The organism is Streptomyces polyasparticus, assembly GCF_014493765.1.
GTDB classification, from domain to species: Bacteria; Actinomycetota; Actinomycetes; order Streptomycetales; family Streptomycetaceae; genus Streptomyces; species Streptomyces polyasparticus.
Map to the genome: position 1 here is coordinate 223,337 of NZ_JACTVJ010000004.1, position 56,516 is coordinate 279,852.

Sequence of the window (56,516 nt, forward strand, 5' to 3'; positions counted from 1 at the left end):
CTGGCGCGTGATGGGCCGGCTGCACTCGGGGCAGTGCGGCTTGCCGATGCGCGCGAAGAGCAGGCGGAGATAGTCGTAGACCTCGGTGATGGTGCCGACCGTCGAGCGCGGATTGCGCGAGGTCGACTTCTGGTCGATGGAGACCGCCGGGGACAGGCCCTCGATGAAGTCCACATCGGGCTTGTCCATCTGGCCGAGGAACTGGCGGGCATAGGACGACAGCGACTCGACATAGCGCCGCTGCCCCTCGGCGAAGATCGTGTCGAAGGCGAGCGAGGACTTGCCCGAGCCGGACAGGCCGGTGAACACGATGAGGGAGTCACGCGGGAGGTCGAGCGAGACGTTCTTCAGGTTGTGCTCGCGCGCGCCACGGACGATGAGACGGTCGGCCACGCCGGTCCGCACCTTTCTTGATGGGAGAGCGGGGGCGGGGCCCCGTTTCTCAGACTACGAGGGCCGCCTCAGCGATGGACTGCTTATGGCTGAGACAGCTGGACTGCACTATGGGGCCCGGCTGTCAAGGATGCCTCGACCGACCCTATAGCACGCACATTCGATTTGCGGTCGTGGTCCACCACCTTCACCCGAAGGAGTGGCGGGACTATCGTCGACGTCATGAATGATCATGAGCACGACCTGCTTCTGGTACGGGAGGCGACCGACCGGCTGCTGACCGCGGCGGCCAAACTGGACAACGCCTCCGTCGCCGGTCCGTCACGCCTGCCCGGGTGGACCCGTGGTCATGTGCTGGCGCATGTCGCCCGCAATGCCGACGCCCTGGTGAACGTCCTCGCCGGCCGCCCGATGTATCTCAGCGCCGAGGCGCGCGACGCCGATATCGAGCGGGACGCCCCGCGGCCGCTCGACGTCCAGCTCGACGACGTGCGCGACAGCGCGGCGCGGTTCATCGCGCAGGCCGCGCAGCCCGCGGACTGGTCGCGCACGGTGGAGCTGCGCAACGGGGTCACGGACAAGGCCTCGCGGCTGCCCTTCCGCCGGCTCGTCGAGGTCGAGCTGCACCATGTCGACCTCGGGATCGGCTACGAACTCGAGGATCTGCCCGCGGAGTTCACCGAGCGCGAGATCGCCTTCCTCGCGGAGCGCTTCTCGGGCAACGCCGCGGTCCCGCGTATCGCCGTCACCGCGCACGACGGGCGGCAGTGGAGCACCGGCCGGGCGGACGGGGACTCCGTCTCCGTGATCGGTCCGGCGCCCGCGCTGCTCGGCTGGCTCTCCGGACGGCGCCAGGGAGCCGACCTGGACTGCGACTCCGGTCTGCTGCCCGTACTGCCCGCGCTGTAGTTCCCGCACGTACCCGCCCGGCCGGTCCGGCGGCCCCTGTGGACCGCCGGGCCCGCTCGGTACGCTGAGCTCATGACGTACAGCGGAGCGGTGACAGTCGGCGGGCCTGCGGACGTGCATGAGCTGGCGGACCTGATGATCTCCAAGGTCGCGGTCGGCCCCATGACCAACAACGCCTATCTGCTGCGCTGCCGGGCCACCGGCGAGCAGCTCCTGATCGACGCGGCCAACGAGGCCGACACCCTGCTCAAGCTGATCGGCGGCGACGGCATCGCCTCCCTCGTCACGACCCACCGGCACGGCGACCACTGGCAGGCGCTGCGCGAGGTCGTGGACGCCACCGGCGCGCGCACCTACGCGGGCGCGTACGACGCCGAGGGCATCCCGGTGCCCACCGATGTGCTCGTCGAGGACGGCGACACGATCCGCGTCGGCCGGGTGGAGCTCACCGCCCGTCACCTGGTCGGCCACACGCCCGGCTCGATCGCCCTGATCTACGACGACCCGCACGGCCACCCCCATGTGTTCACCGGCGACTGCCTCTTCCCCGGCGGCGTGGGCAACACCTGGAAGGACCCGGAGGCCTTCGCCAGCCTGATCCACGACGTCGAGACCAAGATCTTCGACGCGCTGCCGGACGAGACCTGGGTCTACCCCGGACACGGCGACGACACCACGCTGGGCGCCGAGCGCCCGCAGCTGCCGGCGTGGCGCCGCCGCGGCTGGTGAGACCGGCCCCGTACGGGGCTCTCGGCCTTCGTGGCAGATGTCCATGCGTCCGATCGTGGCACCCGCCACTGACAATCGGCCGTTTGTGCAGGTCAGGCCGGTTTGGCAGGCCGGCAAGAGGCTGTCGGTTCCGCTGACGTACCGCTCGCCGCCCGAGTCAGGGGCCGGCCGTCATTGGGCGGACAAATGGCAGTTGCCGACGCCCGTTGACGCGCGTCGACCAGGGCGTCAGGCTCGGCGGTGCGCGCACCCGTACCGGACTCCCCATCCCCCTCTGGAGGGCCCGATGTCCAGACGTGCCTTACGTCTTCTCCTCTCGATTGTCATGGTCATTGCAGCTTCGGTGGTCGGCGTGGTCGCCACGGCCGGCGCCGCACAGGCCGACGGCTGCTACACGTGGTCCCGCACCTTGTCGCAGGGCGCTTCGGGCGCCGATGTCACCCAGCTGCAGATCCGGGTCGCCGGCTACCCGGGATCGGGCGGTGTGCTGGCGATCGACGGCGCCTACGGACCGGCGACCACAGCCGCCGTCAAGCGCTTCCAGTCGGCCTACGGGCTCGCCGCCGACGGCGTCGCCGGACCTGCCACCTTCAGCAAGATCTACGCCCTTCAGGACGACGACTGCACGCCGGTCCACTTCTCCTACGCCGAGTTGAACAACTGCAACTCCACCTGGGCGGGCGGCGCCGTGAGCGCGACCACCGCGAAGTCCAACGCCCTGCGGACCATGTGGAAGCTGGAGGCACTGCGCCACGCGCTCGGCGACGAGCCGATCCGGGTCACCAGCGGCTTCCGCTCCTACGCCTGCAACGACGCCGTCGGCGGGGCCGAGGGCAGCCGCCACCTCTACGGCGACGCGGCCGACCTCGGGGCGGGCCCGCACTCGCTGTGCCGGCTGGCACAACAGGCCCGCAACCACGGGTTCAACGGCATCCTGGGCCCCGGCTATCCGGGCCACAGCGACCACACGCATGTCGATCACCGCGCGAGCCGCTTCTGGTCCGCGTCAAGCTGCGGCATCTGACCCGCCCCGGACTCACGGCTCCCGTACCGGAGCCGTGAGTCCGGCGCGCACGTAACCGGGGCGGACCGCGAGCAGTTGACGCGTCATGCGCGACCCATCCCTGACCGGCACCGATGCCCCTCCGGCCCACCCTCCCGTCTCCATGACCCGGCTCGCCGCCGCCTCCCTGGCCGGCACGGCGATCGAGTTCTACGACTTCTTCATCTACGGCACCGCGGCCGCCCTGGTGCTCGGGCCGCTGTTCTTCCCGACCTTCTCGCCGCTCGCCGGCACGCTCGCCGCCTTCGGCACGTTCGGCATCGGCTTCCTCGCCCGGCCGCTGGGTTCGGTGCTCTTCGGGCACATCGGGGACCGGCGCGGACGGCGCCCCGTCCTGATCGGCTCCCTGCTCCTGACGGGCGGCGCGACGGTGGCGGTGGGCTGTGTCCCCACGTATGACGCGATCGGAGTGTTCGCGCCCCTGCTGCTGCTCCTGCTGCGCTTTCTGCAGGGGCTCGGGCTCGGCGGCGAATGGGGCGGCGCGGTACTCCTCACCGCCGAGCACGCGCCCGCCGCCCGGCGCGGACTGTGGGCGAGCTTTCCGCAGATCGGCCCTTCGGTGGGCTTTCTGCTCGCCAACGGTGTGATGCTCGCGCTGACCGCCTCCCTCAGCGACGCGCAGTTCGCGGCCTGGGGCTGGCGGGTGCCGTTCTGGGCGGCGGGTGCGCTCGCACTGGCCGGGCTGTGGCTGCGCCATGCCGTGACGGAGACGCCGCAGTTCCTCGGCGTACAGGAGCATGCGCGGGTGCCGCTCTTCGAAGTGGCGCGTGACCATTGGCGGTTGGTACTGCTCACGGCGGGCTCCATGGCCATCGGGTACGCCATCTTCTACACCGTCTCGACCTGGGCACTCTCGTACGGGATCGAGCAGTTGGGCGTGACCCGTACGGTGATGCTGACCTGCATCATGGCCGCGGTCGCGATCAAGGGCGCCACGACTCCGTTCGCCGCGATGCTCGGGGACCGGTTCGGGCGGCGGCCGCTGTGTCTGTACGGGGCCGGGGCGGCGGCGCTGTGGATGTTCCCGCTGATCGGGCTGCTCAGCACCGGTGAGCCGGTCCTGATGTTCTGCGGATTCCTGGTCGCTCTGCTGGCGTTCATCGCGATGTTCTCGGTGCTCGCCGCGTATCTGCCGGAGCTGTACGAGCCGCGGGTGCGGTGCACCGGCGCCGCTGTCGGCTACAACCTGGGCGGGGTGCTCGGCGGGGCGCTCACCCCGATCGTGGCGACGGCCGTGGCGGGGCGCGGGGACGGGCCGCCGTGGGGAGTCGCCGCGTATCTGACGGTGATCGCGCTGGTGAGCCTCGGGTGCTTCGCGCTGCTGCCGGAGACGCGCGAGGTCGCGGTGGAAGAGGCTGCTGCGGCGTGAGCCGAGCGCCCGGGCGCGTGGGCCGACCCGCACCTCGGCCGGCCGCGCGACGGGCTGACCCGCACCTCGGCCGGCCGCGCGACCGCGCACGCGACAATGGCCGGGTGATCTATCGCTACCGGCTCCTCGGCACCACCCGGGTCCTGCGCCAGGACGGGACCGAGGTACCGCTCGGCGGGCCCCGGATCCGTGCGCTCGTCGCCGCGCTGGCCCTGGCGCCCGGGCGCAGTGTGCCGGCCGGACAGCTGGCCGCGCAGATCAGGCCCGCGCACGAGGAGCCGCCTGCCGACGAGGTGAAGGCGCTGCAGGCGCTGGTCGGGCGGCTGCGCAAGGCGATCGGGCCGGCCGCGGTGGAGACCGGGCCCGGCGGCTACCGGCTGGCGGCGACGGCGGAGGACGTCGACCTGTTCCGGTTCCAGCGGCTGGTCTCGGAGGGTACGGCCGCGCTGGACGCCGGGGATGCCGCGCGGGCCGCCGCCTTGTCGGAGGACGCGCTCGGGCTGTGGTCGGGTGAGGTGCTCCTCGACCTGCCGGGGCGGGAGAGCGACCCCGCTGCCGTACGGGCCGAGCTGCAGTACGCACAGGCACGGCGGACGCGGCTCGCCGCCGAGGTGGCCCTGGGCCGGGCGGCCGGCGCGCTGGACGAGCTCACCGTGCTCACCGTCCGGCGTCCGCTCGACGAACCGCTGCAGGCGCTGCGGCTGCGCGCCTTGCTGGCGGCGGGGCGGCGGGCCGAGGCGCTGGCCGCGTATGAGGAGGTCCGCAGGACGCTGGTCGAGGAGCTGGGCAGCGATCCCGGCGAGGAACTGCAGGCGGTGTATGGGGAGTTGCTGGGGGCGGCGGCTCGGGGTGTGGGGGCCGGTGGACGAGGGGATGGCTGGGCCGGTGGACGACGGGGTGGCGGGGCCGGTGAGTGGCGGGACGCCGGGGCCAGTGGCGGGCGCGAGGCCGGTGAGCGGCGGGACGCCGGGGCCAGTGGCGGGCGCGAGGCCGGTGAGCGGCGGGACGCCGGGGCCAATGGCGGGCGCGAGGCCGGTGAGCGGCGGGACGCCGGGGCCAATGGCGGGCGCGAGGCCGGTGAGCGGCGGGTGTCCGGCAATCTCCGTGCGCGGCTGAGTTCCTTCGTCGGTCGCGATCGGGAACTTTCCGAGCTCGCCGACGAGTTGGGGAAGCAACGACTTGTCACGCTGCTCGGCCCCGGCGGCGTCGGCAAGACACGACTCTCCCTGGAAGCGGCCGAAGCCCAGAAGGAGGTGTGGCCGGACGGCGTCTGGATGGCCGAACTCGCTCCCGTACGGGAGGGGTCGGCGGTGGTGGAAGCGGTGCTCACGGCGCTCGGCGCGCGGGAGACCACGCTGCGCGGCCCCGGCGCGGCGCAGGACCTGCAGCCCGCTTCCCAGGATCCGTCGGCCCGCCTGGTGGAGCACTGCGGCCGGCGGCGGATGCTCCTGATCCTTGACAACTGTGAACATGTCATCGACGCCGCGGCCCAGTTGGCCGAGGACGTTCTCTCCCGCTGCCCCGGGGTGACCGTCCTCACCACGAGCCGTGCGCCGCTCGGCGTGCCGGGTGAAGCCGTCCGTCCTGTGGAGCCCCTCCCCCAGGACGTGGCGCTGCGCCTGTTCGGCGAGCGGGGTGCGGCGGTACGGCCGGGGTTCCGCAGCGAGGACGACGCCGAGGCCTGCGCGGAGATCTGCGCCCGGCTCGACGGCCTGCCGCTGGCGCTCGAACTGGCCGCCGCCCGGCTGCGGTTGCTCACTCCGCGCCAGATCGCGGACCGGCTCGACGACCGTTTCCGGCTGCTCACCGGCGGTGCGCGCACCCTGCTGCCGCGTCAGCAGACCCTGCGGGCCGTCGTGGACTGGTCCTGGGAGCTGCTCGACGAGGACGAGCGGGCCGTGCTGCGCCGGCTTGCCGTGTTCGCGGGCGGGTGCGCCCTGGAACAGGCACAGGAGGTGTGCGGCGAGGACGGGCCGCACACCCTCGATGTGCTCGGGGCTCTGGTCGACAAGTCGCTGGTCGTGGCGGACCCGGGCGGCCGCTTCGGCATGCGCTACCGGCTGTTGGAGACCGTCGGCGAGTATGCGGCCGCACGGCTGGACGCATCGGGCGAGCGCTCGGCGTACGAGCTGCGGCATCTCATGGCCTATCGCGAGCTGACGCGCTCAGGGGAGCCCGAGCTGCGGGGGCCACGGCAGGTCGAGTGGCTCGAACGGTTCGAGCTGGAGCACGACAACGTACGGGCCGCGCTGCGCACGGCCGTTGAGGCCGGCGCGGAGCAGGACGGGCTGTGCCTGGTCCATGCGATGAGCTGGTTCTGGCAGCTGCGCGGCCATCAGGCCGATGTCGTCGCCTGGTCGACGGCCGTCGCGGCACTCGGACCCGACCCGTTCGAGGAGCCGGTGCGTCCTGCCGTACCTCTGGAGGAGCGCTGCACCGACAGTGCCCCGCCGTGGGAGGAGGAGCAGGTCTGGGAGGCGCGGCGGGGAGCGCGACTGCTGGTGCAGGCCGCGGCGACGGAGGATCAGGCGGCGGGAGAGGAAAAGCCGGGGGACGAGAAGTCGGGGGCCGAGAAGTCGGGGGAAAGGACGTCGGGGGACGAGTCGACGCGTGGCGGGACGGCAGGTGGCCGGACAGCGGGTGGCGGGCCGGGGTCCGCGGGCGCGCCGCACTCCCCCGGCCAACAGGCGTACCTGCGCCGGATCGTGGCCGCGTACCGCAGCGGGCTGCCGCAGGTCTGCCGGCAGCCGGGGTCGATGTGGTACTTCGCGCGCATGATGACCGGGGACCTGCCCGGGCTCGAGGAGACCATGGACACCGTGGTCCGCGACTGCTGGGAGCTCGGCCCCGAATGGCGCGCGAACCACCACTGGGAGCTGGGCTTCACGCTGCTCATGCGGGCGAAGTTCGTGCACGACCGGCCGGCCACCCTGGAGCAGGCGACCGAGGACGCGGCCCGCGCGCTGCGCCATTTCGAGCGGACCGGGGATCCCTGGGGTATCGCCGAGGCGCTGTCCGCGCGGGGCGAGGCATATCTGCGGCGCGGGCTCTTCGACCGGGCCGCGGAGGACTTCGCGCGGGCCGTCGACGGGGCGACCGAGGCCGGGGCGTACCGTCAAGTGCCCTTGTTCAAGGCGCGGTTGGCCGACGTACGGCTCCGTACGACCGAGGATCCCCGCGCCCGGTCCGCCGCCGAGCGGATGCTGCTCGAAGCCGTCGGGGAGTCGGCGCACCACGGCGACGATTCCTTGGGCACGGCCCGGCTGCTGCTCGCCCGTCACTACGGCAGCACCGGCCGTCTGTCCGAGGCGCGTGCGCAGCTCGCGGAGGTCGAGAGGGCGCTGCCGACGGGTGTGCCGCAGCTGTTCCGCGGAACGGTCGAGGGAGTGCACGGCTGGCTCGACTGCCTCGAAGGGCGGTACGCCTCGGCGCAGCACCACCTGCGGGAAGCGGTACGGGGCATGTCGGGCGTCGCGTATCTGGTGGCGCCGCAGCTGGTTGTGGACCAGTTCCTCGCCGCCGCCTGGGCCAAGGCGCGGCTCGGCGAGGGCGAGGACGGGGCGCGGCTGCTCGGTGCGTACGACCGGCAGGCGCTGAGCGGCGGGATGGGCTTCCGTCCGTTCCCGGATCAGGCCGCGATGCGGCGGCACGCGGAGGCCGAACTGCGAGCCGTGCTCGAACCGGCGGCGTACGCGCGGGCGTACGCGGAGGGCAGCGAGCTGTCCGTGGAGGGGGCGGCCGGGCTGGTGTGATCCACGGGCCTGCGCGTCCTGGCCCGGCCCGCCCTCGCCGCAGCCCTGCGACGCTTGGACCACCTCGGCCCGCGCCGCCACGCCCTCGCCGCAACCCTGCGACGCCTGGCCCGCCCTGGCTCGCCCAGCCCTACGTCCCGGCCTCCGCCCTCGCGCCACTCCCCCGCCCCCGCGTTACTCCGCCCCCGCCTCCGCCTGAGCCAGCAGCTCCCGCGCATCCGCCAGGTCCGCCTCCGTGGGCGCGTCGTCCTGGGTCAGACTCTTCCGCCAGTAGCCGGAGAAGTGGACGCTCTGCTTGGCGATCCCGCGGTCGGCCACCAGGTGGCGGCGCAGCGACCGTACGGATCCCGCTTCACCGCCGAGCCAGACGTACACCGACCCTTCGGGGAAGACCGCGGCCCGCACGGTCTCGGCGAGGCGGCCGCCGCTGTCCCGCTCCACCCAGTGCACCGTCACCTCGCCCCGCGTGGCGATCTCCTGCCGTTCTGCACCGTCCGCCACCTCCACGAAGGCCACCGCCCGAGCCCCCGCGGGCAGCGCCTCGAGCACCGTGGCGATGGCGGGCAGCGCCGTCTCGTCCCCGGCCAAGAGCATCCAGTCCGTGGTGCCCAGCGGCACCGGCTTGGCGAAGTAGTCCGACGGCCCGAACATCGCCAGCCGCTGCCCCGGCTCGGCCCGCCGCGCCCACGCCGTGGCCGGCCCGTCGGAGCCGTCCCCGTGCAGGCCCGCGTCGGACCCGCCCCCGTGCAGGACGAAGTCCACGGTGATTGTGCCGCGCACGGGGTCGTGCCGGCGGATCGTGTAGCTGCGCGTCCAGGGGCGCACCTCTTCGGGAAGCGCGTGGAACGCCTCGTACCAGCTCATGAAGTCGCCCTCGGGAGCAGGCAGTACGGGCTCGTCCTGACCCGGCCTCGGGAAGTAGAGCTTCACCTGCTGGTCGGGGCCCGCGAGCCGCGGGCCCGCCAGTCCGGCACCGCCGAACGTGACCCGGGCCAGGCGCGGCGTGGGCCGCCGCACCTCCACGACCTGGAGGGAACGGACCGGGAGTGTCATCTCGTACGTCATGAGGGCGAGCCTCCCGGCAGCCGTCTACAGACCGTCGACAAGCCGGCTACACGCGAAAGCGAAGCACGAGAGACGCGGGGCACGGAGAACGCGGCAGCCCGCCCGCACCGGAGTGCGGACGGGCTGCGGGACAGCGCGGGTGAGGCGGTCAGGCCTCGATGTCGGCCTTCTCGCCGGACTCCGCGGTGGCCTTCTTGGCCTCGGCCTCCGCCTCGGCCGCCGCGATCTTCTTCGAGGCCATCAGGCTGGTGATCGTCGTGACGATCAGCACGGCGCAGATGACGCCCAGGGAGAGCGGGATCGAGATCTCCGGTACGTGCACACCGCTCTCGTGCAGGGCGTGCAGCACCAGCTTCACACCGATGAAGCCGAGGATGATCGACAGACCGTACGAGAGGTGGACCAGCTTCTTGAGCAGGCCGCCGATGAGGAAGTACAGCTGTCGCAGACCCATCAGGGCGAAGGCGTTCGCTGTGAAGACGATGTACGGGTCCTGGGTCAGGCCGAAGATCGCCGGGATCGAGTCCATCGCGAAGAGGATGTCCGTCATGCCGATCGCGAGCATCACGACAAGCAGCGGCGTCATGACCTTCTTGCCGTGCTGGACCACGAAGAGCTTGGTGCCGTGGTACCTGTCCGCGACGCCGAACTTCTTCTCGATCGACTTGAGGATCTTGTTCTCCTCCCAGTCGTCTTCCTCCTCGTCGGCCCGCGCCTCCTGGATGAGCTTCCAGGCGGTGTAGATCAGGAACGCGCCGAAGATGTAGAAGACCCAGGAGAAGCTGGCGATGATCGCCGCGCCGGCGGCGATGAAGATCGCACGCAGGACCAGGGCGACAAGGACGCCGATCAGGAGCACCCGCTGCTGCAGATGGGACGGCACCGCGAACTTCGCCATGATCAGGATGAAGACGAAGAGGTTGTCGACACTGAGCGACTTCTCGGTGATGTAACCCGCGAAGAACTCACCGGCCGCCTGGCTGTTGCCCCAGATCAGCAGGCCGACTCCGAAGAGCACGGCCAGCACGACCCAGACAACCGTCCAGATCCCGGCTTCCTTGATCGACACGTCGTGGGGCTTGCGCCCGATGAAGAAGTCGGCACCGATGAGGGCGCACAGACCGACCACGGTCAGCACCCAAAGAGTCATTGAAACTTCCACTGCGCCTCCGGCAGTACGTAACGGCACAAATACCAGCGTCGTCGCTGCCGGAGGTCTCTTCCACCCGAGATCCATTCACCTCTCGGTCGGGCCGACGTCCCGGGACCCTTTGTGGTCCGTATTGACGGAAGCGTCGCAGTCGGGAGTACTCCCCTCCGCACGCAGAAGACTACAGGGAAACCCAAGAGAAGGTAAAGGGTGGGGTAAAGCGCACCCCAAGTCCGCAGCTCAAGGGCCTAAGGACAGGGAAAGGAATGGCAAAGGGCCCCTCGCGGACGAGGAGCCCTCCAGCCGTACACGGTTTGCATCAGGCAGTACGCGGCGTGCGTCAGCGACCCCACTCGCGCCGCGCCTGCGCCACCTGGGCCAGCACCTGCTGCAGCACGGAGCTGCCGGGCGGCACGAGGGCGGGCTGATACGTCCAGGCGTGGCCGATCCATGGATCGGCCAGGTGGTCGTCGGGTACTGGGGTCAGCCGTAGCAGGGAGCGCCAGAGCGGATCGAGGATCGGCCCGTACGCGGAGGCGTCCTCGCGGTCGGCCACCAGCATGAGGTGCACGCCGACCGCCGGGCCCTCGTCCGCGAGATAGCGCAGCTGGGTCACGGCGCGGTCGTCGAAGCCGTGCGGGAAGTCATGGACGATCAGGAGCTGCTCACCGGTGTCGAGGTCCGGCGGCAGCGCGTCGGTGGCGCCGCCGCGGATCGCCATCTGCACCAGTTCGACGCGCTTGGTCAGCCGGGCGAGCACCTCGGTGACTCCGGCGGCCCCGTGGCCCGGCGGGTGCGCGAGCACTCCGGCCTGGAGCAGCGGCGCGAGCGAACCGGCCGCGCTGCCGCCCGCGTCGATGACATGCACGGAGAAGTCACCGGCCGGGTAGACCGCGAGCAGCCTGGCCGCATGCGCGACCGCCGTGTCCATGGCGAGCCGGTGCAGCTCGGCGCTGTCGTGGAAGGTGACGCTGCCGGAGGACGACCGGCCGCAGTCGATCCACAGTCCGCGCTCCATGGGCAGCCGCATGAGCAGCGGAATCCGTACATCGGCGCTCTCCGGCAGATGCAGATCGCCGAGGCGCAGCGCCATGGGGATCTCCATGGGCACGCGGTACGCCTGCCACACGGGGTTGTCCCAGGCGGCGAAGGCCGGTGGCAGGGCCGGTTCGACCACCTCCGCCTCGGCCTTGAGCTGGGCGAGGTCCCGGTCGAGCACGGCACGGGCCTGGTCCACGAGCGCGGTCTGCTTGGCGCGGGCTGCCTCACGGGCGGCGTCGCCCGTGCCGCCGATCCGGCTGCGCGGATCGGAGAGGACCTTGTCCAGCTCCTGTTCCATCCGGGACTCCGCGAAGTCCACGGCGCTGCGGTACGCGGCGGTGGTGCGGGCCAGGTCCTCGAACATGCCCCAGACCTGGTTGTACAGCCGCTCCTCCATCGACCAGCCGGTCGCGTCCCCGGCCACGGGCTGCGCGGGCTGTCCCGGCTGCGCGGGCGGCGCGGTGGGCGGCGGGGTCGGGGGCGCGGCCGCGGCGGGGCGGCGGCCGGGGTGCGCATAGTTGATGCCGTCCGCGGTGGACTGCTCCGGCGGTACGGAGGATCCGGGGCCGCCGGTGGTGGGCGGCTGTGCGGGTGCGGGACCAGCGGTGGCAGGCGGCTGCGGTGCGCCGGCGGTGTGGTCGCCCGCGGCCGAGCCGGCGGTGGCCGCCGTGTGCCGTACGCGATCGCCCTCGGCCGTACGCGGAGGAGGCGCCGCGACCGAGCGGGCCATCCCGCGCGCCACCGCGTCGAGGATCTGCGTGGCGATCTCGCGCGACTGGCCGAGGCCCTGGTCGGCGAGCATCTCGGCGAGTCCGCCCGCATAGCCCTGGCCCACGGCGCGGACCTTCCAGACCCCGTTCCTGCGGTACAACTCCAGTGCCACCACGGCCGATTCGGGATCGAGATCGGTGATCGTATAGCTCGCGACCTCGGACCCGTCGAGCCCGGTGACCGCGATGAAGGGGGCCGCCACGGCGCCGAAACGGACCGGGCCGCCGACGCCAACGGGCAGTGCGAGCAGCACATTCACCCGCTCCACCGGGTCCGGCAGCGCCTCCAGATCCACGGCCAGGCGGTGATCCGCCGCGGCTTGCTGGGAGACCTCGAGTCCGGGCAGCTGCGGCGATCCGGGATGGGCGATCCACTCGGCGCCGCGCACCTTGCCCTGCGCGTCGCTCAGCGTGGCGCCCGCCACTATCGGCTTGCCTGCGGATACCCGGATCTCCAGACGGGTTTGAGGCAGCGGGGCATTCTGTCCCCGTACCAGCTCGACCGTCATGGTGTTGGTCCCCCTCGTCGCTGCGGTCAATTGGGCGCTGCGGTGTGCGGCGGTGCGCCGGCTCCCCTGCCTGACAGGTGTCCGGGTGCGCGGACGCGGACGGCTCCCGGGTGGCCGCTGGGGCGCCGGGAGCCGCGTACCGCGAACTGCCTTGTGTCTACAGGTGCGGCAGGATCGCCGGCATCAGGTCCTGGAACGTACGGCCGTTGGCCGGCTGGCCGAGCGCCGTCATCGTCCACCCGGTGCCATTGCGGTGCACCTTCGCCATGATCTGGGCGGTGTACTGGCCGCCGCCGTCCAGCGTGTAGCGCGCCATCTCCTGGCCGTTGGTCTCGTCGACCAGCCGGCAGAAGGCGTTCTGCACCTCCTGGAAGGTCTGGCCCGTGAACGAGTTGACCGTGAACACGATCTGGTCGATGTGCACCGGAACGCGCTGCAGGTCGACGAGGATCGCCTCGTCGTCGCCGCCCTGGCCGACGCCGCCGACCAGATTGTCACCGGTGTGCCGCACCGAGCCGTCGTCGCTGACGAGGTGACGGAAGAACACCACGTCGACCGGCTGCTTGTCCGCGAAGAGCACCGCCGAGGCGTCCAGGTCGATCTCGCGCGTACGCGAGCCGAACAGGCCGCGGCGCGGAGCCGCCTGCCAGCCGAGGCCCATGCGCACCGCGGTCAGCGTGCCCCCGTCGCTCTTCTGCAGGCTGATGGCCTGACCCTTGGTCATATTGACCGTCACGCGCTGTCCCCTCTCATCCCCAACTTCATCCCCGCCAGCCGCCTGTGCGTGCGGTTGCCCTGAACCCTACGCAGTGCCGCTGACAACGCCGAACCCCGGTCCCGGCATTGTGTCGGTCTTGCAACACTTCGAGGCGGGAACGGGGTTCGACCGCGGCTCACGCACCTGTGGGCAACCGTGCTCAGCTGCCGCTTTGCGCGGGAAGGGCCTGGGCCGCTGCCGCTTCGTACGGGAAGGGCCCGGGCCGCTGCCGCTACGTACGGGCGCGGGCCCGGATCGCTGTCGTTTACGCCAGCCCCGCCTCGCGCATCTGCCGCAGTTCCTTCTTCATCTCCGAGACCTCGTCGCGCAGCCGCGCCGCGATCTCGAACTGCAGATCCGCCGCTGCGGCGCGCATCCGCTCGGTCATCTCCTCGATCTGCTCGGCCAGTTCGGCCGCGGGACGGTCGGTGGGCGTACCGGGCTCGGCCTTCTTCGCCTTGCCCTTGGCCGGCTTCGCGCCCCCGGTCTTGGCTCCGCCGAGCGAAGGCACGGGAGCCTTGGCGCCCTTGCCGTCCTTACCGCCCTTGCGATAGCCGCTGCCCAGCAGCTGCTCGGTGTCCACCTCTTCGCGGGCGATGGTCGCCACGATGTCGTTGATCTTCTTGCGGAGCGGCTGCGGGTCGATGCCGTGCTCCGTGTTGTACGCGATCTGCTTGGCCCGGCGGCGGTTGGTCTCGTCGATGGCCTTCTCCATCGCCGGCGTGATCTTGTCCGCGTACATATGGACCTGGCCCGAGACGTTGCGCGCCGCTCGGCCGATGGTCTGGATCAGGGAGGTGCCCGAGCGCAGGAAGCCCTCCTTGTCCGCGTCCAGGATCGCGACCAGGGAGACCTCGGGCAGGTCGAGGCCCTCACGCAGGAGGTTGATGCCCACGAGCACGTCGTACTCACCGGCGCGCAGCTCCCGCAGGAGTTCGACGCGACGCAGGGTGTCGACGTCGCTGTGCAGATAGCGAACCTGGATGCCGAGTTCGAGGAAGTAGTCGGTGAGGTCCTCGGCCATCTTCTTGGTCAGGGTGGTGACCAGGACGCGCTCGTCCTTCTCGGTGCGCTGCCTGATCTCGTGCACCAGGTCGTCGATCTGCCCCTCGGTGGGCTTGACCACGACCTCCGGGTCGACCAGGCCTGTGGGGCGGATGATCTGCTCCACGAAGCCGTCGCCGCGCGAGAGTTCGTACTGCCCCGGAGTCGCCGACAGATAGACCGTCTGCCCGATGCGCTGCTGGAACTCCTCCCACTTCAGCGGGCGGTTGTCCAGCGCGGACGGCAGCCGGAAACCGTGGTCGACGAGGGTCCGCTTCCGGGACGCGTCGCCCTCGTACATGGCGCCGATCTGCGGCACGGTCACATGGGACTCGTCGAGGACGAGCAGGAAGTCGTCGGGGAAGTAGTCGAGCAGGGTGTGCGGCGGGGTGCCGGGCGAGCGGCCGTCGAAGTGCATCGAGTAGTTCTCGACGCCCGAGCAGGAGCCGATCTGGCGCAGCATCTCCAGGTCGTACGTGGTGCGCATGCGAAGCCGCTGGGCCTCGAGCATCTTGCCCTGCTTCTCCAGCTCGGCGAGGCGCTCCCCCAGCTCCTTCTCGATGTCATTGGCGGCGCGCTCCAGGCGCTCCGGACCGGCCACATAGTGCGTGGCGGGGAAGACATGCAGCTCCTGGTCGTCGCTGATGATCTCGCCGGTGAGCGGGTGCAGCGTGGAAAGGGCCTCGATCTCGTCGCCGAACATCTCGATCCGTACGGCCAGTTCCTCGTAGACCGGGAAGATCTCGATGGTGTCGCCGCGCACCCGGAAGGTGCCGCGCGTGAAGGCCAGGTCATTGCGTGTGTACTGGATGTCGACGAACCGGCGCAGGAGCTGGTCGCGGTCGACCTCCTCGCCGACCTTGAGGTGCACCATGCGGTCGACGTACTCCTGCGGCGTACCGAGACCGTAGATGCACGAGACCGAGGCGACCACGACGACATCGCGGCGGGTGAGCAGCGAGTTGGTCGCGGAGTGGCGCAGGCGCTCCACCTCCTCGTTGATCGAGGAGTCCTTCTCGATGTAGGTGTCCGACTGAGGGACGTAGGCCTCGGGCTGGTAGTAGTCGTAGTACGACACGAAGTACTCGACCGCATTGTTCGGCAGCAGCTCGCGGAACTCGTTGGCCAGCTGGGCCGCCAGGGTCTTGTTCGGCGCCATGACCAGGGTCGGGCGCTGGAGCTTCTCGATCATCCAGGCCGTCGTGGCCGACTTTCCCGTACCCGTGGCACCGAGCAGGACGACATCCTTCTCGCCCGCGCGGATACGGCGCTCCAGGTCGGCGATGGCCGCCGGCTGGTCGCCACTGGGCTGATACGGGCTGATGACCTCGAAAGGCCGCTCGCTCCGCTGGATGTTCTGGATGGTGGTCTCGGTCTCGGGCCGCATGCAACCACCGTACGACCCGGCACTGACATCGGGGCCGGATCGCCGCCGCAGCCCGCCGGGACCGGTGCGGCCCGGCGGCCGCGGCTCACCGTCTCGCGGAGCCGCTCACGGCCTCGCCGGCCCCGCCCACCGGTCCTGGCGTCACCGGCTCACCGGTCCTTGCGGTACCGGCTCACCAGTCCTGTCGGTACTGCGAGCCCCTGCGCGAGGCGCCCACGCTGCGCCGCGGCGCGGGCGGGGCGTTCCTTGCCGCCTGGCCCGCGGGCTGCCAGTCCTGCTTGCCCATGATCATCAGCGGGTCGAACATCACGATCACGCCGGCGAGCAGCAGGAACGCGAGCGGGCCGACCATCATCGGAGCGAGCAGCTCGGCCGGCGAATCCCCGGCGACCACGCCGGGGGTGCTGTGCAGATGGACGCTGAGCGCCGCCATGCCGGTGTAGTGCATTCCGCTCACCGCGAGCCCCATGATCAGGCTGGCGCCCAGGCTCCACAGGAAGCCCCGGACCTGGGCGGCGCACCAGAGCGCGGCCGTCGCGGCGACGACGGCGATGACCACCGAGGCCGCGACCGTGACGGTGTCGTACTCCAGAGCGCCGCGCAGGCGCATGGCGGCCATGCCGAGGTAGTGCATCGAGGCGACGCCGAGGCCGGTGATCGTGCCGCCTGTGAACAGGGCCATGACCGTGGGCCCTCGATAGCCCACGATGAAGACACCGATGCCGACCATGACGATCGCGACGCCGAGACTGGCGAAGGTCAGCGACGGGTCGTAACTGATGGGCGCTTCCTTGACGGTGAAGCCCATCATCGCAATGAAGTGCATGGTCCAGATCCCGGAGCCGATGGCCGCGGCGCCGAGCGCCAGCCAGCCAGGCCGCCAGGAGTTTCCCACCACCAGCGACCGCGCCGTGCAGCGCAGCCCGAGGGCTCCGCCCACACAGGCCATCACGTATGCGGCGATCGGGGTGACCAACCCGTAACTGAATCCGTCGACGGTGCCCTGCATGGTGGGATGACCCCTTCGCCCCTTTTTGACTGCCCCAGGGGCGCCCCCGCACCCCAACGCACCGCCGGACATATGGCCGGTGCTGAGCAGAGATTAAGGGTCCAAGCGGAACGTACGAACGATTCTTCGGCAAAATCTCACCGGCTTCGCCAATGGCGGACACCAACATGTTCCGTATTGAGTAACTCCGTTCAACTTGTGGCCAACCTGCACCTGTCCCCCGTTGCCCCTCGGCTGCCACGCTCGGTCGGTCTTTGCTCGCACGACGTGAGGAGTCCAGGTGCACGCACGCACTGCAGCAGCCACGACCGCCGCGCTCATCGGCGTCGGGGCACTCGTCCTGCCCGCCTCCGCCGCTCCGGCCCACTCCCCCGCGACAGCGACATCCGCGAAAAGCTCCGAGCCGGTCGTCGTGGCCCATCGCGGAGCCTCGGCGTACGCACCGGAGAACACGCTCGCCGCGATCGACAAGGCCCGCGAACTCGGCTTCACCTGGGTCGAGAACGACGTCCAGCGCACCAAGGACGGCAAACTCGTGATCATGCACGACGACTCGCTGGCGCGGACCACCGACGTCGAGCAGGTCTTCCCCGGCCGCTCCCCCTGGAAGGTCGCGGACTTCACCGCCGCCGAGATCGCCAAGCTGGACGCGGGCAGCTGGTTCGGCGCCAAGTTCAAGGGCGCGCGCGTGCCGACGCTCGAGCAGTACATGAACCGCGTGGAGCACAACCGCCAGAAGCTGGTCCTGGAGATCAAGAAGCCCGAGCTCTACCCGGGGATCGAGCGCGACACCCTGCGTGTCCTGCGCAAGACCGGCTGGCTCGACCGCCGACACGTCAAGCACAAGCTGGTGATCCAGAGCTTCAGCGCGAACTCGGTGAAGGCGGTCCGCGCCCAACGCCCTGACATCAAGACCGGGTTCCTCGGCACTCCGGCGGTGGCCGATCTGCCCGCATATGCGAAGTTTGCGGACCAGATCAACTCCAACCACGGGACGATCAGCGCGGATTACGTTTCGGCCATTCACGCGCTGCGCGGTCCGCACGGCAGGCCGCTCGAGATCCTCACGTGGACGGTGGACGACGCGGCGAACGCCCGACGGGCGGCCGGCTTCGGCGTGAACGGGATCATCACCAACCGGCCCGATGTCGTACGGGAAGCCGTCGCCGACTAGGCCCCGGCCCGCTCTTCGGGCGTCGGCCCGAAGGCGTTGTCAGTGGCCCGCCGTACCGTGGTCCGCGTGAACTCCGAAGGGCACAACACACAGACCGCGAGCGGCGGGCCGGCCGCCGTCGAGTGGGCCGTCGTCGACAGCGACATCGGCCCGCTGCTGCTCGCCGCGACGCAGGACGGGCTGGTCAACGTGGTTTTCCACGCGCACCCGCGGGTGCGCGACAAGGCCGTGGCGGGGCTCGCCGCGCGGTTCGACGGTGCGGTGGTCCACGCGCCGGATTCGCCGCGTCTCGCCGAGCCCATACGTCAGATGCGGGCGTATCTCGCCGGGCAGCTGCGGGCGTTCACGCTCGCTCTCGACTGGTCGCTGACCGACGGATTCAACCGCCAGGTGCTGCGCGAGCTGAACGACGGCGTGCCCTACGGGGCGGTCGTCGGGTATGGAGATCTGGCGGCCCGGGTCGGGCAGCCGGGCGCCGCGCAGGCGGTGGGCGCGGCGATGGGGTCCAACCCGCTGCCCGTCGTGGTGCCCTGCCACCGGGTCGTGGAGCGCGACGGCGGAATCGGGGGTTTCGGCGGGGGTCTGGAGACGAAGCGGAAGCTGCTCGCCTTGGAAGGGGTGCTGCCGGAGCCGCTGTTCTGAGGCGGCCGGTCCCGGGGACGGGTGCACCCGCGGGTCCGGCGCCCATACGCACCGCCCGCCCTGCCGCGCCGCCCACGCCGCCTGGCACACTGCGCCGGTGACCTCCACCGATCCCGCCCACATATCGATCACGCCGGAGCAGGTGCCCGCGCTGCGCCGGCGGACCAACGCCGTGCTGATCGCCAGCCAGATCCTGGGCGGGCTCGGCGTCGCGACCGGGATCGCCCTGGCCGCCGTCCTCGCCCAGGAGGTCAGCGGCACCGAGGCGCTCTCGGGGCTCGCTCCCACCGCGATGGTGGCCGGCACAGCGATCCTGTCGATGCCGCTGGCCGCGCTGATGACCCGGCGCGGACGACGGCCGGGGCTCGTACTGGCGTATGTGATCGGGGCGTTGGGCGCGGGGGTCGTGGTGCTCGCCGCCTCGATCGGGAACTTTCCGCTGCTGCTCGTCGGCATGGCCGGCTTCGGTGCCGCGTCCTCCGCCAATCTGCAGGCCAGGTTCGCAGCGGCCGATCTCGCCGAACCGCAGCACCGGGCGCGGGCGATCTCCAATGTCGTCTGGGCCACGACCATCGGCGCCGTCCTCGGCCCCAACATCGCCGCGCCCGCGGGCCGCAGCGTCACAGGGCTCGGCATCCCCGAGGCGTCGGGCCCGTTCCTGTGGGCGACAGGAGTGTTCCTCATATCGGCCGTGCTCGTCGCCGTACTGCTGCGGCCCGATCCGCTGCTCACCGCCCGCGCGCTGGAACCCGAGGCGGACAGCTCGCCGCAGGGCCGCTCGCTGCGCGCCGGACTCGCCGCGGTGGCCGCCTCACCGCGGGCCCGGCTCGCGCTCGTGACGGTCGCCGTCTCGCACACCGCGATGGTCTCGATCATGTCGATGACCCCGGTCGACCTGGGCCACCACGGCGCGGACATCGATCTGATCGGTCTGGTGATCAGCGGCCATATCGCCGGCATGTACGCGTTCTCACCGGTGATGGGCCGCCTCTCGGACCGCCTCGGGCGGCTCTCCGTGATCTCCCTGGCCGTCTCGCTGCTCGCCGTCGCGGCCCTGCTCGCCGGCACCGCGGGCCCGAACCACACCCAGACCGCCATCGGCCTGTTCGTCCTCGGCCTCGGCTGGTCGGCCGGTCTGGTCTCGGGCTCCGCCCTGCTCACCGACTCCGTGCCGCAGCCGGCCCGGGCCGCCGCGCAGGGTCTGTCGGACCTGACCATGAACACGGCGGCGGGCGTGGGCGGCGCCGCGGCCGGCCTGATCGTGGCGCAGGCGAGCTACGGCTGGCTCAACCTGATCGCCGCCGTACTGCTGCTTCCCCTGGCCGCGCTCGCGGTGCTCACGCCGCGGTGGGCACCCAAGGCCAAGCAAGCGCCGGACGCGGCAGCCTGACCGCCCGGGGAGGCCGGCTCACGTCAGAGGCCGATCCCATCAAGCGGCCCATTAAGCGGCCTATCAAAGCGGCCCATCAATCAGAGGCCGATCACGTCAGAGGCTGATGTGGTACGCCTTGCGCAGCGTCTCGTGCACGGTCCAGGTCGTACGGTCCCCTTCGCGCAGCACCGCCGCCACACCAGGACCGAGTTCGAGGACGTCCCCGCCCTCGACGGCCACGGTCGCCCGCCCGCTCACCACCACGAACAGCTCGTTCGCCTCGGTGTCGGTGACCACGCCCGGGGTGATCTGCCAGATGCCGCGCAGCTGCTTGCCGTCCGGCGACTCCCACAGGACCTTGCCGGTCACCTCGGGCGTACCGGAAACGATCTGTGCGGGGTCGAGCAGCTCGGGTTCGAGCTCGGCGTCCGGGATGTGCACCGCGAAGGAGGCGGGAGCGACATCGTCGGCGGCACGGGTGGATTCAAGATCAGTCGTCATGGCCGGTCACTCTAGAGACCCCCGTCCCCGCCCTCCCCGCCGGGCTGTACGAACCGGCCCGATTACCCCTCCGCACCCCCTGGCCGCCTTCCCTCCCCGGTAGCAGACTCCGCCATGCGCACAGGCCGTTCGAGCCGCGGGCGCGCCCGCCCGTGAGCTCCGTACATCCGCTGCCAGAAGCCGAAGGGACGGCGATCGAGCCATGAGCGGAAACAGGGCAGTCGCGTATCTCAAGCCGGGAGCCGTGGAAGTCAGGACCATCGACTACCCGACGCTTGAACTCCAGGACGGGCCGGGGGTCGCACCCGAGAACGTCGGCCGCACATGCCGGCACGGTGTGATCCTCAAGGTCCTGGCCACCAATATCTGCGGCAGCGACCAGCACATGGTCCGCGGCCGCACCACCGCGCCCGAGGGCCTTGTGCTCGGGCATGAGATCACCGGAGAGGTCGTCGAATGCGGTCCCGATGTGGAGACCATCGCGACCGGTGACATCGTCTCGGTGCCGTTCAACATCGCCTGCGGCCGCTGCCGCAACTGCAAGGAGAGCAAGACCGGACTCTGCCTGAACGTCAACCCGGCACGCCCCGGGGCGGCTTATGGCTATGTCGACATGGGCGGCTGGGTCGGCGGACAGGCCGAGTACGTCATGATCCCGTACGCGGACTTCAATCTGCTCAAGTTCCCCGACCGGGACCAGGCGCGCGCGAAGCTCCTCGACCTGACCATGCTGTCCGACATCTTCCCGACCGGCTTCCACGGCGCGGTCACCGCCGGCACCAAGGTCGGCTCGACGGTGTACGTGGCCGGGGCCGGGCCCGTCGGGCTCGCGGCCGCGGCATCGGCGCAGCTGCTCGGCGCGGCCGTGGTGATCGTCGGCGATCTCAACGCCGAACGCCTCGCCCAGGCCCGGAGTTTCGGCTGCGAGACGATCGACCTCACCCGCGGCAACGTGGAGGAGCAGATCGCCCAGATCCTCGGCGAGCCCGAGGTGGACGCCGCGGTGGACGCGGTCGGGTTCGAGGCACGGGCGCACGGCCCGGACGCGCCCGAGGCACCCGCCACGGTGCTCAACTCCCTGATGGGCATGGTCCGCGCGGGCGGCGCGCTCGGCATCCCCGGTCTCTATGTGACCGACGACCCGGGCGGTGTCGACCAGGACGCCCGCAGCGGCACGCTCAAGGTGCGGCTCGGCCTGGGCTGGGCCAAGAGCCATCGCTTCACCACGGGGCAGTGCCCGGTGATGAAGTACCACCACGGTCTGATGATGGCGATCCTGCACGAGCGTGTGCACATCGCGAAGGCCGTGAACGCCACGGTGATCGGGATCGAGGACGCCCCGCGCGGCTACGCCGAGTTCGACCAGGGCGCCAGCCGTAAGTACGTACTGAATCCGCATGGAGCACTGGACGGCGTACGTCCCGTCTGAGCCAGTCGCGTGCCCGCGCATCCGTGAGGGTGCGCGGGCACGCCCGTGCCGCGGCGGTTTGGCGGTCCGCCGCGCTCGCCAAGGATGAAGGGGACACGACGAATGTGCTCGACGAGGGGAGACATGCGCGTGCTGGTGGTTTCCGCTGAGGTACGGGACGCGATCGCGGGGCGGCGTCCGGTCGTGGCCCTCGAGTCGACGATCATCGCGCATGGGCTGCCACGCCCGCGCAATCTCGAAGTCGCCCTGGAATTCGAGGAGTCGGTACGGGAAGAGGGCGCGGTACCCGCCACCATCGCCGTGGTCGACGGCCAGGCCAGGATCGGCCTGGACAAGCAGCAGCTGGAGCGGATCGCGGCCGGCGAGAGCGTACGCAAGCTCGGCCAGCGCGATCTGCCGCTCGCCCTGGCGACGGGCACGACCGGGGCGACCACCGTGTCCGGTACGGCTTTTCTGGCCGCCCACGCCGGCATCCGGATCTTCGCGACCGGCGGACTCGGCGGCGTGCACCGGCAGTGGACCACCACCCAGGACGAGTCGGCCGACCTGGGGCTGCTCGCGCGGACCCGGATCGCGGTGGTCTGCGCGGGAGTGAAGTCGATCCTCGACGTACCGGCGACGCTCGAACGTCTGGAGACGCTGGGCGTAGCGGTGGCCGGCTATCGCACGGAACGTTTCCCCGGGTTCTATGTGGCCGATTCGGGTCAGCCGGTGGACTGGTCGCTGCACTCCCCCGCGGATGTGGCCGCGGTGCTGCACGCGCAGGACGAACTCGGCGGTCCCGACGCGGCGTTGATCGTCGCCAATCCGGTTCCGGTCGCGGACCAGCTCGATCCCGCGCTCCACGACCGGGTCCTGGACGAGGCCTTGCGGGCCTGCGAGGAGCAAGGGGTGACGGGCCAGGCGGTCACGCCGTTCCTTCTGGACTTCCTCGTACGGCGCACCAAGGGGGCCTCTCTGCGCGCCAATCTCGCGGCGGTACGCGGGAATGTCCGCCTTGCGGCACGGATCGCGTCGGCGTGGGTGTGAGCGGGGGCGCGGGGTTGCGGGCCGAGCGCGGCAAAGGTCACGAGGGGCTGCGGGCCGAGCGCGGCAAGGGGCTGCTCGTCCTGGGTGATGTGGTCACCGATGTGGTGGCCTGCCATCCGGATCCGCTCGCGCCCGGCACGGACACCGCGGCCGCGATCCGGTCGGTGCCGGGCGGCGCGGGCGCCAACGTGGCCTGCTGGGCGGCGTACCGGGGCCTGGCGGACGTGCGGTTCGCGGGCCGCGTCGGGGCGGATGCGGCACAGTGGCATGCGCGCCGGCTGACCGATGCGGGCGTACGGGCGCATCTCGTCGTCGACGAGGAAGCGCCGACCGGAACAGTGGTGTGCCTGGTGAACGGGGCCGCGGGAGCCGAACGCACCTTTCTCACCGACAGTGGTGCGGTACTGCGGCTGCGGCCGGGGGATGTGCCGCCCGCGTTGTTCGACGGAGTGGGCCATCTCCATGTCTCGGGCTATCTGTTCTTCGCCGAGTCGAGCCGGGCGGCCGCGGTAGAGGCCATCCGTACGGCGCGTGAGCGGGGCATCGGTGTCAGCGTGGACCCGGCGTCAGCCGGGTTTCTCGCCCAGACGGGGGTCGGGAGGTTCCTGGACGCCGTGGCGGGCGTGACGGTGCTGCTGCCCAGCCATGACGAGGCGCGCTGTCTGACCGGGCGTACGGAACCGGTCGCGGCCGCCTGCCAGTTGAGCAGGCGGTTCCCGCTGGTCGTCGCCAAGCAGGGGGCTCAGGGTGCGCTGATCTGCCGGGCTGGAGAGGTGGTCGCGCGGATCCCCGCGGCGCCCGGCGCGACGGCGGTGGACACGACCGGGGCGGGCGACGCGTTCACGGGTGCGTTCCTGGCGGCCCGGCTAGCGGGGGCGTCGGACGCGGAGGCCGTGGCGCAGGGATGCCGGGCGGGGGCCGACGCGGTCGTGCGGGTGGGGGCGCGGCCGCCCGTGGTGCGCGACCGCCACCCGGCGGGGGCCTGAGCCGTCAGGTCTCCGCCGGGAGGCGACCCGAGCCGTCAAGTCTCCGCCGGGAGGCGCCCGAGCCGTCAGGTCTTGCGACCCCAAGCCGAGATCATCGGTGAGGTGGCCAGGTCCATGGAGCCGGCCGCGACGTTCGCCAAGTGGCGGTCGACATCCGCCTCGGTGGCGTACCCGGCCGCGACCAGCTTCTCCCTCACCTGCTGGACCGTCGCCAGCTCCAGCGCGGTGCACGCCGGCGAGGACACGGGGAAGTAGGCGTCCGCCTCCACCTGCGAGAGTCCCGCCTCACGCAACAGCCGGGGCAGCCTGCGGCCGTACGTGAGGTCGGCGCCGCGTTCGGCGAGCAGCGCGCGGAAACCGTGCCGCAGCCGGTTCGCCAACTGCTGTTCGGGGCCGTGTTCGTCGGGGCAGACCAGCGGCTGCAGCGCCGGGTCCGCATCCTCGACCAGCAGTCGGCCGCCCGGGCGCAGCGCCCGGACCATGGAGCGCAACGCGCGCTCCCGGTCCGGCACATGGACCAGGACGAGGCGGGCATGCACCAGGTCGAAGCCCTCCCCGGGCGGCTCCTGCGCACCTACGTCGTGGCGCAGCACCTGCACCGGCTGTCGTGCGGCGGCGTCGGCCCACGAGGTGTCGATGTCGGTGGCGAGCACCCGGCCCGTGGGGCCGACCTTCTTGGCCAGCCAGCCGATCACCGAGGTGCCGCCGGCTCCCACTTCCCATACGCGCCAGCCGGGGCCCACGCCGAGTCGTTCGAAGTGCCGGAAGGTGGAGGGGTCGAAGAGGGCCGAGAGCGCGTCGAAGCGCTGTCCGGCCTCGGCCTGTCGGTTGTCGAGGAGGTAGCCGTCGGTTCGCGTCATGGGGCCGATCATCCCAGTTGTGCGGGTCTGTGACGGTTCTTGAGCGGGACGGCGAGGGAAGTTTCGGAAGGAGCGGAACCCGCGGCGGCCGAGCGGTGTATCGAATGCATGAAGAAGATTCGCGTGGTCGGCAAGCGGCTCGGCGCCCGCCTCGGGGCGCTCGTCGCGCTGCTCGGCGTCCTGGCCCTGACCGGGTGCTCGGGCGCGTCGGAGCCTCAGGAGGAGAGCCGGCCGGGGACGCCTGCCGGCGGGGACACCGAGCAGTCCACAGCCTCGAAGGGCGACGCCGGGGCGGGCGCGGTGCGAACGGTGGAGGGTGGCTGCGGCGCCACGAAGATACGGAAGGGGGCGCCGCCGCACTGGAATCCCGAGCCGGCGGGGTTCTCCGACTCGGCGGAGGACCTGCCCTATGTCGTCGGAGCGGGCGATCAGATCATGGGGTTCCTGTGGGAACACCCCATGACGGCGAAGTCCGCTGCCCTGAAGGACGGCGGCGATGCCAACAAGGTGCTGTGGTTCGTGCGTTCGGAGCGCATGGGCAAGCCGCTGACGATACGGGCGCATCCGCGCGGGGCCGAGCAGCCGGTCGTGGAGTTCTCGTTCCCGTCGAATTCCGGGCCCGGCGAGATATACCCCTCGGACATAGCCGTACCTCGTCCCGGCTGCTGGACGTTCGAACTGTCCTGGGCCGGACACCGGGACGAGGTGGACCTCAAGTTCCTTGAGGACAAGGGGGCTTCGTAGGCATTGCTCGAACCGTAGCGGGCCTCCCGTGAGGCGAAGGGGGCTTCGCGGGCGGCTGGATCCGCGACGGACGGATCAGGGTCAGCCCGACGGACGGATCAGGGTCAGCCCTTGGCGTAGACGCTCTCCACCCACGTGGCGATCTGGTCCTCGGAGAGATGCTTGGCGAGGTCGGCCTCGCTGATCATGCCGACGAGCCGCTTGTTGTCGATCACGGGCAGCCGGCGGATCTGATGGCTCTGCATCTCCTCGAGCACCTCGCCGACGTCGGCCTGGGCGTCGATCCAGCGCGGCGTGCCCTTGGCCATCTCGCCCGCGGTGACCTTCGCGGGGTCGTGGCCCATGGCCACGCAGCCGACGACGATGTCACGGTCCGTGAGGATGCCGCAGAGCCGTTCGTTCTCGTCGCTGATCGGCAGGGCGCCGACGTTGAGGGTGCGCATCAGCTGTGCGGCGCGGTCCAGGGTTTCGTGGGCGGGGATCCACTGGGCCCCGGGGTGCATGATGTCTGCGGCGGTGGTCATGGGATACCTCCCGGTGTCCGGCAGAACCGGCGCGGCACGGGAAGCGCCGCGAGAACCGGCGGACCCATTCTCGTCCGGGTGCTTGCGGGGCGCACCTGCGGCAGGAGGGCCGTCACGGTGCGTGATGTCGGATCCGTCGGTGGTGCGTGATGTCGGTTCCGTCGTTTCGGACCCGTGCGTCAGCCGTTCCAGGCCGGGTGGCGGGGGTCGTCGGCGCGGATGAGGACGTCGGCCGTCTCGTGCGGCGCGGTCTCCTGCTCGTAGCGCTCGAAGGCCGGGAGGGTCCAGTGCTGGTCCTGCGGAGTGCGGCGGCGCAGCGACCCGGGCCCGAGCCGGATATGGACCGAGAGATCGAAGGGAAACCAGCGGCCGAGCAGCAGCGGGCCGTGCAGCAACAGCACACCGCCGGGAGGGAGTTGGACGGGAGCACTGCGCGTGGCCCGGTCGGCGGCCGGGTCCCACAGATCGGGCAGCACGCGCCCGCTGCCGCCGGGCTCCAGCGGGCCGAACACCTCGCGCCACAGGGCGTTCGTGTCGAACCAGCCGTCCGCATAGGAATCGGGGTCCTGATGACCGTGCTCATAACGCAGTGACGCCGGGCGCAGAAAGCCCTCGGTGGCGACGACCAACGGGGCGCGGCCGCGCAGACGCAGCTCCTGCGCAAGGCCCTCGGCCAGCCGGCCGGTGTCCGCGGCCGGTGCGCCGTCCACGCCGATGCGCAGCCAGTCGCCGCCGTCCTGCGCCTTGAGGCCGAGGACACGGTCGGCGAGCGCTTCGGTGAGGTGTTCCCAGGTGATCGGTTGGAGTCGCATCGGGACCATGATGCCGCGCGGCGTACATGCCGGGCGCCGCGGGGCGAGACGCTCGCATATGGGGGTGCGCGCCTGGTCGATGGCCGGGGGACGGGCTCCGGGATTTCACTTGTGGTGTCACCGGCGGCCGTGGAAGATCGGCGCGGTTGCCGCGCAGATCGCGGTCACTGTGACGGCCGGTGCATCCAACATCCTTTACCCACCATGGAGTTGCCATGATCGAGGGACCGCTCTTCGTGCTGACCCTGCTGACGGCGCTCGGCTGCGGCCTGATAGCCGGTGTGTTCTTCGCCTTCTCCACGTCGGTGATGAGGACGCTCGGTGCGCTGCCGTGGAAACAGGGCCTCACCGCGATGCAGAAACTCAATGTGCTGATCATCAACCCGGTGTTCCTCGGGGTGTTCATGGGTACGGCGCTGCTGAGTGCGGCGGTGGCCGTGATGACCTTCGTGATCTGGCCCGACAAGGGGGCGTGGGAGCTGCTGATCGGCTGTGCGCTCTATCTGGTGGGCTGTTTCGGCGTGACGGTGGCGGCGAACATCCCGAGGAACGACGCGCTGGACAAGCTCGACCCGGAGTCCCCGGAGAGCGCCGAGCAGTGGAAGACCTATGTCACGGAGTGGACCGCGTGGAACCACGTACGGGCCGTCGGGGCGCTGGCGGCTTGCCTGGCGCTGATCCTGGCGCTCGCGGCGTGAGGGCGGCGGTCCTCGCGGGGTGAGGGCCGTGGTCGGCCCTCGCCGGGTGAGGGCCATCGCCGGTCCTCGCGGGGTGAGGCCGTGGTGGGAGAACGGGCGGGAGGGTGCGTCGATGGGGCGTGCACGCACGAGAAGCGGCGGCTCGGCGGACGGTGTGCCCGGGGCGTCGCCCCGGGCGGGCCGGATACCGCTCAATGCCTCCGACCTGGTGGCCGTCGAGCCGCGGGGGCGGCGTCACTGTGCCGAGTGCCGTACCGGACCGCTCGCGCTCCTGGTCATGGCGGACGGTGCGCCGCACTGCCTGGACTGCGCCGACCTCGGGCATCTCGTGTACCTGCCGCGGGGCAACACCGCACTCACCCGGCGGGCGCGGGAGGGGAGTTCGCTGTCCGTGGTGGTCGTGCGGCGCAACGCCAGGCGCCGGCGGTACGAACGGCAGGGCGTCCTCGTCGAGGAGGCCGCCCTCGCGCTCGCCGAGCGGCGCTGTCTCGCCGATGCCGACGCCCGGGCCCGGCGCAGGGAGCGGGATGCGGTGCGCAGGGCGGAGCAGGACGTGCGCTTCACGGCGGCGTTCGCCGACGAGCTACGGCGGCTGTTCCCGGGGTGTCCGCGGGAGCGGGCCCGCGCGGTGGCCGAGCATGCCTCCGTGCGCGGCAGCGGGCGGGTCGGGCGCAGTGCTGCCGGCCGGGCACTCGACCGCGGCGCGGTCACCGCGGCGTTGCGGGCTGCGGTGCGCCATGTGGACACGGAGTACGACGCGTTGCTGATGTCAGGTGTCCCCAGGGCCGAGGCCCGCCGCCGGGTCTCGCCGACGGTGGAGGCCGTCCTGGACACCTGGCGCCAGGAGGGAAGCCCCGCCCCGCGCAGGCGGGCCCCGCGCGCGTAGGCCTACGTCCTCGAAGGCCTACGTCCGTGTAGGCCTTCGTCCGTGTAGGCCTTCGTCCGCGTAGGCCTTCGTCCGCGTAGGCCTTCGTCCGGGCATGCCCCGCGCGGAAGCCCACAGCCGCACCGTCACCGTCCCGCGGCGCCACCCCGCGGCACGATCCCCACCGATCCGCCCCTCACCCGAGAACCCGATCCGCCCTCACTCCAGAACCCAATCCGCCCTCACCCCAGAACGCGAATCGCCTCCCCGCGCAGGAAGCCTTCGATGTCCTCGACCGCCCCCGTGAAGTACCCCTCGTAGTTCCGGCGTGTGACGTAGCCCAGGTGCGGCAGGCCCAGGAAGTTCGGTGCCGTGCGCAGGGGGTGGTCGGCGGGCAGGGGTTCGGTGTCGAAGACATCCGATCCCGCACCCGCGATCCACCCTTCGCGCAGCGCTTGCAGCAGCGCCTCCTGGTCGACGATCGCGGCGCGTGAGGTGTTCACCAGATAGGCCGTCGGCCGCATCCGCTTGAGCTCCGCCGCACCCACCAGACCCCGCGTCCGCTCGCTCAACTGCACATGCACCGAGACGAAGTCGCTGGACGCGAGCAGCTCGTCGAGCGACCCAGCCGCCCGCACGCCCACCTCGTCCGCCCGTGCCGCCGTCAGATTCTGGCTCCAGGCCGCGACCTCCATCCCGAAGGCCTGCCCGACCCGGGCCACCTTGGCCCCGATCTTCCCCAGCCCGATCAGTCCGAGCGTCCGCCCGTACAGATCCGCACCGAGCGTGGACTGCCATGCGCCACCGGCACGCAAGGCCTCAGCCTCCACCGTCACCGAGCGGGCGAGCCCCAGGAGAAGGGCCCAGGTCAGCTCGGCCGGCGGCTCGGAGTTGCTGGGGGTTCCGCAGACCGTCACCCCGTGCCGCGCGGCGGCCGCCACGTCGATCGAGGCGTTGCGCATCCCGGAGGTGATCAGCAGCCGCAGCGCGGGCAGCCGCTCGAACAGCTCGGCGGGGAACGGCGTCCGCTCCCGCATCGCCACCACGATCTCGCAGTCCCCGATCTCGGCGGCCACCTCGTCGGGCCCGTCCAGATGACGCCGTACGAAACGCACATCGACCTCGTCCGCGAGACGCGACCAGTCCGCGAGCGATTCCGCCACGCCCTGGTAGTCGTCGAGCACCGCACATCGCAACCTGGTCATGGCCACCCCTGTCCGTTCCGTTTACTCCGGCCCCGACACCGTACAAACGATGATCCGCAAGCCGCCGCGAGACCCCCGTGCTGCGCATGGTGCCGAGTCGGAAGACCCGACGTATCGTGACGAAAACAGCGCTCCCCCGGGCCGACGGCCCCACCCGACCGACCACAGCACTCCCCGCCCCCTACAGCCGCCGCAAGGGAGACCGGCCATGGGCGACCCCAAGGGCTTTCTCACCGCCGGACGCGAGGACTGGCCGCGCCGCCCCGTCGACGAACGGGTACGGGACTGGCAGGAGGTGTACGTCCCCGGCGCGCTGCTCCCGATCATCCGTACGCAGGCGGACCGCTGTATGGACTGCGGGATCCCGTTCTGCCATCAGGCCTGCCCGCTGGGCAATCTGATCCCCGAGTGGAACGACCTCGTCGCCCGCGACGACTGGTGGGCCGCCGCGGACCGGCTGCACGCGACGAACAACTTCCCCGAGTTCACCGGCCGGCTGTGTCCCGCGCCCTGCGAGTCCGGCTGTGTGCTCGCCATCAATCAGCCCGCGGTCACCATCAAGAACGTCGAGGTCGCCATCGCCGACCGGATCTGGGAGCGGGGCTGGGCGATGCCGCAGCCCCCGGACCGTCTCTCCGGCAAGACGGTGGCGGTGGTCGGCTCGGGCCCCACCGGTCTCGCCGCGGCCCAGCAGCTCACGCGCGCGGGCCACACGGTCGTGGTGTACGAGCGGGACGACCGGATCGGAGGGCTGCTGCGGTACGGGATCCCCGAGTTCAAGATGGAGAAGGTGCATCTGGAGCGCCGCCTCGGCCAGATGAAGGCCGAGGGCACCAGGTTCCGCACCTCGGTGACCGTCGGACGCGATCTCACGGCCGCCGATCTCCGCAACCGCTACGACGCGGTACTGCTCGCGACGGGCGCCACGGCCTGGCGGGAACTCCCGCTTCCCGGTCGCGAGTTGGACGGCATCCATCAGGCAATGGAGTACCTGCCGCTCGCCAACAAGGTCTGCGAGGGCGATCTGCCGGCCAACCCGCTCTCCGCGAAGGACCGCCATGTGGTGATCATCGGCGGCGGCGACACCGGCGCGGACTGTCTCGGCACGGCGGTGCGCGAGGGTGCGGCTTCGGTCTCCCAGCTGGACATCTATCCGCAGCCGGCCACGGAACGCGACGAGCGGAACGAACCCTGGCCCGTGTACCCCAAGATCTACCGGCTCTCCGCCGCCCACGAGGAGGCCCGGGAACTGGCCACGGCACCGCAGGCGGACGCGGATGCCCGCCTTTTCAAGGCGTCGACGCTGCGATTCACGGGCGACGAGCGGGGCCGCGTACGGGAGTTGCATCTGGTCGAGGTCGACACGGAGCGCCGGCCGCGGCCCGGCAGCGAGCGCACCCTCCGGGCCGATCTGGTGCTTCTTGCTCTGGGCTTCTCGGGGCCCGATCGTTCCGACGGGCTCATCGACGCACTCGACGTCGACGTGGACGAGCGCGGAGTCCTCGTACGGGACGCGGAGTTCGCGACGAAGGTGCCGGGCGTGTTCGCGGCCGGCGACGCCGCGCGCGGGCAGTCGCTGATCGTCTGGGCGATCGCGGAGGGCCGCGCCGCGGCGGCCGCCATGGACCGCTACTTGACCGGCCGCACCACCCTGCCGTCGCCGATCACCCCCACGGACCGCCCGCTGACGGCATAGTCCACCTGTGTCAAGTGCCCTCTGCCTATAGACCTTTGCGCGCGGAGACGACACCTTGGTGCGCTCGGACCGCCATCTCGTGCGTCCGTCCCGCGCAGCGGCAAGCGACAGGGGGTCCCATGGCCGGGAAGCGCACCACGGGTGTGACCATCGCCCTCACGGTGTTCGGCCTGCTCGCCGTAGCCGTGCTCGGCTGGCGTCTGCTCGTGGCCTCCGACCCCTCGGGCGCCACTTCGGCGCCGGCGGTGCCTGCTTCCCGTAACCCTGAAGGCAAAGCCGCCCCACCCGCCGAGGCCTCACCGCCACCGGCAGCCACCCCCGAGCCCGCGGCCGAGGAACCCGCGCCGGAAGGCGACCCGGTCCCCGCCCTCTATCTGGGCGACTCGCTCGCCATGGAGAACCAGCTCGTCCTCACGGACCTGCTCCGGAAGACGGCCGCCGTCCGCAACGCCCCGTACTCGGGCACCACGGTCTGCGACTACCTGGAGAGCGCGAAGGACCGCTCCCTGGTCCCGCCCCAGCACAAGGCGGCCGCGCTCGTCCGCGAGGAGAAGCCGGCCGTCGTGGTGCTGCAGTTCTGGGGCAATTCATGGGGCTACACGCCTTGCATGGGCAGTATCAAGCAGGGTTCCGAGCCGTACTACGAGCGCTACGCCGCCGACACCCGTGCCCTGACGGCCGAGATCGAGCGGGCCGCGGCCGACGTGGGCATCGCCCGGCCCAAGCTCGTCTGGGTGCTCCAGGGTCCCGATCCCATGACCCCCGACCGGATCCGCCGGATCAACGGCCTCTACGAGAAGCAGGCCGCGGAGGCCGGCGATCTCACCGCCGACGCGGGCGCCGCGGTGAGCCGCTCCGGCGACCGCTACACCCATGTGCAGCATCTGCCCTGCACACGCTACGAGCGCGCGCATCCGGAGTACTGCACCGGCGGTGATACCACCCAACTGCACCGCGACGACGACTATTTGCACTTCTGCCTGGCCCCGACCACGACGACGCCGCGGCCGTGCCCCAAGCGTTCACCGGGCATCCTGCGTTACAGCAAGGCGATCGCGGACGCAGTCGGCGACCACGTCCGCGCCACCCGTACGGCATAGACCGGCGCGCTCAGGGCCGGGCTCGATGACGCCTCAGGGCTTGCGGGCCATCGCCGCGTACCCCGGAATGGGTTCGTCCCCGGCCACCGGCACCCGCTCCCCCAGCTCCGGATGCCACTCGGCCGTCAGCGAGACGCCCGGCTCGATGAACTCGAGCCCGTGGAAGAAGCGCTCGAACTGCTCGCGCGTACGCAGCGCGAGGACCAGGCCGCGCTTCTTGTAGAGCTCCAGGGCCTCGTCCGCGCCACCGGGGTTGAAGTCGCCGGTGGTCTGGGACAGCACGACATAGCTGCCGGGCGCGAGCCGCTCGACCAGGTGGTCCACCAGCTCGTACGCGCCGTCCTCGTCGGAGACGAAGTGCAGAAGGGCGAGCAGCGACAGCGCGACGGGCTTGTCGAAGTCGAGGAATTTCGCGGCGTGTTCGAGGATGACCTCGGGGTTGCGGGCGTCCGCCTGGATGTACTCGGTGAGGCCCTCGGGCGTGGAGCGAAGGAGCGCCTCGGCGTGTGCGAGCACGATCGGATCGTTGTCGCAGTACACGATCCGCGACTCGGGAGCCGTCTTCTGCGCGATCTGGTGCAGGTTGGGCTCGGTGGGTATCCCGGTGCCGATGTCGAGGTACTGATGGATCCCCCGGGAGGCCAGCCAGGTGATCGCGCGCTGCATGAAGGCCCGGTTCACGCGGGCGAACTCGCGGGCGCGCGGGTCGATCTGAAGCAGCTGGCCGGCCATCTCCTCGTCGACCGGATAGTTGTCCTTGCCGCCCAGGAACCAGTCGTACATACGGGCCGGATGCGGCTTGCTGGTGTCGATCTGCACAGCAGCCTGCCGGTCCGCCGCCTCTTGCCCGGTCATAAGACGCTCCAAGTCCCGTGGTGGATGAGAGAGTTGAGCCCCGTGGTGCGCATGTTACGGCTGCGCTTGACTTTGATCATGACAGGAGAAAGTCGGCCTGTCCCGACTTCGCACCCTCGATGAACGCGTGGATCTCACCCAGGGTGTAGATCAGTGCCGGGCCGTCGGGATCGTTCGACTGCCGCATGGCCACGCGCCCGTCGGCGAGCTTCATCGCCTCGACGCAGTTGCCGCCGTTGCCCCCGCTCCAGGGCTTGTGCCAGCCCTCGGAGCCCAGGTCACGTGCGGGCATCCCGTTGTATATCCGGCCTTCCTCGCCCTTCTTGGTCCTCATGGTCATCCTGGACTCCATCCGGCCCCCGTTCGCGGACAGTTGACCCATCAGAGCTCCTTGCGCAGAGACTTGAGAATCTCCTTCGTACGGTGTGCCGACGCGGCCTGCGCCGCCATCCGGTCCATCGCTTCGAGGTACGTGACGACCTCGGCGCGCCGGTCCAGGTAGACGGCACCGGTCAGATACTCGGCGTAGACCATGTCCTGCAGCTCGGGCACCCCGAACCGGAACAGCACGAAGGGCCCGTAGGTCCCGGGGTGGTGTCCCGCGGAGAACTCCGCGATCTGCAGGGTGACATTGGGCCGCTTGGTGGCCTCGATCAGCCGGTCGACCTGCCCGCGCATCACGTCGGGCGTTCCCACGGTGCGGCGCAGGACCGTCTCGTCCATGATCACCCAGAGGCGGGGTGCCTCGTCCCCGTCGAGCAGCTCCTGTCGCTGCATCCGCAGCGCCACATGCCGGTCGATCTCCTCCTCGTTCACCTTGCCGAGGGAGCCGGCCCGCAGCACTTCACGGGCGTACTCCTCGGTCTGCAGGAGGCCGGGCACGAAGTGCGGTTCGTACGACCGCAGCAGGCTGGCCGCGCCCTCCAGGCTGACGTACATGGAGAACCAGTTCGGCAGGATGTCGTGGTAACGCTGCCACCAGCCGGGCTTGTTGGCCTCCTCCGCAAGCTCGATGAAGGACTCGGTCTCCGCCTCGTCGGCCCCGTACGCCTTCAACAGGAGCTGTACGTACGGGATCTTGAAGGCGACCTCGGCCATCTCCATGCGGCGGACCGTCGCGGGCGCGACGCGCAGCACCCGGGCTGCCTCCTCACGCTTGAGCCCGGCGCTTTCGCGCAGGTCCTGGAGGCGTTTGCCCAGGACGACCTGGCCCACGGTGGGAGCGGACCGCGGTTCGCTCACGTCTACCTCGCTCGGTTCGATCTGCCCGGCGGCACCTGCGCCGGTCTGCTGCGGCGGCAACTGCGCCCTGTATCGCGGCGACCGCACCCGTTACAGGCCGGGCGGGCCATGGCCGGTGCGTGCAGTGTGCCACGGTCTTCCAAGGTGTAACACTGCACTCTGCAATTTTCAGAGTGCGTCTTGCCAAGTGTTCCCGGCGGGGAGATAGTGGCATGCGTGAACCCGTCCGCCCCGTTAGGAACCGGCGTGGCTATCGGCAATGCAGCAGCACAACCGGAACTCGGCCGTCGTTGCCGTTTCGAGTTGACCGCAGGCGCCGAGGCCGTACCTCGCGCACGCCGACTGACGCACGACCGCCTCCTCGGCTGGGCGGTGTGCGACGAGACCCGCGACATGGCCGCACTCGTCGTCTCCGAACTCGTCACCAACGCCGTGGTGCACACCGCGAGCCGCCGTATCGTCTGCGAGTTGCTCGACGACCGCAGCGCGGATCTGCTGCGCATAGTGGTCATCGACGAGGGCTGCGGCCCCGACCGGCCCGCCCCGCATCCCGCACGCGACGGCGTGGAGGACCACGGGCGCGGGCTGCTCCTGGTGCAGGCGATATGCCGCGCGTGGGGCGCGGCGGAGGCCGGCCTCGGACTCGAGGTCTGGGCGGACCTCCCTCGTAACGCCGTATCGGATCTCCCCCGCACCGCCGTATCCGATCTCCCCTGCACCGCCGTATCCGATCTCCCCTGCACCGCCGTATCCGATCTTCCCCCTACTCCCGCGTCCGAGGTGGGCTGAGCATGCGCGCGATGACTCTCGACCGGCTCACCTCGCTCGCCCGCCGCCTCAGCGATGTCCCGCTGCCGCTGCCCGAGGGCATGCATGCCCGGCTCGGCTGCGACGCGGTGGGCATGCCCGCGGAGCTCGGCCGCCAGGTGATGGGCCGGATGAGCCGGGTCGGCTGTGTGTACGCGACCGGTGACCGCTGGTGGTGGATCGTGCCCTCGCATTCGCAGCAGTCCCTGGACTGGCCCGAGCCGGTGCGGTACGCGGCCCGTGCGCTCGTCCCCGCGTCCTCCGGCGGCGCCCAGCTGATCCATCTGCCGCGGCGCGACGCTCCGTACACGCCGCCGATCCCGCTGTATCTGACTCTCTGCCGGATCACCCGGACCGTGCCGGTGTGGATGCGGCCGGCGCAGGCCGAGGGCGTCAGGGACACCGGGGGCGTCGGGGGCTTCTGAGCCGGGGCATCCGAGGGGCGGGCGGCTCGGCCGGTTCACGCCCTGCCCAAATCCCTTGTTCCGGGCGATAGTTGACCTCCTGATCCGAACCGGAGGTCTGAGTGAGACTCGGCTGGGGGGCCAGGACTACCGCACGTGAAGCATCTCCCGCTGGTGAAGCACGTTCCGCACGCAAAGCACCTTCCGCACCCAGCAGACCCGAAAGCGCGACATCGGACTCGGAGCAGCTGCTCTTCGGCGGCCCGCTGCGCTACGACACCGGCTGGGCCAAGCACGAAGAGGCCGCCCTGGAGCTGGACTTCAGAGCCCTCCTTCGCCGCTTCCCCGCCCTGATCGCCGCCAGCCTCCGGCTCGCATGGGGAGCCGACCGGCAGGCCGCCCGCATCGTGGTCTCGGCGGAACTCGGCCGCGGACTCGCCCAGGCGGTGAGTCTGCTCGCGGTCAACAGCGTGCTCGGCCGCCTGATGGGCGACGCTCCGATGGAGGAGCGGCTGCGCCAGGCCGCACCCGCCCTCATCACGGTCGCCTGCGTCCTGTTCGTCTCTGCGCTGCTGCGCTCTGCTTCCTTGTACGCCACCGGCCGCCTCGAGCCCAAGGTCGAACGGGTCGCCACCGAGCAGTACTTGGAGCGCGCGGCGTCGGTGGAGCTGTCGGCGATCGAGGACGACGCGTTCCACAAGCTGCTCGACACCGCGCAGTATGGTGCGGCTTCGGCACGGCGGATGGTCTCGCTCGCCACGCGCGTGGTGAACGCGGCGATCTCGCTGATCGCGGCGGCGAGTGTGCTGACCGTGCTGCATCCGCTGCTTCTGCCGCTCCTGGCGACGATGACGCTGCCGAGCGCCTGGTCCGCGCTGACCAACGCCCGCAGGCGCTACCGCTCCTTCCACGCCTGGGTGCAGCACGCCCGGGCAGGACGCCTGCTCAGCAGTCTGCTGACCGAGTCCCGTGCCGCCCCCGAGATCCGGGTGCACGGCGTCGGGCCCTTCCTGCTGCGGCACTTCCGCGCCATGTCCCAGTCCGCCGAGGCCGAACAGACCCGGCTCGCCCGCCTCGGGGCCCGCACGAGCCTGGTCGCGGCCGCCTGGACGGGACTCGCCACGGCCGCCACGTATACGACGCTTGGCGCGCTGCTGTTGACGGGAGCGATGTCGCTCGCCGTGGCGGGTACTGCGGTCATCGCGATCCGCACGGGCTCGGCGAACCTCAACACGCTGGTCCTGGAGGTCACCGAACTGCATGAGAACGCCCTGTTCGTGGGCGATCTGGAGAAGATGCACAAGGAGGCCGAGACACGGACGGTGCCGGTCGGCGGCACCGAACTTCCCGCAGAACCACGGGAGATTCGCTTCGACAGGGTCACCTTCCGCTATCCGAAGAGCGCCAAGGAACGCCCCGCGCTCGACGACATCTCGCTCTCGCTGCCCACCGGCAAGATCATCGCGCTGGTCGGCGAGAACGGCTCGGGCAAGACCACCCTCGTCAAGCTGCTCGCCGGTCTCTACACCCCGCAGCAGGGCACCATCTGGTGGGACGGTGTGGACACGGCGGGCGCGGACCGGCGGCAGCTGGCGGAGCGGATCGCCATGGTGGCGCAGGACTTCAAGCGCTGGCCGTTCACGGCGAAGGTCAATATCGCCATCGGCCGGCCGTCCGCCGAGCTGACCGAGGAGCGGCTCGCGCGCTCGGTGGGCGAGGCAGGTGCGGACGAGGTGGTGGCGGATCTCCCGCGCGGCCTGGAGACCCTTCTGGTACGGGTGTTCACCGGCGGTCATGAACTGTCGGGCGGACAGTGGCAGCGGCTGGGCATCGCCCGCGCCGCGTACCGCCGCGGCGGCATCCTGATCGTGGACGAGCCGACGGCGGCGCTCGACGCGCGTGCGGAGCTCGAAGTCTTCGACCGCATCCGCTCGTTGGCGGGTTCCGGCCAGACGGTCATCCTGATCACCCACCGCCTCGCGTCCGTACGGCATGCGGATCTGGTGCATGTCCTGCAGGGCGGGCGGCTCGTGGAGTCGGGGACGCCGCGGGAGCTGCTCGACAGCGGCGGTGTGTACGCGGAGCTGTACGGCCTGCAGGCCAAGCAGTTCGCGGAGTCCTGAACGCATGGTGGCCGGGCTCCCTTTGCGGGGAGCCCGGCCACTAGGCGGTCACTTCACTCAGCGTCCGAGGAGCGCGTCCGTCTCAGCGTCCCAGGAACGCGTCGTACACCGTGACCTTCGAGACGTTGCCCTGCTGGTCGGTGACCTCGGCGCGCAGCGTGACACCCTTGCCCGCGGCCGGCGCGAGCAGCGCGTACTTGCCGAGGACCTTGGGCAGCTTGGTCCAGTGCCGGCCGCCGTCGTAACTGGCCTCGACGGTGAGCGACTTGAGGTTGCCCTCGGCCGCGGCCGCGCCCTGGATCTCCACCGGCATCAGGAGCGGCCGGTGCGCCTTGACCTTCGACTCCAGGTCCACGGCGGGGTGGAAGCGGACCACCGAGACCGGCGCCGCCTTGTCCCCGCTCTTGGAGCGGAAGGTCCAGCTCGCGTCGATCCGCGTGGCCACCTGGAACATCTTGCGGTTGGCGCGCGTCTGCGAGGTGCTGAGCGTGTACTCGGCGTCCTCCTTCGGCAGCGGGAAGGACTCGAAGGCGATCTCCGAGTCGTTCTCGGCGAGCTTCACGCCGTTGCGGTACAGCGTCGTGGTCGCCGTGACCCCCTCCGAGCCGCCCCGGTGGCCGGCCCCGTCCGCGAACACGTCCTGGAAGGCGTAGAGCGTGTCGCCGGAGCGCGTGATGGACCGGCTGCCGTCCAGAACCGGCCCGTGCACCCCGGTGTTGAAGGGGATGCCGTAGGTGCGGCCCGCCGCGTACTTCGCGAAGTAGATCTGGTACGAGGTTTCCGACGGCAGCCATCCGTTGGGCAGCGGATCGCCCAGCTGGTCGGCGAAGAGGCTCCAGTCGGCGTTGTCCGCGGCCGACACGTACAGGTGCTGCGTCGTGGGTGCGGCCACGAACCGGCCGGAGGTGAAGCCGGAGATACCGGTCACCGAGCCGATCGCCGACAGCCAGGCCGTCTTGCCAGGCGCGAGCACCCCCATGCCCGCCTCGATCCGGGCCAGTTCCCCGGGCTGCACCTGCTTGGTGAAGCCGTCGTCGAGACGCTTGCGCGCACCGCCGTAGACCACCGAGTACTGCGTGTCCTCGCCCACCGCGAAGTCGGCGTCCCACACCTGGTTGAGCAGCTGGCCGTCGGCCAGGTCGCCGCCGAGATGGGCGGAGCGGAAGTTCGCGTACGACTCCAGGCGCCAGCCGATGGTCAGCGGGAACGACGGGCCCTGCACCTCGTACGCGGCATAGGCCTGCTCGGGGACGGCCTTGGCGTCGGGGACGGTGATGTCCACGGGCTTGGCCGTACGGGCGTCGAAGGTCACCTTGGTGTCGCCGTCGACCTTCAGACGGGGCTGGGCGATCCAGTCGAGGCCCTTGGACAGGTCGGCGCGATCGGCGATGACCATGCTCTGGACGCTGTACTCGCCGACGGGCAGACGCAGTTCGGTGCTGCTCGACGCCTCGTCGAAGGTGAACTCCTGGCCCGCCGCCACGCCGGTCAGAGCGGTCACATAGGTCTGGAAGTGAGCGGCCGCCTTGCCGTCACGGCCCAACTGCTCCAGCGAGACCGTGTAGCTGGCCACCTCGCGCTCCACCGCGGCGGCCGTACGGACGCTCTGGCCGCCTCCGGTCGCGGTGATGGCCGCGCTGTACTGGCCGTCGGCCGCCTCGACAGAGGTGTCCGCGGTGAACGTGGCCTCCGCGGTGCCGCCCGCGGGCACGGTGAGCTGCGCCGGGGCGACCCCGAACATGCCGGCCGGGGCCGCCTCGCCCTTGGGACCCTTGCCCGCGACGGAGAGGTCGAGGGTGACGTCGGACGTACCGGTGTTGCGGTAGGTCACCTTGCGGTCGATCGGCGCGTCGTCCTCGTGCGGCCAGGCGGCCTTGCCGAGGCTGAGCGAGGTCGGGCTCGCGTACACGCCCTGCGCGATCGCCTTGTCGACCTGGATACGGCCGGCGCCCTGCTCGAACGCGGTGAAGCCGCCGTCCTTGGTGGAACCGGTCAGGACGCCCTTGAGCTCGGCGGCCTTCCAGTCCGGGTGCTGCTGCTTGAGGATCGCCGCGGCGCCCGCGACGTGCGGGGTGGCCATCGACGTACCCGAGATGGTCATGTAGCCCTCGGGGTTCTCGCCGACCTCGGCAGCGATGGAGTTCCCAGGGGCGGAAGCGGCGGTGATGTCGACACCGGGCGCGGTGACGTCGGGCTTGATGGCACCGTCGCCGACGCGCGGGCCGCGGCTGGAGAAGCTCGCCATGGCATCGTTGTCGTCCACCGCACCGACGGTGAGCGCGCCGTCCGCCGCTCCCGGGGAGCCGACGGTGGAGGCGCCGGGGCCCTCGTTGCCCGCCGCGACGGTGAACAGCACGCCGTTGTTCTCGGTGTACGTGTTGACGGCCTCTTCCAGCGGTTCCACGCCGGGGGCGTCCGGGCCGCCGAGGCTCATGGACACGATGTCGGCGCCCTCGCCGACGGCCCACTCGATGGCCTCGATGATGTCCGACTCCTCGCCGCTGCCCGTGTCGTCGAGGACCTTGCCGTCGATCAGTCCGGCACCGGGGGCGACACCCTTGAACTTGCCGCCGGACTTGGCACCCGTACCGGCGACGGTAGAAGCCACGTGGGTGCCGTGGCCCTGGCGGTCCTTGGTGTCGGCGGAGGCGGAGAAGTTCTTCTCGACGAGCTGCTGTCCGACGAGGTCGGGGTGGGTCTCGTCGACTCCGGTGTCGAGGACGGCGACCTTCACACCCTTGCCGTCGTAACCGGCCTGCCAGGCCTTGTCGGCACCGATCTGCGGTATGGAGACGTCGAGTCGGGCCTTGACCGGCGCGTCGAGCCAGACGTTCCTGACACCCGTCGTGGCGGCGAGGCCGTTCCTGGCCGTGAGCGAGTTCCAGAGCTCGGGGAGGTCCTTCGCCGGGGTGGTCACGGCCTCGGCGTTGAGCGACTTCAGGTCGCGGCGGACCTCGGTGCCGCCGGCGTCGCTCACCTCGGCACGGGCGGTGGCCGCCGCGCCCCGGTAGCCGACGATGACCTTCAGGCCCTTCTTGTACGCCTTGCGCGCGGCCGGTGCGGCGAGCAGTTCGGCATCGAAGAGCCGCTGGTCGAGCACGCCTTCGGCGATGAGGCGCTCGGCGTCGAGCGGGATCACCAGGGAGCGCCCGCCATTGTCGGCGATCCGGACCGGGATGTCCTCGCGGCCGGGCGCGGGGCGAAATCCGGTCACCTTGCCGCCGGTCACCTCGGCCGTGTCACCGGTGATCAACTGCACGCGGTGGGTGGGCTTGTGCGGCGCCTTCGCGGAGGCGGGGGCCGCGCCGTCGGCGGTCGCCGGAAGCGTGGTGGCACCCATGGTGGCCGCGATCACCGCGGTGGCGGCTGTCGCGACCAGGGCTGGTCTGTAGACGAGTCTGCGCATCGGCGCAGTATTCAAGGCCGATTCACGCGCAACAAGAGGCCGTGATCTCACCGGGAGTGACCATGCGGCGGACGGTCAAGTCGACATTCCCCCTGATGCCGGAATCGCCCGCCGCGAATTGAGACTTGGTATACCGAACGCCCGAGTTGGCCCTGCGAAGCAAATTCACAGCAAAACTCGTCCGGAAAATGAGCTAGGACAACGGCATACCATCCACACCACCCAAAACCACCAAGAAGGCATCCGACGCCAGATCCATCACGACCTCGGCCGCCTCGCCCTCGAGCCGGCGCGCATGCGCGAACTCCTCGGCGGGCCAGGACCCGCGCGGGCCGCCCGCAGGGAAGCTGCGGAGAATCACCCGTCCGTTGCGTACGTTCATGGAGCACCCCCGTGCTCGTTCTCGTTGCGACACCTGTGCGCAACGAAGAGTCACAGGGAAAGACACCCCCGCGAGGGTGGAAGGTGCCCAACGTGACGTATCCGACACGAAGTTGATGCACGGCGGGACATGAAGTGCCGAGCCTCCGGATGCCCTAGCCGCCGTACGTCTGGATGCGCTCACCGTGGCTGCGGTCGGTCAGGGCAGGCAGGCGGTCGGTGAGTTCGGCGACCGTGGCGGGCACGTCGACCGTGAGCAGTTCGCGGTCGCGCATGAGGACCCGTCCATCGACGACGGTGGTCGTCACATCGCCGGCCCGTGCGCTGTGCACCAGGGTGGCCGCCAGGTCGTGCACGGGCTGCGCATGCGGCCCGGACAGGTCGACGAGGACGAGGTCGGCCCTGTGGCCGGGCGCCAGCGAGCCGATCCGGCCGCCAAGTCCCAGGGCGCGGGCGCTCTGCAGGGTGGCGTGGTGCAGCGCCTGGCGTGCCGTGAGCCACCGGGGGTCGCCCGTGGTCTGCTTCTGCACCAGGGCCGTGAGCGTCATCGCCTCCCATACGTCCAGGGTGTTGTTGGACGCGGCGCCGTCGGTGGCGAGGCCGACCGGGATGCCGAGAGCGGCGAGTTCGCGTACCGGGGTGGTGTCCCAGCCGAACTTCATATAGCCACGGGGAGCGGTCGCGACGGCGATCCGGCCGCTCGCCCGGCCGAGCAGCTCGAAGTCGCGCTCGATGAGGCCGGTGCCGTGCGCGATGAGCAGATCCGTGTCGAGCAGACCGGCCCGGTGCAGTACCTCGATGGGCGTAAGCCCTTCCTGGGCAAGGGAGTTGTCGGTCTGGGCGCGGTTCTCGGCGGCGTGCAGGTGCACGGGCAGGCCGTGGTCGCGGGCGAGTGCGGCGGTCGCGGCCAGATCTTCGGCGGTCACGGTGTACGGGGCGTGCGGGGCGAGCGTGGTGGTGATCCGGCCGTCGGCCGCGCCTTGCCGGCGCAGGGCGAAGTCCAGGGAACGTTCGCGCCCTTCCGGGCCCTGCGAGGAGAAGTAGGCCCAGCCGAGATGCGCGCGCATCCCGGTCTCGGCGACCACGTCGGCGACCTCGTCCATCGCGAAGTAGTGGTCGGCGAAGCAGGTCACGCCCGCCCGGATCATCTCCGCGCAGGCGAGCCGCGCCCCCAGCGTCACATCCCGCTCGGTGAGCCGGGACTCGATCGGCCAGATCCAGTCGTTGAACCACTCCTCGACGGGGAGGTCCTCGGCGATGCCGCGCAGGGCCACCATCGGGGCGTGCGTATGGCAGTTGACGAACCCCGGCAGGGCGATCTGGCCGCGCGCGTCGATCCGCTCGCGCGCCGCGAGCGCGGTGGCCTCGGCAGCGGGGATCAGTGCGTCGATGACTCCCTCCCGTACGACCAAGGCGCTGTCGGGGCGGAAGGCGATCTGCTCCCGCTCGTCGTGGACGAGCGCGGTGCAGTGGGTGATGACGAGATCCGCTGGGGCCTGGGCGGCGGTCGTGGTCATGGGGTCACGGTAGCGGGGTGCCGCGGACGGCTGTGGACATCAGCGGGCGGCCGCGGACGGCTCCGGTCCGGTTGTCAGTGGCGGCCCGTAGATTTCTCTCCGTGGTCACGAGCGCCGGTGGGGCGCTCGGACCGACCCTGGGGAGAGGTGTGCGATGGGGGACCGTACGTATCTGGAGCTGTCCCAAGACGGCGGCGGAGCGCACAAGTTCTACGAGGTGACCGTGGAGGGGACGGTCGTCTCGGTGCGTTATGGACGCATCGGCGCGGGCGGCCAGACGCAGACCTCGACCTTCCCGACGGTGCAGAAGGCACAGACCGCCGCGGCCAAGAAGATAGGCGAGAAGATACGCAAGGGGTACGCGCCGGCGGTCCAGGGGCTGCGCGCCCCACGGGCGGTGACGCGCCGCCAGGTCGCCTCGGCGCCTTCGCGGGCCCGCAGCGTGGCGCCGGTCCTGTGGCGCTTCCGCACCGGGTCTGCCGCGTTCGGCATCCATATCGACGAGGACCGCTGCTGGGTGGGCAACCAGGCGGGCGATGTGTACACGCTGAGCCACAGCGGCGAGGTGCTTGCCCGCTATGCGCTGCCGGACGGGGTCAAGTGCCTTGTGGCGGACGACTTCTGGATCTATGCGGGCTGCGACGACGGGAAGGTGTACGACCTGTCGTCCAAGCTCCCGTTCGCCGCGTACGACATCGCCGCCGACGTGGACATCTTCTGGCTGGACATCCACGAGGGCGTGCTCGACGTGTCCGACCGGGACGGCGGCCTCACGGTGATCGACCACGAGGACGAGTACCAGTGGTCCCGCAAGTCGCGCGGTGCGCACGCCTGGATGGTGCGCGCCGACGAGGACGCGGTCTACCACGGCCACGCGGGCGGTGTGACGGCCTATGCGCCGGACGGCACGGGCGAGTTGTGGCACACGCCGACGCAGGGCGCCGTCCTGTTCGGCTGGCAGGAGGACACCTCGGTGTACGCGGGGACGGCCCGCCGCCAGGTGCAGCGGCTTTCGAAGGCCACCGGTGCGATCGAGGCGAGCTACGGCTGCGACGACCCGGTGTACTCGTGTGCGACCTCACCGGACGGCCGCCATGTCTTCGCGGGGGACAACGCCTCCTCGGTGTACTGCTTCGCCGCGGACGGCACCCGGCTGTGGAAGCTGGGCACGGGCGGCGGCTCGGCGCTGTCCATGCAGTACCTCGACGGGAAGCTCTACATGGTCACCACGGACGGCTCGCTGGTCTGTGTGGATGCCTCCGAGTCGGCGATCGCGGCGGCCCGTTCGGGCTCGGTGCCGACGGCGGTCGACATCAAGTACTCGGCGGCGACGCCCACGTACACCCCGGCGACCGCGGTCACGCAGGTGGCCACGGTGACGGCCGCGCCCGCGCACGGCGTGATCGTGGAGTGTGTGCAGGACGGCAGCCGGCTGCGCGTCCATGTCGCCTCCGCCGGCTATGAGCCGACGTGGAATGTGCAGTTCCCCCGCGACATCCGCGAGCCCGGCGCCCGCTATGTGGTCGACGCGCTGCATCCGGCGGCAGGCGGCTTCTATCGCGTACGGGGCGAGATACGCCGGCTCGTCTGACGTACGTCGAGTTTGCGCAGCAGCATCCCGGCGGCACCGGCGGTGAAGTACATCAGGATCGCGTACACGGCGCTGGGCACGGCGATCTCGGTGCTGTCGAGCAGCGAGGGGCTGAGCGCGATGGTGAGGGAGAGCGAGGTGTTGTGCATCCCGATCTCCATGCAGGCCGCGACGGCCTGCGGGTGACCGGCGCCGGCGCCTCGGGCGGCCGCGTAGCCGGTGGCAAGGGAGATGAAGCTGAACAGGACGGCCACAGGCCCGACTTCGGCGAGGTACTCCCCCACGTTGGACCGCTCGGCGAGCAGCGCGGCGACGATCACTCCGGCCAGGATCACCAGGCAGAGGATCTTGACCGGCCGTTCGGCACGCTCGGCGAATCCGGGGCGCTTCGCCCGCACGACCATGCCCACCGCGACCGGGATCAGGACCAGCGCGAACACCTGCAGCGTCTTGCCGAACTGCAGTCCGACGCTGCCGTCCTCGCCCGAGACATCCCAGTACCCGACGGCGAGGTTCACCACGAGAGGCAGTGTGAACACGGCGAGGACGGAATTGATGGCGGTGAGCGTGATGTTCAGTGCGACATCCCCGCCGAAGAGGTGGCTGTACAGATTGGCCATCGTCCCGCCGGGCGAGGCGGCGAGCAGCATCATCCCGACGGCGGGCGCGGCAGCGAGCCCGAAGGCGACCACGAGCCCGAAACACACGGCGGGCAGCACGACCAGCTGACAGCCGAGCGCGGCGATGACCACCTTCGGATACTCCCGCACCCGCCGGAAGTCCCCGACGCTCAGGCTCATCCCGAGCCCGAACATGATCACTGCGAGCACGACGGGCACGAGCACGGTGACGAGACCGGAATCCATGGGGGTCAGGGTGAGGGGTGGTGGGTCAGGAGTCCATGGGTGCGGGGCACGGAAAGGGCTTCCGAGAAGGAGCGGACCCGAGAATGCGCTCCGGAAAAGGAGCGGACCCGAGGGCGTAGCCTGCCCTCGGGCCCTGTGGATGCCACTCGTACGGCACGCCGGCACGTTGAAGGATCCGGGTCAGTCTGATGTCGTCGCGTCCTACCTTTGGACCACCGCGCATCGAGAGCTGCGCGGACAGGAGTTGAACCTGCACTTCGGCGATGCGGGCCCGGGCCCGGTTGATCCGGCGATGAGCGGCGGATACTGAATCTGGAGCAAGAGTCTGAGATTGATCGCGGTCTGCCTCTACCGGACTTGGGCTACCGCGGCCCGAACGCCCCACCAGGCGGGGCTTGCTGTGCCGCGGGGAGGATTTGAACCTCCACTGGAACCGCGTCGTCACGACAAGCTTCAGTTTCAGCTTGCGCTCCTCGCGCACCCAGACCGTTTTCCACGGCCTGGGAGATGTCGAGGCTACCCGAACAGGTAGCCGAAGAAGGCCTCGCCGACCCGCTGGTCGGTGACCTCCACGCCGTTCGCTTCCTCGCGCGCGAACTTCACGGCCTGCTGCAACTTCTCGACGCGCTGCAGGAGTTCGTTCACGCGCTGGGCGGGCAGTGCACCGGAGAACTTGACGGTGGTCCAGTAGCCCACCGGAATGTCCTCGTAGTAGACCTCGACCTGCGCCGGGTGCTTCTCCGTCGCCTCGGCCTTCACATGGTTGCGCGGCACCTTCTTCGTCCGCACCGTGCGGACGGGCTCCGTCTTCCAGGCGTCGGTGGACGGGTCACGCACCCAGGACTCCGCGGCGTCGAGCACCGGCAGCTTCCGTATGAAGGTGTTGAGGTCGGTGAGCTGCTTCTCGAGGAAGAGCAGATAGGAGACGGGTACGCCGGCGATCAACACCCGTCCGTCGACGGTGACATCGGCCTTGGCGGTGCAGTTGGCCCAGTCCTTGGTGGCGGTCACGTCGAAGAGCCGGGTCAGCGTCGCCGCGGTGTCCCGCAGCACCTCCTCGGCCTGCAGCTGCACCCGGGTCGACTCGGGCGGCAGCTGCTCGCCCTCCTCGTCCTTGGGCTGGTACGTACGGGCAATACCGGACAGCAACGCCGGCTTCTGCAGCCCGTGATGCGCCGCGGTCAGGTCCTGATGGGACTTGGACTTGACGCCCTTCTCCACTGCGATGATCTGATTGAGTTTCGCCACGTGGGCAAGGTAGCAACGACAAGGTGCGCAATTCGACGGGTTATTCGCGCACCCTCGCCGTGCGAGACTCCCGATCATGAACCTTCAGCCCAGCGCCTACGTCCGCAACCTGCCCATAGGCAAGCAGATCCCGCTCCCCGCCGAGGGCATCCCCATGGGGGAGATCTTCCCGTTCGAAGGGGACTTGAGGGTCAAGGTGCTCGAGGAGCCGGTGCTGCCCGAGCCCGCGCGCCATGGTGAAGCCGGGGCCCATGAGTGCGGGACCTGCCGGAAGTCCGACGAGGAGTTCCTCTGGACGGACGAGCACTGGCGGCTCACCGGATTCGCCGAGCCCGAGTCCCTGCCCGCCATGGTGCTGCTGCAGCCGCGCGGGCACTACGACCTGCACGATCTGCCGGCCGAACGGGCCGCCGAGCTGGGCGGAATGCTCCAGCGGGCCGAGCGGGCCGTGAAGTCCGTCGAGGGGATCTCGCGGGTGCACGTGAACAAGTGGGGTGACGGCTGGGCCCACTTGCACATGTTCCTGATCGGACGGCCCGAGGGAATGATGCAGCTGCGCGGGAGCTGTCTGACGCTGTGGGGCGATGTGCTGCCCAAGGTGGAGGCCGGGGTGTGGGCCGAGACGAACCGGCGGATCGCGCGGGCGATGGCGGAGGGCGGCGGGACGGCACACGTATGAGCCCTGCCGGACCACCCCCCAGTCAAGATCCACTGTCAGTGGTGGCTGCCAGAATGGAAGCAGTTCGTCAGAAGACCGATGAATTGTCGTTGCCCGGCCGGTCTGTAGTGGTGACAAGAACGGGACGTTCGAAGCCCATCATCAGGTCAACGGCAAGACAGAAGCTCAACAGCAGCACAGAGACAGACAGTTGAAGAGGAACTCGGAGCATCACCATTCCAGAAGACGGAGCCAGATCATGTGCACTCACCAGCCTTCGTGCCCCACCGCCGACCGCCCCGACCGCGAAGCCGCACGCGTCGTCGCCTCCCACCCCGAGCAGGGCTGGAGCCGCTTGTGCAACGGCACGATCGTGTTCGACGACACCGGGGAGCTGCTGCCGGGCGGGGAGATCGTCCCGCCGCACCGACCGCTGCTCACCCTGATCCCCTCGCAGCCCGAGGGCCCGCTGCCGACGGGGCCTGCGCGCGGTCAGTCGATCGTCGCGTTCGCCGCCTGAGCCATGGCGTACAAGGCGGCGAGGTCACCGTTGATCGGTGCCGCCGCCGGTGGAAGCACCGCCAGGTGCGGCACCACGCTCACCACCTTCGCTGCTTGAGGCACCGCTCGCACGACCCTCACTGCTTGAGGCACCACGCGCACCACCTTCACTCCTTGAAGCATCAGTCGAGCCCCCGCTTTCCAGCGGCGGAGCGTCCAGCACACAGTGCGTGTGGCACTCCGGGTGGCACGGTTCCCGCTCGCCCTTCTCCGGGGCGGGGTTGCGGACCGTCAGCCAGGCGATGAGCGCACCCGCCGCGAGCAGCCCCGCGCACAGCGGCATCGCAAGCCGGAAGGCGCTGTTGAACTCGGCCGCCGAGCGATACGCCTCGGGGCTCATCCCCACGAGCAGCGGCAGCGCGGCCACCGCGATCAGGCCGGCCGCCCGGGCCGCCGCGTTGTTGATCCCGCTGGCAAGGCCCGCACGGGACTGGTCGACCGAGGCAAGGACGGTCGCGGTCAGCGGAGCGACCAGCGTGACCATGCCGAGCCCGAGCACCAGAACGGCCGGCAGCACATCGAGCCAGTACGAGGCACCGGGACCCGCCCGCATCATCAGGAGCATGCCCGCCGCACACAGCAGCGGGCCCACGGTGAGCGGAAGCCGTGGACCGATCCGCTGGCCGATGGCCCCTGAGCGGGCCGAGAAGAACAGCATCAGGATCGTGGTCGGCAGCAGTGCCGTGCCTGCGGCGAGCGCCGAGTAGCCCGTGACGACCTGGAGTTGGAGCGCGGAGAGGAAGAAGAAGCCGCCGAACGCTCCGTACACGCACAGGGTCACCAGATTGACCGCGCTGAACTGGCGGGACGCGAAGACCGAGAGCGGCATCATCGGTTCGCGGCTGTGCCGTTCGACGTAGAGGAACGCCGCGGTCGCGACGACGCCCGCGACGGCCGATCCGACGACCACGGCGGAGGCCCCGCTGTCGGGCGCCGCGATCAGGGCGTACGTGAGGAAGGCGAGCGCGAGGGCGCCGAGCACCGCGCCGGGGATGTCGAAGCGGCCGTGCGCCTGCTCATCCCTGGACTCGGGCACATGGCGCAGCGCGACCGGGACGCAGAGCGCGGCCAGCGGCACATTGAGCAGGAACACCCACCGCCAGCCGGGCCCGTCCACGAGCCAGCCGCCGAGGAACGGCCCGACCGCGGCACCGACACCGCCGAGCCCCGACCACAGCCCGACCGCGGCGGCCCGGTCGTCCGGGTGGAACGAGGCCTGGATCAGCGCGAGCGAACCCGGGGTCAGGAGCGCACCGCCCACACCTTGCAGGGCGCGTGCCGCGATCAGCACTTCGGCGTTGGCCGCCAGACCGCACAGCAGCGAGGCGGCCGCGAACCACACGACGCCGATGACGAAGACCTTGCGCCGCCCGAACCGGTCACCCAGCGCCCCGCCGAGCAGGATCAGTCCGGCGAGCGCCAGCATGTAGGCGTTGACGGTCCACTGCAGGGCCGCCAGATCGGTGTCGAGATCGTCGCCGATCCTGCGCAGCGCCACGTTCACCACGGTCGAGTCGAGCAGCACCATCGTCGATCCGAGCACGGTGGTGAGGAGCACCCAGCGGCCGGCGGCGGTGCCGGTGCGGAGCGAGGCGAAATCGGCGGCAGCGGCCATATGCGGATTATGCGGGCGCCCACCGCGGGCGGCCACTCGCCCGCCCGCCATAGGCGCCCGACTCACCCCTTCACTGCCGGCTGATCGTCCGCGTCACCCCCGCCGCGACCGTCGTCGCAAGCACCCATCCCGCGAGGATCAGCACATACGCCAGCTTCTGCAGCAGCCCCTCGGGCGTGTAGGCCTTCTCCTGACCGAGGTCGACGATGGGCAGCAGCAGGTCGAGGGTGAAGAAGAACGGCGAGAAATCCGGGGCTTCCTCCGGCTTCACGGCGCGTGGCTCCCGTATCCCGTACGCGATCCAGCCGATGAGCAGCAGCGAGAGCAGCGATCCGGCGGCGCGCACCGGACGGAAGCCGTAGCCGACGGTCACGTCCTGGAGGTACCCCCAGGCCTTCGCGTACGGCGGCAGGGTGGCGCGATGGCGGCGCTGCTTGGCGAGCTGGACGGTGCGCGCCGCGTCGTCGTCGCCGAGGCCGCGGTAGGAGAGGGCGAGTTGCTCGTACGAGAAGGGGACATAGCCGTCGGTGTCGCGGGCCAGGAGCGGGAGCCGGCGCGCGGCCGGTTCGTGCGGGGCGAGGGCGGTGTAGGTGAGGCCGTCCAGACGGACCTGATCGGGCCAGACCTCCGGTTCGGCGTGCAGCAGGTCGATCTGGGAGCGGCGCAGCACGACCGCGCCCTCGATGGGGGTGGCTCCGCGGAGCCACAGCTCGCCGACCACCATGCCGGATGCCCGCAGGGCCGTGTTGCCGGGGTGCCTCAAGGTGGCCCCGGTCAGGTTCAGTTGGCCGGGGATGCGCGCACCGCGGAGGTTGATGCGGCCGTGTGCCGTCATGCCGGTCGCCTTGAGGTCCGAGCCCACTGCGAGATTCGAGGCGTGCAGGGCCGTGTCCGCGGGGTTGTCGAGCCGCGCGTCCGAGAGATTGAGCGTGGAGCCCACGGTGGTCCCGTAGAGCCGGACTTCACCCCGGGCGACCATGCCCACCGCGCTCAGGAACGTGCCGACCTGGAGTCCTGCCGCGCGCAGCGCCATCTCGCCGGGGCGTATGAACTGTGCGGTGTCGAGGCGTATCTCGCCGCCCGTCGTCAGCGACTCGAGGCGGCCTTCGCCGTGTGCGACGAGGGAACGGGCCGACAGGGCACCCGCGATGTTGGCGCGGCTCAGCTCGAGGACCGGGCCGGTGCGGCCGGCTTCCGTGTCGGAACCGCCATCCGCCCCCGGCACCGTGCCGGTACCGCCATCCGCCCCCAGTACCGCGCCGTCCAGCGTCAGCGATCCGCCGATCTGCGCCCCGGTGAGTGAGACGGCGCGGCCGACCTTGGCGTTCACCAGCGACAGATCGCCGTCGAACACCGCCGCACCGGCGGCCAGGCCCGGGAGCACACACTCCCCCAGATACACCCGGCGCATTCGCGCCCCGAAGAGCAGCGGCTCACTGTCGAGGTGGCAGCCGAGCAGGCTGACCGTGCACTCGACCTGCCCGTACAGGAGCGCGAGCTGTCCTGTGATGCGCGCTCCCGCGATCCGCAGGGCCGGGATCTCCCCGGATTCCCGCGGCCCGTCGAGCAGCAGCGCCGTGAGCACCTCCGCCCGCAGCGTGCGGTCGGGGCCCCAGCCCGCGCCGAGGGTGATGTCCTCGTCCTCGGCGGTACGGAAGTCCAGCGCCGTCCCACGCGGGAACGCCGCCCATACGCGCGCTTCGGCCGGAGTCAGGTCCCTCGGTTCCATTCGCGGGACTCTGACCTGGACGGCTGCGCGGTGTCAACATCGTTCGCCGTGCGGGAGGTTGGCGTCTGCACGCGGAGGGTGTGCCACGCACAGACGCCGGTACTCACACCGCCGCGAACAGCGCCTCGGCCTCGGCCACCGTGTGCGCGAGTACCTCCGCATCCGGCCGGACTCCCGCCACGACGGCATCGATCGCGCGCAGACCGGCCCGGTCCAGGAGCCTCTTCTCATTGGTGACCCACTCGCCGCGCCCGGCGAGCACCGCATGCGCGGTGTACATCGCCGCCGTGACGAGCGCGCCCGCCACCTCGGCCGCCTGGGCGCGTGGCGCGAAGTTCCCCTTCGCGTAGCCGAGGGTCATGGCCGCACGCTCGCGCCAGACGCCGGGCGCGTGCCGGCGCAGCTCCGACGGGTACGCGGGGCGCGGGAGTTCGCCGTACAGGACCTTGTTGACGGCGAGCTCGGAGACGACCAAGTAGCTGGGGATGCCCGCGAGATGGAACATCAGCGGCTCCCAGCGGAAGCGGCCGGCGCGCGCCTCGGCCAGCTCGTGCTCGACGACGTCCAGATCGCGGTAGTGCACGTCCACGGAGCGGCCGTCGACGGTGAGCCACGCGCCCCCGTTGAACACCCCGCCGCCCCAGCCGCCCAGCTCGGACACCTGCCCGGGCCAGCCCACGGAGCGCAGCTCATCGGGGTCGAACGTGCCGCGGTAGTAGAGCGCGAAGTCCCAGTCGCTCTGCGGTGTGTGCGTGCCCTGGGCGCGCGAGCCGCCGAGCGTCACGGCCTGGACGCCGGGCAGCACGGCGAGCTGTTCGGCCACATAGGAGGGGAAACGTTCGTCCGTGACTGCCCCTGTCCGCACCTGCGCCCCGCTTCCTGCCTACTCCCCCGCCACCACGCCTGCCTGCCCCTCGCTCACGAACGCTGCCTCGCTCTGCGGACCACCTTGTTGAGCGCGGCCTCCGCGGGAGTCGCGCGATGGCTGCCGACCAGCCGCTTCAGCGCCCGCAGAAAGATCTCCCGCTCGTCGTCGGGCACCTCGGCCAGCGCCTCCTTGTGCACCGAGTCCACGATCCGCTGACTCTGCTCGGCGACCCGGGCGCCCTCTTCCGTGACATGGATGATCCGGGCCCTGCGGTCGGTGCTCGACTGGCGTCGCTCGGCCAGACCCGCCTTCTCCAGGGCGTCGACCGTGACGACCATCGTCGTCTTGTCCATGTCGCCGATCTCGGCCAGCTGCGCCTGGGTGCGCTCCTGGCCGACCGCGTGGACCAGGACGCAGTGCATCCGGGCCGTGATGCCGATCTCGGCGAGGGCCGCCGCCATACGGGCGCGCAGCGCATGTCCGCCGTAATCGAGCAGGTAGGAGAGGTCCGGCTCGGTACGCGTGGGCGGTGACATCGCAGTCATGGCCACAGCATAACCGAGATTCCGATCCGAAAGGGATCGTCTGCAACGGAACTATCTGCTACGGTCGTTTCAACGCCAGCGACCAAGCCGACGACCGGAGTGCGTCATGTCTCTCAACTCGCGTGTTTCCCACGCTCTTTCAGCAAGGACGAAGCAGCTCTCGCTCGCCGTGGTGGCGACCGGGACGCTGATGATCGTGCTCGACGGTTCGATCGTGACGGTGGCGATGCCCGCCATCCAGCACGACCTGGGCTTCACCCCGGCCGGGCTGAGCTGGGTGGTGAACGCGTATCTGATCGCCTTCGGCTCCCTCCTCCTGCTTGCGGGCCGGCTCGGCGACCTGCTCGGCCGCCGCCGGATGTTCCTGTACGGGACCGGGGTCTTCACCGCGGCCTCGCTCCTCGCGGGCCTCGCCTCCTCCCCCGCGCTGCTCATAGCGGCCCGCTTCCTGCAGGGCGTGGGCAGTGCGATGGCCGCGGCGGTGAGCCTCGGCATCCTGGTCACGCTGTTCACCGAGGCACGTGAACGGGCCCGCGCCATCGCGGTGTTCAGCTTCACGGGAGCGGCCGGTGCGTCCATCGGGCAGGTGGTCGGCGGTGTACTCACCGATGCCCTGACCTGGAACTGGATCTTCTTCATCAACCTCCCGATCGGCCTCGCCTCGCTCGTGGTCGCCGCCGCCGTACTGCCCCGCGACCGCGGACTCGGCTTCGCCGCCGGCGCGGACGTCCTCGGTGCGCTCCTGGTCACGACGGGTCTGATGCTCGGCATCTACACGGTCGTCAAGGTGGAGTCGTACGGCTGGACCTCCGCCCACACTCTCGGCCTCGGCGCCCTTGCAGCGTCCCTGCTCGCCGCTTTCGTCATCCGTCAGACGAAGGCCCGCACTCCGCTCGTGCCGCTGCGGATCTTCCGTTCCCGCCAGGTGACCGGCGCGAATCTCGTGCAGATCCTGATGGTGGCGGCGCTGTTCTCCTTCCAGGTCCTGGTCGCGCTCTACCTCCAGCAGGTGCGGGGATACGGAGCCGCCGAGACCGGTCTCGCGATGCTGCCCGCGGCTGTGGTGATCGGCGCGGTCTCGCTCGGCATCTCCGCCCGGCTGAATGCGCGCTTCGGTGAACGGCGGGTGCTGCTCGCCGGGTTGACGCTCCTGATAGCCATGCTCCTGCTGCTCACCCGGCTCCCGGAGCGTTCCCACTACGCCGTGGACCTCCTTCCCGTGATGCTGCTCGCGGCCGGTTTCGGGCTCGCACTGCCGGCGCTCACCTCGCTCGGCATGTCGGGAGCGAGCGAGTCCGACGCGGGTCTGGCATCCGGAGTCTTCAACACCACGCAGCAGATCGGCATGGCGCTGGGCGTGGCGGTGCTGTCCACCCTCGCGGCCTCCCGTACGGAGTCACAGCTCGCGGACGGTGCCTCCGAGGCCGCGGCTCTCACCAGCGGTTACCACCTGGCCTTCGGGATCGGAGCAGGGCTGCTCGTGGCAGCATTCGTGATCGCGTACGCCGTGGTGCGCAAGGCTGCCGCTCCGACACCGTCCGAGGCCGTCACCGCACCGGTCCACGTGGGGGTCTGACCGCCCGCGGCCTGCTCACCTCCCGTTTCTCGCCTCTTATCTCCCCCTTGAACCTGAAGGAGCCCTGCCATGTCCAGCCACGCCACCACCTCCGCCTCCACCGCCGCCGCCGTCGACACCACTGCCGCTGCGTCCGCCGAGGCCACTGCCACCGCCAACGCCGGCACGGCCACCGCATCCCGCAAGCCCGCCTCCGGTCCGGCTCCCCGCGTCCTGAGCGATGCCGAGCTGTCCGAACTCCTCGGCGCCCAGCAGTTCTCCGTCCTCGCGACGGTGCGCCGCACGGGACACCCGCACCTGTCCACGGTCCTGCACCACTGGGACCCGCAGGAGAGAATCCTGCGGATCTCCACGACGGCCGGCCGGCTCAAGGTGCGCCAGATACAAGCCGACCCGCACGCCGCCCTCCATGTCTCGGGCCCCGGCAACTGGTCGTTCGCGGTGGCCGAGGGCGAGGCCGAGGTCTCCGGCCCGACCATGACCCCTGGCGACGCCGTGGGCCGCGAACTGCTCTCCCTCACCCCGGGGTTCAGCGATCCGGACGATGAACTGGGCTTCCTGGAGCAGCTGGTGGACGAGCAGCGCGTGGTGATCCGGCTGCGGGTCTCACGCCTGTACGGGACGTCCCTCGACATACCCGTGGAGGCCTGAGCTCACCGCTCGCCCCGGAGCGCATAGTGCGCCGCGACGCCTGGCTGGCCCGTGTAGTTGGGGCCGGCCTCGGGGTCTGCGCCCAGGTACCGGAGAGGGAGGTCCAGGGGGCGGCCGCCGCGGAGGGTCAGGCGATGGTTCCGGGCGGAGTAGGCGAAGCCCGCCTCCCTCAGCGCCGCGAGCACCACCGCTGAGGACTCTTCGTCCTCATCCACCCGCGCAGTCACCTGCTCATCCACCCGCACACTCCCGTCCTCACCCACCCGCACAGCCAGGTCATCGCCCACCCGCACAGTGAAGGGATCGAAATGCGCGACGAAGAGCCCGTCGGCGGTCAGCCAGGTGGCGATCCGGGCGAGCAGGCCGAGCCGGTCGCCGATGTAGTGCAGCCCATGGACACAGGTGATGAGGTCGTAGCACCGGCCCGGAGGTGGAGCCCAGTCGGCGAGATCGGCGGTGACGAGTTCGAGCCCTGGGGGCAGCGGTGCCCGGCGCATCGGCCCGACGAGATCCACCCCGGTGAACGTGCCGCCGGCCACCCGGCCCGCCGCCTCCCGAAGCGCCAGCCCTTCCCCGCTGCACAGGTCGAGCCACGCCGCGCCCCCGCCCCGCGCGGCCAGGAACTGACCGGGATCGAAGCCGAGTTCGCGCGCGTAGCTGTTCACCCCCGACAGCACCCGCTCACGGTTCATCGTGTTGTTGGCGACAACGGAATATCCGGTCAACTGGTCGTCCTGCACCAGGCGTCCGGTCCTCGACGGTCTCTCGCTCACGACCCGATTCTCCGGGAAGGCGCGCGGTCCGACACCCCTAATTCACTCGCCCCCGATCCCTCACCGACGGCACCCTGGCCCCATGCAGCAGAGGACCGACCCCTATGTCATCAGAGCCCGCCACACCGCCGAGACCGTCACCGTCTACCAGGCCTACTCCCCTGCGCTCGGGCTGCCCGCGGCCCGCGACGGGCGGTTTCCGGCCGCGTGGAAGCGGGAGCGGATGACCTGGGTCAAGCCGTCGTTCCTCTGGATGATGTACCGCTGCGGCTGGGGCACCAAGGAAGGGCAGGAGACCGTGCTCGCCATCGAGATACGGCGGGACGGGTTCGAGTGGGCGCTGCGCCACGCCTGTCTCTCGCACTATGTGCGCGGGCTGCACGCGGACCGGGCCTCCTGGCAGCGGGAGCTCAAGCGGGCGCCGGCGCGGGTGCAGTGGGATCCCGAGCGCGATCTGCGGCTCCAGGCGCTGCCGTACCGCTCGCTCCAGCTGGGTCTTGCGGGCGAGGCGACGCG

Annotated in this window: 49 protein-coding genes, 1 tRNA gene and 1 pseudogene (2 of these 51 running past the window's edge); 25 read left to right on the forward strand and 26 right to left on the reverse strand. The window is 70.7% G+C overall.

Features of this window, described 5'->3' with window-relative positions; translation table 11 throughout:
* Nucleotides 1–393: the beginning of an excinuclease ABC subunit UvrA gene (gene uvrA / locus H9Y04_RS05340; protein ID WP_187812492.1), read on the reverse strand. The gene continues 2,703 nt to the left of window position 1, outside the view; 393 of the gene's 3,096 nt are visible here — the first part of the coding sequence; it begins with the start codon at nt 391–393; its stop codon lies off the left edge, out of view.
* Between the two features lie 222 nt (nt 394–615).
* On the opposite strand from uvrA, the gene H9Y04_RS05345 reads away from it, so the two are divergent.
* From H9Y04_RS05345 to H9Y04_RS05365, 5 genes are all read left to right on the forward strand, one after another.
* Nucleotides 616–1,302: a maleylpyruvate isomerase family mycothiol-dependent enzyme gene (locus H9Y04_RS05345; protein ID WP_187812493.1), complete on the forward strand. Its 687-nt coding sequence runs from the start codon at nt 616–618 to the stop codon at nt 1,300–1,302.
* 72 nt (nt 1,303–1,374) lie between these two features.
* The gene (locus H9Y04_RS05350) at nt 1,375–2,031 is read left to right on the forward strand and encodes an MBL fold metallo-hydrolase (protein ID WP_187812494.1); all 657 of its coding nucleotides are present in this window, start codon (nt 1,375–1,377) and stop codon (nt 2,029–2,031) included.
* Nucleotides 2,032–2,317: 286 nt separating this feature from the next.
* Nucleotides 2,318–3,055, forward strand: a complete 738-nt coding sequence (locus tag H9Y04_RS05355) for a D-Ala-D-Ala carboxypeptidase family metallohydrolase (protein ID WP_187812495.1) — start codon at nt 2,318–2,320, stop codon at nt 3,053–3,055.
* A 142-nt stretch (nt 3,056–3,197) separates the two neighbouring features.
* The gene (locus tag H9Y04_RS05360) at nt 3,198–4,463 is read left to right on the forward strand and encodes an MFS transporter (protein ID WP_187813045.1); all 1,266 of its coding nucleotides are present in this window, start codon (nt 3,198–3,200) and stop codon (nt 4,461–4,463) included.
* A 104-nt stretch (nt 4,464–4,567) separates the two neighbouring features.
* Nucleotides 4,568–8,215 carry an AfsR/SARP family transcriptional regulator gene (locus H9Y04_RS05365; protein WP_187812496.1) on the forward strand — a complete coding sequence of 1,216 codons (3,648 nt, stop codon included), beginning with the start codon at nt 4,568–4,570 and terminating at the stop codon, nt 8,213–8,215.
* A gap of 174 nt (nt 8,216–8,389) precedes the next feature.
* Here H9Y04_RS05365 and H9Y04_RS05370 read toward each other — a convergent pair whose 3' ends face one another.
* The 6 genes from H9Y04_RS05370 to H9Y04_RS05395 all read right to left on the reverse strand — a co-directional run bounded on the left by H9Y04_RS05370 (nt 8,390) and on the right by H9Y04_RS05395 (nt 16,947).
* Nucleotides 8,390–9,280: a siderophore-interacting protein gene (locus H9Y04_RS05370; RefSeq protein ID WP_236070601.1), complete on the reverse strand. Its 891-nt coding sequence runs from the start codon at nt 9,278–9,280 to the stop codon at nt 8,390–8,392.
* 148 nt (nt 9,281–9,428) lie between these two features.
* Entirely contained in the window at nt 9,429–10,430 is a 1,002-nt protein-coding gene (locus H9Y04_RS05375; protein WP_214660871.1) for a TerC/Alx family metal homeostasis membrane protein, read from the reverse strand.
* 340 nt (nt 10,431–10,770) lie between these two features.
* On the reverse strand, nt 10,771–12,750 hold the full coding sequence (locus tag H9Y04_RS05380; protein ID WP_187812498.1) for a TerD family protein: 1,980 nt from the start codon (nt 12,748–12,750) through the stop codon (nt 10,771–10,773).
* Nucleotides 12,751–12,907: 157 nt separating this feature from the next.
* Complete coding sequence (locus H9Y04_RS05385) at nt 12,908–13,486, reverse strand: TerD family protein (protein WP_187812499.1); 579 nt, start codon at nt 13,484–13,486, stop codon at nt 12,908–12,910.
* A gap of 286 nt (nt 13,487–13,772) precedes the next feature.
* The gene (gene uvrB, locus H9Y04_RS05390; protein ID WP_187812500.1) at nt 13,773–15,938 is read right to left on the reverse strand and encodes an excinuclease ABC subunit UvrB; all 2,166 of its coding nucleotides are present in this window, start codon (nt 15,936–15,938) and stop codon (nt 13,773–13,775) included.
* Between the two features lie 172 nt (nt 15,939–16,110).
* Entirely contained in the window at nt 16,111–16,947 is an 837-nt protein-coding gene (locus H9Y04_RS05395) for an MHYT domain-containing protein (RefSeq protein WP_187812501.1), read from the reverse strand.
* A gap of 280 nt (nt 16,948–17,227) precedes the next feature.
* Between H9Y04_RS05395 and H9Y04_RS05400 the strand changes: the two genes are divergently transcribed.
* The 3 genes from H9Y04_RS05400 (at nt 17,228) to H9Y04_RS05410 (ending at nt 20,153) form a co-directional block, all read left to right on the forward strand.
* A complete protein-coding gene (locus tag H9Y04_RS05400) occupies nt 17,228–18,121 on the forward strand; it encodes a glycerophosphodiester phosphodiesterase (protein ID WP_187812502.1) in 894 nt (297 codons plus the stop codon).
* A 66-nt stretch (nt 18,122–18,187) separates the two neighbouring features.
* Nucleotides 18,188–18,763: a methylated-DNA--[protein]-cysteine S-methyltransferase gene (locus H9Y04_RS05405; RefSeq protein WP_308800866.1), complete on the forward strand. Its 576-nt coding sequence runs from the start codon at nt 18,188–18,190 to the stop codon at nt 18,761–18,763.
* Between the two features lie 97 nt (nt 18,764–18,860).
* Complete coding sequence (locus H9Y04_RS05410) at nt 18,861–20,153, forward strand: MFS transporter (protein WP_187812504.1); 1,293 nt, start codon at nt 18,861–18,863, stop codon at nt 20,151–20,153.
* Between the two features lie 96 nt (nt 20,154–20,249).
* Here H9Y04_RS05410 and H9Y04_RS05415 read toward each other — a convergent pair whose 3' ends face one another.
* Nucleotides 20,250–20,636 carry a cupin domain-containing protein gene (locus tag H9Y04_RS05415; protein ID WP_187812505.1) on the reverse strand — a complete coding sequence of 129 codons (387 nt, stop codon included), beginning with the start codon at nt 20,634–20,636 and terminating at the stop codon, nt 20,250–20,252.
* Between the two features lie 202 nt (nt 20,637–20,838).
* Between H9Y04_RS05415 and fdhA the strand changes: the two genes are divergently transcribed.
* The 3 genes from fdhA to H9Y04_RS05430 all read left to right on the forward strand — a co-directional run bounded on the left by fdhA (nt 20,839) and on the right by H9Y04_RS05430 (nt 24,080).
* Entirely contained in the window at nt 20,839–22,065 is a 1,227-nt protein-coding gene (gene fdhA / locus H9Y04_RS05420) for a formaldehyde dehydrogenase, glutathione-independent (protein ID WP_187812506.1), read from the forward strand.
* A 129-nt stretch (nt 22,066–22,194) separates the two neighbouring features.
* Nucleotides 22,195–23,094, forward strand: a complete 900-nt coding sequence (locus H9Y04_RS05425; protein WP_187813047.1) for a pseudouridine-5'-phosphate glycosidase — start codon at nt 22,195–22,197, stop codon at nt 23,092–23,094.
* 47 nt (nt 23,095–23,141) lie between these two features.
* Nucleotides 23,142–24,080, forward strand: coding sequence for a carbohydrate kinase family protein (locus H9Y04_RS05430; protein WP_438818086.1), 939 nt, complete (start codon nt 23,142–23,144; stop codon nt 24,078–24,080).
* A gap of 65 nt (nt 24,081–24,145) precedes the next feature.
* Here the strand turns inward: H9Y04_RS05430 and H9Y04_RS05435 are convergent, their stop codons facing one another.
* The gene (locus H9Y04_RS05435) at nt 24,146–24,940 is read right to left on the reverse strand and encodes a methyltransferase domain-containing protein (RefSeq protein WP_187812507.1); all 795 of its coding nucleotides are present in this window, start codon (nt 24,938–24,940) and stop codon (nt 24,146–24,148) included.
* A gap of 108 nt (nt 24,941–25,048) precedes the next feature.
* Here H9Y04_RS05435 and H9Y04_RS05440 point away from each other — a divergent pair, with 108 nt between their 5' ends.
* Nucleotides 25,049–25,684, forward strand: coding sequence for a hypothetical protein (locus tag H9Y04_RS05440; RefSeq protein WP_187812508.1), 636 nt, complete (start codon nt 25,049–25,051; stop codon nt 25,682–25,684).
* Nucleotides 25,685–25,788: 104 nt separating this feature from the next.
* Here the strand turns inward: H9Y04_RS05440 and H9Y04_RS05445 are convergent, their stop codons facing one another.
* Entirely contained in the window at nt 25,789–26,208 is a 420-nt protein-coding gene (locus tag H9Y04_RS05445; RefSeq protein WP_187812509.1) for a CBS domain-containing protein, read from the reverse strand.
* A 179-nt stretch (nt 26,209–26,387) separates the two neighbouring features.
* Complete coding sequence (locus H9Y04_RS05450) at nt 26,388–27,020, reverse strand: nucleoside/nucleotide kinase family protein (RefSeq protein ID WP_187812510.1); 633 nt, start codon at nt 27,018–27,020, stop codon at nt 26,388–26,390.
* 215 nt (nt 27,021–27,235) lie between these two features.
* Between H9Y04_RS05450 and H9Y04_RS05455 the strand changes: the two genes are divergently transcribed.
* Both H9Y04_RS05455 and H9Y04_RS05460 read left to right on the forward strand, forming a co-directional pair.
* Nucleotides 27,236–27,718, forward strand: a complete 483-nt coding sequence (locus tag H9Y04_RS05455) for an anthrone oxygenase family protein (protein ID WP_187812511.1) — start codon at nt 27,236–27,238, stop codon at nt 27,716–27,718.
* Nucleotides 27,719–27,830: 112 nt separating this feature from the next.
* Entirely contained in the window at nt 27,831–28,604 is a 774-nt protein-coding gene (locus H9Y04_RS05460; RefSeq protein ID WP_187812512.1) for a DUF2293 domain-containing protein, read from the forward strand.
* 221 nt (nt 28,605–28,825) lie between these two features.
* Here the strand turns inward: H9Y04_RS05460 and H9Y04_RS05465 are convergent, their stop codons facing one another.
* Nucleotides 28,826–29,788, reverse strand: a complete 963-nt coding sequence (locus H9Y04_RS05465; RefSeq protein ID WP_187812513.1) for a D-2-hydroxyacid dehydrogenase family protein — start codon at nt 29,786–29,788, stop codon at nt 28,826–28,828.
* A 208-nt stretch (nt 29,789–29,996) separates the two neighbouring features.
* Between H9Y04_RS05465 and H9Y04_RS05470 the strand changes: the two genes are divergently transcribed.
* Together H9Y04_RS05470 and H9Y04_RS05475 are read left to right on the forward strand one after the other, a co-directional pair.
* Nucleotides 29,997–31,484 (forward strand): glutamate synthase subunit beta, encoded by a 1,488-nt coding sequence (locus H9Y04_RS05470; RefSeq protein ID WP_187812514.1) that lies wholly within the window; start codon nt 29,997–29,999, stop codon nt 31,482–31,484.
* Nucleotides 31,485–31,603: 119 nt separating this feature from the next.
* Nucleotides 31,604–32,584 (forward strand): SGNH/GDSL hydrolase family protein, encoded by a 981-nt coding sequence (locus H9Y04_RS05475; protein ID WP_187812515.1) that lies wholly within the window; start codon nt 31,604–31,606, stop codon nt 32,582–32,584.
* A 33-nt stretch (nt 32,585–32,617) separates the two neighbouring features.
* Here the strand turns inward: H9Y04_RS05475 and H9Y04_RS05480 are convergent, their stop codons facing one another.
* The 3 genes from H9Y04_RS05480 to H9Y04_RS05490 form a co-directional block, all read right to left on the reverse strand.
* Nucleotides 32,618–33,439, reverse strand: coding sequence for an SAM-dependent methyltransferase (locus tag H9Y04_RS05480; RefSeq protein WP_187812516.1), 822 nt, complete (start codon nt 33,437–33,439; stop codon nt 32,618–32,620).
* A gap of 76 nt (nt 33,440–33,515) precedes the next feature.
* On the reverse strand, nt 33,516–33,779 hold the full coding sequence (locus tag H9Y04_RS05485) for a DUF397 domain-containing protein (protein WP_236070602.1): 264 nt from the start codon (nt 33,777–33,779) through the stop codon (nt 33,516–33,518).
* 41 nt (nt 33,780–33,820) lie between these two features.
* Complete coding sequence (locus H9Y04_RS05490) at nt 33,821–34,681, reverse strand: Sco1979 family transcriptional regulator (protein ID WP_187812517.1); 861 nt, start codon at nt 34,679–34,681, stop codon at nt 33,821–33,823.
* A 246-nt stretch (nt 34,682–34,927) separates the two neighbouring features.
* Here H9Y04_RS05490 and H9Y04_RS05495 point away from each other — a divergent pair, with 246 nt between their 5' ends.
* The 3 genes from H9Y04_RS05495 to H9Y04_RS05505 all read left to right on the forward strand — a co-directional run bounded on the left by H9Y04_RS05495 (nt 34,928) and on the right by H9Y04_RS05505 (nt 38,015).
* Nucleotides 34,928–35,470, forward strand: a complete 543-nt coding sequence (locus H9Y04_RS05495) for an ATP-binding protein (protein ID WP_308800867.1) — start codon at nt 34,928–34,930, stop codon at nt 35,468–35,470.
* A 2-nt stretch (nt 35,471–35,472) separates the two neighbouring features.
* Entirely contained in the window at nt 35,473–35,913 is a 441-nt protein-coding gene (locus tag H9Y04_RS05500; RefSeq protein ID WP_187812519.1) for a hypothetical protein, read from the forward strand.
* 227 nt (nt 35,914–36,140) lie between these two features.
* A complete protein-coding gene (locus H9Y04_RS05505) occupies nt 36,141–38,015 on the forward strand; it encodes an ABC transporter ATP-binding protein (protein WP_214660941.1) in 1,875 nt (624 codons plus the stop codon).
* A gap of 82 nt (nt 38,016–38,097) precedes the next feature.
* On the opposite strand, the gene H9Y04_RS05510 is transcribed toward H9Y04_RS05505, so the two are convergent.
* The 3 genes from H9Y04_RS05510 to H9Y04_RS05520 form a co-directional block, all read right to left on the reverse strand.
* Nucleotides 38,098–41,421 carry a S8 family peptidase gene (locus H9Y04_RS05510; protein ID WP_187812521.1) on the reverse strand — a complete coding sequence of 1,108 codons (3,324 nt, stop codon included), beginning with the start codon at nt 41,419–41,421 and terminating at the stop codon, nt 38,098–38,100.
* 193 nt (nt 41,422–41,614) lie between these two features.
* Entirely contained in the window at nt 41,615–41,803 is a 189-nt protein-coding gene (locus H9Y04_RS05515; protein ID WP_187812522.1) for a DUF8839 family protein, read from the reverse strand.
* A gap of 154 nt (nt 41,804–41,957) precedes the next feature.
* Nucleotides 41,958–43,319 (reverse strand): amidohydrolase, encoded by a 1,362-nt coding sequence (locus H9Y04_RS05520; RefSeq protein ID WP_187812523.1) that lies wholly within the window; start codon nt 43,317–43,319, stop codon nt 41,958–41,960.
* A gap of 154 nt (nt 43,320–43,473) precedes the next feature.
* On the opposite strand from H9Y04_RS05520, the gene H9Y04_RS05525 reads away from it, so the two are divergent.
* Nucleotides 43,474–44,910: a WGR domain-containing protein gene (locus H9Y04_RS05525; RefSeq protein ID WP_187812524.1), complete on the forward strand. Its 1,437-nt coding sequence runs from the start codon at nt 43,474–43,476 to the stop codon at nt 44,908–44,910.
* Here the strand turns inward: H9Y04_RS05525 and H9Y04_RS05530 are convergent.
* The 3 genes from H9Y04_RS05530 to H9Y04_RS05540 all read right to left on the reverse strand — a co-directional run bounded on the left by H9Y04_RS05530 (nt 44,874) and on the right by H9Y04_RS05540 (nt 47,024).
* A complete protein-coding gene (locus H9Y04_RS05530; RefSeq protein WP_187812525.1) occupies nt 44,874–45,776 on the reverse strand; it encodes a bile acid:sodium symporter family protein in 903 nt (300 codons plus the stop codon). The two genes, H9Y04_RS05525 and H9Y04_RS05530, sit on opposite strands and share 37 nt — an antisense overlap.
* A gap of 401 nt (nt 45,777–46,177) precedes the next feature.
* Nucleotides 46,178–46,276, reverse strand: a tRNA-OTHER gene (locus tag H9Y04_RS05535).
* Nucleotides 46,277–46,292: 16 nt separating this feature from the next.
* Entirely contained in the window at nt 46,293–47,024 is a 732-nt protein-coding gene (locus H9Y04_RS05540) for a DUF7873 family protein (RefSeq protein WP_187812526.1), read from the reverse strand.
* A gap of 76 nt (nt 47,025–47,100) precedes the next feature.
* Here H9Y04_RS05540 and H9Y04_RS05545 point away from each other — a divergent pair, with 76 nt between their 5' ends.
* Nucleotides 47,101–47,703, forward strand: coding sequence for an HIT family protein (locus H9Y04_RS05545; protein ID WP_187812527.1), 603 nt, complete (start codon nt 47,101–47,103; stop codon nt 47,701–47,703).
* A gap of 238 nt (nt 47,704–47,941) precedes the next feature.
* A pseudogene (locus H9Y04_RS05550) lies at nt 47,942–48,118 on the forward strand (DUF5999 family protein); the annotation flags it as partial.
* A gap of 108 nt (nt 48,119–48,226) precedes the next feature.
* Here H9Y04_RS05550 and H9Y04_RS05555 read toward each other — a convergent pair.
* The 4 genes from H9Y04_RS05555 to H9Y04_RS05570 form a co-directional block, all read right to left on the reverse strand.
* Complete coding sequence (locus H9Y04_RS05555) at nt 48,227–49,858, reverse strand: MFS transporter (RefSeq protein ID WP_187812528.1); 1,632 nt, start codon at nt 49,856–49,858, stop codon at nt 48,227–48,229.
* Between the two features lie 70 nt (nt 49,859–49,928).
* The gene (locus H9Y04_RS05560) at nt 49,929–51,587 is read right to left on the reverse strand and encodes a translocation/assembly module TamB domain-containing protein (RefSeq protein ID WP_187812529.1); all 1,659 of its coding nucleotides are present in this window, start codon (nt 51,585–51,587) and stop codon (nt 49,929–49,931) included.
* A gap of 103 nt (nt 51,588–51,690) precedes the next feature.
* Nucleotides 51,691–52,452 carry a nucleotidyltransferase domain-containing protein gene (locus H9Y04_RS05565; RefSeq protein ID WP_187812530.1) on the reverse strand — a complete coding sequence of 254 codons (762 nt, stop codon included), beginning with the start codon at nt 52,450–52,452 and terminating at the stop codon, nt 51,691–51,693.
* Between the two features lie 53 nt (nt 52,453–52,505).
* Complete coding sequence (locus tag H9Y04_RS05570; RefSeq protein WP_187812531.1) at nt 52,506–53,000, reverse strand: MarR family winged helix-turn-helix transcriptional regulator; 495 nt, start codon at nt 52,998–53,000, stop codon at nt 52,506–52,508.
* A gap of 106 nt (nt 53,001–53,106) precedes the next feature.
* On the opposite strand from H9Y04_RS05570, the gene H9Y04_RS05575 reads away from it, so the two are divergent.
* Together H9Y04_RS05575 and H9Y04_RS05580 are read left to right on the forward strand one after the other, a co-directional pair.
* The gene (locus H9Y04_RS05575; protein WP_187812532.1) at nt 53,107–54,576 is read left to right on the forward strand and encodes an MFS transporter; all 1,470 of its coding nucleotides are present in this window, start codon (nt 53,107–53,109) and stop codon (nt 54,574–54,576) included.
* A 69-nt stretch (nt 54,577–54,645) separates the two neighbouring features.
* Complete coding sequence (locus H9Y04_RS05580) at nt 54,646–55,227, forward strand: pyridoxamine 5'-phosphate oxidase family protein (protein ID WP_187812533.1); 582 nt, start codon at nt 54,646–54,648, stop codon at nt 55,225–55,227.
* 2 nt (nt 55,228–55,229) lie between these two features.
* On the opposite strand, the gene H9Y04_RS05585 is transcribed toward H9Y04_RS05580, so the two are convergent.
* Nucleotides 55,230–55,967, reverse strand: coding sequence for a class I SAM-dependent methyltransferase (locus H9Y04_RS05585; RefSeq protein WP_308800868.1), 738 nt, complete (start codon nt 55,965–55,967; stop codon nt 55,230–55,232).
* A gap of 115 nt (nt 55,968–56,082) precedes the next feature.
* Here H9Y04_RS05585 and H9Y04_RS05590 point away from each other — a divergent pair, with 115 nt between their 5' ends.
* Nucleotides 56,083–56,516 carry the 5' portion of a DUF4291 domain-containing protein gene (locus tag H9Y04_RS05590; protein ID WP_187812534.1) on the forward strand. 166 nt of this gene lie beyond the right edge of the window, so the window shows 434 of its 600 coding nt (coding positions 1–434); the start codon lies at nt 56,083–56,085; the stop codon falls past the right edge of the window.

What these genes read in the sequence shown, in the direction of transcription:
- H9Y04_RS05345 (WP_187812493.1), top strand. Translation starts at nt 616, where the DNA reads ATGAATGATCATGAGCACGACCTGCTTCTGGTACGGGAGGCGACCGAC.
- H9Y04_RS05350 (WP_187812494.1), top strand. Translation starts at nt 1,375, where the DNA reads ATGACGTACAGCGGAGCGGTGACAGTCGGCGGGCCTGCGGACGTGCAT.
- H9Y04_RS05355 (WP_187812495.1), top strand. Translation starts at nt 2,318, where the DNA reads ATGTCCAGACGTGCCTTACGTCTTCTCCTCTCGATTGTCATGGTCATT.
- H9Y04_RS05360 (WP_187813045.1), top strand. Translation starts at nt 3,198, where the DNA reads ATGACCCGGCTCGCCGCCGCCTCCCTGGCCGGCACGGCGATCGAGTTC.
- H9Y04_RS05370 (WP_236070601.1), bottom strand. Translation starts at nt 9,280, where the DNA reads ATGACGTACGAGATGACACTCCCGGTCCGTTCCCTCCAGGTCGTGGAG.
- H9Y04_RS05375 (WP_214660871.1), bottom strand. Translation starts at nt 10,430, where the DNA reads ATGACTCTTTGGGTGCTGACCGTGGTCGGTCTGTGCGCCCTCATCGGT.
- H9Y04_RS05380 (WP_187812498.1), bottom strand. Translation starts at nt 12,750, where the DNA reads ATGACGGTCGAGCTGGTACGGGGACAGAATGCCCCGCTGCCTCAAACC.
- uvrB (WP_187812500.1), bottom strand. Translation starts at nt 15,938, where the DNA reads ATGCGGCCCGAGACCGAGACCACCATCCAGAACATCCAGCGGAGCGAG.
- H9Y04_RS05395 (WP_187812501.1), bottom strand. Translation starts at nt 16,947, where the DNA reads ATGCAGGGCACCGTCGACGGATTCAGTTACGGGTTGGTCACCCCGATC.
- H9Y04_RS05415 (WP_187812505.1), bottom strand. Translation starts at nt 20,636, where the DNA reads ATGACGACTGATCTTGAATCCACCCGTGCCGCCGACGATGTCGCTCCC.
- fdhA (WP_187812506.1), top strand. Translation starts at nt 20,839, where the DNA reads ATGAGCGGAAACAGGGCAGTCGCGTATCTCAAGCCGGGAGCCGTGGAA.
- H9Y04_RS05435 (WP_187812507.1), bottom strand. Translation starts at nt 24,940, where the DNA reads ATGACGCGAACCGACGGCTACCTCCTCGACAACCGACAGGCCGAGGCC.
- H9Y04_RS05440 (WP_187812508.1), top strand. Translation starts at nt 25,049, where the DNA reads ATGAAGAAGATTCGCGTGGTCGGCAAGCGGCTCGGCGCCCGCCTCGGG.
- H9Y04_RS05445 (WP_187812509.1), bottom strand. Translation starts at nt 26,208, where the DNA reads ATGACCACCGCCGCAGACATCATGCACCCCGGGGCCCAGTGGATCCCC.
- H9Y04_RS05450 (WP_187812510.1), bottom strand. Translation starts at nt 27,020, where the DNA reads ATGCGACTCCAACCGATCACCTGGGAACACCTCACCGAAGCGCTCGCC.
- H9Y04_RS05455 (WP_187812511.1), top strand. Translation starts at nt 27,236, where the DNA reads ATGATCGAGGGACCGCTCTTCGTGCTGACCCTGCTGACGGCGCTCGGC.
- H9Y04_RS05460 (WP_187812512.1), top strand. Translation starts at nt 27,831, where the DNA reads ATGGGGCGTGCACGCACGAGAAGCGGCGGCTCGGCGGACGGTGTGCCC.
- H9Y04_RS05465 (WP_187812513.1), bottom strand. Translation starts at nt 29,788, where the DNA reads ATGACCAGGTTGCGATGTGCGGTGCTCGACGACTACCAGGGCGTGGCG.
- H9Y04_RS05470 (WP_187812514.1), top strand. Translation starts at nt 29,997, where the DNA reads ATGGGCGACCCCAAGGGCTTTCTCACCGCCGGACGCGAGGACTGGCCG.
- H9Y04_RS05475 (WP_187812515.1), top strand. Translation starts at nt 31,604, where the DNA reads ATGGCCGGGAAGCGCACCACGGGTGTGACCATCGCCCTCACGGTGTTC.
- H9Y04_RS05480 (WP_187812516.1), bottom strand. Translation starts at nt 33,439, where the DNA reads ATGACCGGGCAAGAGGCGGCGGACCGGCAGGCTGCTGTGCAGATCGAC.
- H9Y04_RS05485 (WP_236070602.1), bottom strand. Translation starts at nt 33,779, where the DNA reads ATGACCATGAGGACCAAGAAGGGCGAGGAAGGCCGGATATACAACGGG.
- H9Y04_RS05500 (WP_187812519.1), top strand. Translation starts at nt 35,473, where the DNA reads ATGCGCGCGATGACTCTCGACCGGCTCACCTCGCTCGCCCGCCGCCTC.
- H9Y04_RS05510 (WP_187812521.1), bottom strand. Translation starts at nt 41,421, where the DNA reads ATGCGCAGACTCGTCTACAGACCAGCCCTGGTCGCGACAGCCGCCACC.
- H9Y04_RS05515 (WP_187812522.1), bottom strand. Translation starts at nt 41,803, where the DNA reads ATGAACGTACGCAACGGACGGGTGATTCTCCGCAGCTTCCCTGCGGGC.
- H9Y04_RS05520 (WP_187812523.1), bottom strand. Translation starts at nt 43,319, where the DNA reads ATGACCACGACCGCCGCCCAGGCCCCAGCGGATCTCGTCATCACCCAC.
- H9Y04_RS05525 (WP_187812524.1), top strand. Translation starts at nt 43,474, where the DNA reads ATGGGGGACCGTACGTATCTGGAGCTGTCCCAAGACGGCGGCGGAGCG.
- H9Y04_RS05530 (WP_187812525.1), bottom strand. Translation starts at nt 45,776, where the DNA reads ATGGATTCCGGTCTCGTCACCGTGCTCGTGCCCGTCGTGCTCGCAGTG.
- H9Y04_RS05545 (WP_187812527.1), top strand. Translation starts at nt 47,101, where the DNA reads ATGAACCTTCAGCCCAGCGCCTACGTCCGCAACCTGCCCATAGGCAAG.
- H9Y04_RS05555 (WP_187812528.1), bottom strand. Translation starts at nt 49,858, where the DNA reads ATGGCCGCTGCCGCCGATTTCGCCTCGCTCCGCACCGGCACCGCCGCC.
- H9Y04_RS05560 (WP_187812529.1), bottom strand. Translation starts at nt 51,587, where the DNA reads ATGGAACCGAGGGACCTGACTCCGGCCGAAGCGCGCGTATGGGCGGCG.
- H9Y04_RS05570 (WP_187812531.1), bottom strand. Translation starts at nt 53,000, where the DNA reads ATGACTGCGATGTCACCGCCCACGCGTACCGAGCCGGACCTCTCCTAC.
- H9Y04_RS05575 (WP_187812532.1), top strand. Translation starts at nt 53,107, where the DNA reads ATGTCTCTCAACTCGCGTGTTTCCCACGCTCTTTCAGCAAGGACGAAG.
- H9Y04_RS05580 (WP_187812533.1), top strand. Translation starts at nt 54,646, where the DNA reads ATGTCCAGCCACGCCACCACCTCCGCCTCCACCGCCGCCGCCGTCGAC.